This is a genomic window from Bacteroides hominis (genome assembly GCF_033042785.2).
GTDB lineage: Bacteria > Bacteroidota > Bacteroidia > Bacteroidales > Bacteroidaceae > Bacteroides > Bacteroides hominis.
The window spans coordinates 4,320,097-4,377,767 of the sequence record NZ_CP178829.1 but is presented as its reverse complement, the minus strand read 5'-3'; the positions used below and the strand labels follow the sequence as shown (position 1 = coordinate 4,377,767).

General features: G+C 45.0%; 58 protein-coding genes and 2 tRNA genes (2 of these 60 only partly in view). 47 read left to right on the top strand and 13 right to left on the bottom strand.

All coding sequences use genetic code 11. The features are described 5' to 3' along the window. The 7 genes from R3O62_RS18580 to R3O62_RS18550 all read left to right on the top strand — a co-directional run. Positions 1-216, top strand: partial view of an AraC family transcriptional regulator gene (locus R3O62_RS18580; RefSeq protein ID WP_193683738.1) — the end only. The gene continues 591 nt to the left of window position 1, outside the view; the window shows 216 of its 807 coding nt (coding positions 592-807); its start codon lies beyond the left edge, outside the window; it ends in the stop codon at positions 214-216. A 105-nt stretch (positions 217-321) separates the two neighbouring features. Beyond that, positions 322-687, top strand: coding sequence for a VOC family protein (locus R3O62_RS18575; RefSeq protein ID WP_005807290.1), 366 nt, complete (start codon positions 322-324; stop codon positions 685-687). 42 nt (positions 688-729) lie between these two features. Continuing rightward, positions 730-1,551, top strand: a complete 822-nt coding sequence (locus R3O62_RS18570) for a helix-turn-helix domain-containing protein (RefSeq protein ID WP_022012416.1) — start codon at positions 730-732, stop codon at positions 1,549-1,551. Between the two features lie 209 nt (positions 1,552-1,760). Next, positions 1,761-2,168 (top strand): pyridoxamine 5'-phosphate oxidase family protein, encoded by a 408-nt coding sequence (locus tag R3O62_RS18565; RefSeq protein ID WP_005780089.1) that lies wholly within the window; start codon positions 1,761-1,763, stop codon positions 2,166-2,168. Positions 2,169-3,122: 954 nt separating this feature from the next. After that, complete coding sequence (locus tag R3O62_RS18560; protein ID WP_005807282.1) at positions 3,123-5,198, top strand: DUF262 and DUF1524 domain-containing protein; 2,076 nt, start codon at positions 3,123-3,125, stop codon at positions 5,196-5,198. Positions 5,199-5,935: 737 nt separating this feature from the next. Continuing rightward, positions 5,936-7,111: a zinc ribbon domain-containing protein gene (locus tag R3O62_RS18555; protein ID WP_005807281.1), complete on the top strand. Its 1,176-nt coding sequence runs from the start codon at positions 5,936-5,938 to the stop codon at positions 7,109-7,111. A gap of 6 nt (positions 7,112-7,117) precedes the next feature. Continuing rightward, entirely contained in the window at positions 7,118-7,852 is a 735-nt protein-coding gene (locus R3O62_RS18550) for a hypothetical protein (protein ID WP_005807279.1), read from the top strand. Between the two features lie 310 nt (positions 7,853-8,162). On the opposite strand, the gene R3O62_RS18545 is transcribed toward R3O62_RS18550, so the two are convergent. Continuing rightward, positions 8,163-8,525, bottom strand: a complete 363-nt coding sequence (locus R3O62_RS18545) for a hypothetical protein (RefSeq protein WP_005807277.1) — start codon at positions 8,523-8,525, stop codon at positions 8,163-8,165. A gap of 21 nt (positions 8,526-8,546) precedes the next feature. Continuing rightward, positions 8,547-9,314 (bottom strand): LuxR C-terminal-related transcriptional regulator, encoded by a 768-nt coding sequence (locus R3O62_RS18540; protein WP_005807273.1) that lies wholly within the window; start codon positions 9,312-9,314, stop codon positions 8,547-8,549. A 154-nt stretch (positions 9,315-9,468) separates the two neighbouring features. Between R3O62_RS18540 and R3O62_RS18535 the strand changes: the two genes are divergently transcribed. The 3 genes from R3O62_RS18535 (at position 9,469) to R3O62_RS18525 (ending at position 11,107) form a co-directional block, all read left to right on the top strand. Then, positions 9,469-9,960, top strand: a complete 492-nt coding sequence (locus R3O62_RS18535) for a hypothetical protein (RefSeq protein WP_032537994.1) — start codon at positions 9,469-9,471, stop codon at positions 9,958-9,960. 31 nt (positions 9,961-9,991) lie between these two features. Then, entirely contained in the window at positions 9,992-10,633 is a 642-nt protein-coding gene (locus R3O62_RS18530) for an RteC domain-containing protein (RefSeq protein ID WP_005807270.1), read from the top strand. Between the two features lie 156 nt (positions 10,634-10,789). Continuing rightward, the gene (locus tag R3O62_RS18525; RefSeq protein ID WP_005807266.1) at positions 10,790-11,107 is read left to right on the top strand and encodes a helix-turn-helix domain-containing protein; all 318 of its coding nucleotides are present in this window, start codon (positions 10,790-10,792) and stop codon (positions 11,105-11,107) included. Between the two features lie 68 nt (positions 11,108-11,175). On the opposite strand, the gene mobA is transcribed toward R3O62_RS18525, so the two are convergent. Next, complete coding sequence (gene mobA / locus R3O62_RS18520; protein ID WP_005807265.1) at positions 11,176-11,625, bottom strand: conjugal transfer protein MobA; 450 nt, start codon at positions 11,623-11,625, stop codon at positions 11,176-11,178. A 489-nt stretch (positions 11,626-12,114) separates the two neighbouring features. Here mobA and R3O62_RS18515 point away from each other — a divergent pair, with 489 nt between their 5' ends. From R3O62_RS18515 to R3O62_RS18500, 4 genes are read left to right on the top strand one after another with little or no spacing between them, the layout of a single operon-like run. Continuing rightward, positions 12,115-12,414, top strand: a complete 300-nt coding sequence (locus tag R3O62_RS18515) for a DUF3408 domain-containing protein (RefSeq protein WP_005807263.1) — start codon at positions 12,115-12,117, stop codon at positions 12,412-12,414. After that, entirely contained in the window at positions 12,411-12,713 is a 303-nt protein-coding gene (locus R3O62_RS18510) for a helix-turn-helix domain-containing protein (RefSeq protein WP_005807261.1), read from the top strand. Before R3O62_RS18515 ends, R3O62_RS18510 begins: the two co-directional genes overlap by 4 nt. Before the next feature lie 14 nt (positions 12,714-12,727). Next, positions 12,728-13,030: a DUF3876 domain-containing protein gene (locus R3O62_RS18505; RefSeq protein WP_005807259.1), complete on the top strand. Its 303-nt coding sequence runs from the start codon at positions 12,728-12,730 to the stop codon at positions 13,028-13,030. 58 nt (positions 13,031-13,088) lie between these two features. Next, positions 13,089-13,382, top strand: coding sequence for a helix-turn-helix domain-containing protein (locus tag R3O62_RS18500; protein WP_005807256.1), 294 nt, complete (start codon positions 13,089-13,091; stop codon positions 13,380-13,382). 156 nt (positions 13,383-13,538) lie between these two features. Here the strand turns inward: R3O62_RS18500 and R3O62_RS18495 are convergent, their stop codons facing one another. The 5 genes from R3O62_RS18495 to R3O62_RS18475 all read right to left on the bottom strand — a co-directional run bounded on the left by R3O62_RS18495 (position 13,539) and on the right by R3O62_RS18475 (position 17,693). Further along, a complete protein-coding gene (locus R3O62_RS18495; RefSeq protein ID WP_005807254.1) occupies positions 13,539-14,309 on the bottom strand; it encodes a hypothetical protein in 771 nt (256 codons plus the stop codon). Further along, on the bottom strand, positions 14,293-15,921 hold the full coding sequence (gene dgt / locus R3O62_RS18490) for a dGTP triphosphohydrolase (protein ID WP_269110037.1): 1,629 nt from the start codon (positions 15,919-15,921) through the stop codon (positions 14,293-14,295). The genes R3O62_RS18495 and dgt overlap by 17 nt, the downstream gene beginning before the upstream one ends. Before the next feature lie 122 nt (positions 15,922-16,043). Beyond that, complete coding sequence (locus R3O62_RS18485) at positions 16,044-17,270, bottom strand: site-specific integrase (RefSeq protein ID WP_250708359.1); 1,227 nt, start codon at positions 17,268-17,270, stop codon at positions 16,044-16,046. 243 nt (positions 17,271-17,513) lie between these two features. Beyond that, positions 17,514-17,587, bottom strand: a tRNA-Asp gene (locus tag R3O62_RS18480). Between the two features lie 32 nt (positions 17,588-17,619). Next, positions 17,620-17,693 (bottom strand) — tRNA-Asp (locus R3O62_RS18475). Positions 17,694-18,042: 349 nt separating this feature from the next. Between R3O62_RS18475 and hisH the strand changes: the two genes are divergently transcribed. The 8 genes from hisH to R3O62_RS18435 all read left to right on the top strand — a co-directional run bounded on the left by hisH (position 18,043) and on the right by R3O62_RS18435 (position 24,949). After that, a complete protein-coding gene (hisH, locus tag R3O62_RS18470) occupies positions 18,043-18,633 on the top strand; it encodes an imidazole glycerol phosphate synthase subunit HisH (RefSeq protein WP_005780065.1) in 591 nt (196 codons plus the stop codon). Positions 18,634-18,672: 39 nt separating this feature from the next. Continuing rightward, positions 18,673-19,392, top strand: coding sequence for a 1-(5-phosphoribosyl)-5-[(5-phosphoribosylamino)methylideneamino]imidazole-4-carboxamide isomerase (gene hisA, locus R3O62_RS18465; protein ID WP_022011221.1), 720 nt, complete (start codon positions 18,673-18,675; stop codon positions 19,390-19,392). A gap of 118 nt (positions 19,393-19,510) precedes the next feature. Next, positions 19,511-20,263, top strand: a complete 753-nt coding sequence (gene hisF, locus R3O62_RS18460; protein ID WP_005807011.1) for an imidazole glycerol phosphate synthase subunit HisF — start codon at positions 19,511-19,513, stop codon at positions 20,261-20,263. A gap of 184 nt (positions 20,264-20,447) precedes the next feature. Beyond that, complete coding sequence (gene hisIE, locus R3O62_RS18455; protein ID WP_005780060.1) at positions 20,448-21,059, top strand: bifunctional phosphoribosyl-AMP cyclohydrolase/phosphoribosyl-ATP diphosphatase HisIE; 612 nt, start codon at positions 20,448-20,450, stop codon at positions 21,057-21,059. Continuing rightward, positions 21,044-21,742 (top strand): cell division ATP-binding protein FtsE, encoded by a 699-nt coding sequence (locus tag R3O62_RS18450; protein WP_005780058.1) that lies wholly within the window; start codon positions 21,044-21,046, stop codon positions 21,740-21,742. The genes hisIE and R3O62_RS18450 overlap by 16 nt, the downstream gene beginning before the upstream one ends. A gap of 31 nt (positions 21,743-21,773) precedes the next feature. Further along, the gene (locus R3O62_RS18445; protein ID WP_005807007.1) at positions 21,774-23,093 is read left to right on the top strand and encodes an aspartate kinase; all 1,320 of its coding nucleotides are present in this window, start codon (positions 21,774-21,776) and stop codon (positions 23,091-23,093) included. A 142-nt stretch (positions 23,094-23,235) separates the two neighbouring features. After that, entirely contained in the window at positions 23,236-24,399 is a 1,164-nt protein-coding gene (gene lysA / locus R3O62_RS18440; RefSeq protein WP_032535803.1) for a diaminopimelate decarboxylase, read from the top strand. A 70-nt stretch (positions 24,400-24,469) separates the two neighbouring features. Beyond that, positions 24,470-24,949, top strand: coding sequence for a ferritin (locus R3O62_RS18435; protein ID WP_005807003.1), 480 nt, complete (start codon positions 24,470-24,472; stop codon positions 24,947-24,949). A 250-nt stretch (positions 24,950-25,199) separates the two neighbouring features. Here R3O62_RS18435 and R3O62_RS18430 read toward each other — a convergent pair whose 3' ends face one another. Next, the gene (locus R3O62_RS18430; protein ID WP_005780050.1) at positions 25,200-25,820 is read right to left on the bottom strand and encodes a hypothetical protein; all 621 of its coding nucleotides are present in this window, start codon (positions 25,818-25,820) and stop codon (positions 25,200-25,202) included. 508 nt (positions 25,821-26,328) lie between these two features. Further along, positions 26,329-26,640: a DUF4248 domain-containing protein gene (locus R3O62_RS18425; RefSeq protein WP_005780047.1), complete on the bottom strand. Its 312-nt coding sequence runs from the start codon at positions 26,638-26,640 to the stop codon at positions 26,329-26,331. Between the two features lie 212 nt (positions 26,641-26,852). Here R3O62_RS18425 and R3O62_RS18420 point away from each other — a divergent pair, with 212 nt between their 5' ends. The 16 genes from R3O62_RS18420 to R3O62_RS18345 all read left to right on the top strand — a co-directional run bounded on the left by R3O62_RS18420 (position 26,853) and on the right by R3O62_RS18345 (position 45,422). Beyond that, a complete protein-coding gene (locus R3O62_RS18420) occupies positions 26,853-27,797 on the top strand; it encodes a tyrosine-type recombinase/integrase (protein WP_005807001.1) in 945 nt (314 codons plus the stop codon). A gap of 360 nt (positions 27,798-28,157) precedes the next feature. Continuing rightward, positions 28,158-28,550: a hypothetical protein gene (locus tag R3O62_RS18415; RefSeq protein ID WP_005806999.1), complete on the top strand. Its 393-nt coding sequence runs from the start codon at positions 28,158-28,160 to the stop codon at positions 28,548-28,550. Positions 28,551-28,574: 24 nt separating this feature from the next. Then, positions 28,575-29,720 carry a DUF3575 domain-containing protein gene (locus R3O62_RS18410; RefSeq protein WP_032535806.1) on the top strand — a complete coding sequence of 382 codons (1,146 nt, stop codon included), beginning with the start codon at positions 28,575-28,577 and terminating at the stop codon, positions 29,718-29,720. 35 nt (positions 29,721-29,755) lie between these two features. Then, positions 29,756-30,712, top strand: coding sequence for a fimbrillin family protein (locus tag R3O62_RS18405; protein WP_032535807.1), 957 nt, complete (start codon positions 29,756-29,758; stop codon positions 30,710-30,712). A gap of 33 nt (positions 30,713-30,745) precedes the next feature. Further along, entirely contained in the window at positions 30,746-31,759 is a 1,014-nt protein-coding gene (locus R3O62_RS18400) for a hypothetical protein (protein WP_186992765.1), read from the top strand. A gap of 15 nt (positions 31,760-31,774) precedes the next feature. Then, the gene (locus R3O62_RS18395; RefSeq protein WP_317472581.1) at positions 31,775-32,743 is read left to right on the top strand and encodes a fimbrillin family protein; all 969 of its coding nucleotides are present in this window, start codon (positions 31,775-31,777) and stop codon (positions 32,741-32,743) included. A gap of 163 nt (positions 32,744-32,906) precedes the next feature. Continuing rightward, on the top strand, positions 32,907-34,052 hold the full coding sequence (locus tag R3O62_RS18390; protein ID WP_317472582.1) for a fimbrillin family protein: 1,146 nt from the start codon (positions 32,907-32,909) through the stop codon (positions 34,050-34,052). A 146-nt stretch (positions 34,053-34,198) separates the two neighbouring features. Then, a complete protein-coding gene (locus R3O62_RS18385; protein WP_005780031.1) occupies positions 34,199-35,263 on the top strand; it encodes a fimbrillin family protein in 1,065 nt (354 codons plus the stop codon). A 20-nt stretch (positions 35,264-35,283) separates the two neighbouring features. After that, a complete protein-coding gene (locus R3O62_RS18380) occupies positions 35,284-36,180 on the top strand; it encodes a fimbrillin family protein (protein WP_234058460.1) in 897 nt (298 codons plus the stop codon). A 68-nt stretch (positions 36,181-36,248) separates the two neighbouring features. Beyond that, entirely contained in the window at positions 36,249-37,064 is an 816-nt protein-coding gene (locus R3O62_RS18375) for a fimbrillin family protein (protein WP_032530446.1), read from the top strand. A gap of 13 nt (positions 37,065-37,077) precedes the next feature. Continuing rightward, entirely contained in the window at positions 37,078-38,094 is a 1,017-nt protein-coding gene (locus R3O62_RS18370) for a fimbrillin family protein (RefSeq protein WP_234058462.1), read from the top strand. Between the two features lie 116 nt (positions 38,095-38,210). Further along, entirely contained in the window at positions 38,211-39,212 is a 1,002-nt protein-coding gene (locus R3O62_RS18365; RefSeq protein ID WP_022011898.1) for a fimbrillin family protein, read from the top strand. 54 nt (positions 39,213-39,266) lie between these two features. Beyond that, complete coding sequence (locus R3O62_RS18360) at positions 39,267-40,430, top strand: DUF4906 domain-containing protein (RefSeq protein ID WP_317472583.1); 1,164 nt, start codon at positions 39,267-39,269, stop codon at positions 40,428-40,430. Positions 40,431-40,463: 33 nt separating this feature from the next. After that, entirely contained in the window at positions 40,464-42,932 is a 2,469-nt protein-coding gene (locus R3O62_RS18355) for a DUF4906 domain-containing protein (RefSeq protein WP_317472584.1), read from the top strand. After that, a complete protein-coding gene (locus R3O62_RS18350) occupies positions 42,919-43,224 on the top strand; it encodes a hypothetical protein (protein WP_317472585.1) in 306 nt (101 codons plus the stop codon). The genes R3O62_RS18355 and R3O62_RS18350 overlap by 14 nt, the downstream gene beginning before the upstream one ends. Next, the gene (locus R3O62_RS18345) at positions 43,221-45,422 is read left to right on the top strand and encodes a DUF4906 domain-containing protein (RefSeq protein ID WP_250710292.1); all 2,202 of its coding nucleotides are present in this window, start codon (positions 43,221-43,223) and stop codon (positions 45,420-45,422) included. The genes R3O62_RS18350 and R3O62_RS18345 overlap by 4 nt, the downstream gene beginning before the upstream one ends. 127 nt (positions 45,423-45,549) lie before the next feature. On the opposite strand, the gene R3O62_RS18340 is transcribed toward R3O62_RS18345, so the two are convergent. Beyond that, the gene (locus tag R3O62_RS18340; RefSeq protein WP_005806973.1) at positions 45,550-45,954 is read right to left on the bottom strand and encodes a DUF2721 domain-containing protein; all 405 of its coding nucleotides are present in this window, start codon (positions 45,952-45,954) and stop codon (positions 45,550-45,552) included. A 47-nt stretch (positions 45,955-46,001) separates the two neighbouring features. Then, entirely contained in the window at positions 46,002-47,189 is a 1,188-nt protein-coding gene (gene kbl / locus R3O62_RS18335; RefSeq protein WP_317472586.1) for a glycine C-acetyltransferase, read from the bottom strand. Positions 47,190-47,325: 136 nt separating this feature from the next. On the opposite strand from kbl, the gene R3O62_RS18330 reads away from it, so the two are divergent. From R3O62_RS18330 to R3O62_RS18310, 5 genes are all read left to right on the top strand, one after another. Continuing rightward, positions 47,326-48,279 carry an NAD-dependent epimerase/dehydratase family protein gene (locus R3O62_RS18330; RefSeq protein ID WP_005780013.1) on the top strand — a complete coding sequence of 318 codons (954 nt, stop codon included), beginning with the start codon at positions 47,326-47,328 and terminating at the stop codon, positions 48,277-48,279. A gap of 95 nt (positions 48,280-48,374) precedes the next feature. Continuing rightward, a complete protein-coding gene (locus R3O62_RS18325) occupies positions 48,375-49,229 on the top strand; it encodes a DUF4348 domain-containing protein (protein WP_005780011.1) in 855 nt (284 codons plus the stop codon). Positions 49,230-49,247: 18 nt separating this feature from the next. Beyond that, positions 49,248-50,246 (top strand): UDP-N-acetylmuramate dehydrogenase, encoded by a 999-nt coding sequence (murB, locus tag R3O62_RS18320; protein ID WP_234077421.1) that lies wholly within the window; start codon positions 49,248-49,250, stop codon positions 50,244-50,246. A gap of 1 nt (position 50,247) precedes the next feature. Next, positions 50,248-51,006 (top strand): MBL fold metallo-hydrolase, encoded by a 759-nt coding sequence (locus R3O62_RS18315; RefSeq protein WP_005780008.1) that lies wholly within the window; start codon positions 50,248-50,250, stop codon positions 51,004-51,006. A 92-nt stretch (positions 51,007-51,098) separates the two neighbouring features. Continuing rightward, positions 51,099-52,736, top strand: coding sequence for a DUF3352 domain-containing protein (locus R3O62_RS18310; RefSeq protein ID WP_195317630.1), 1,638 nt, complete (start codon positions 51,099-51,101; stop codon positions 52,734-52,736). Between the two features lie 78 nt (positions 52,737-52,814). On the opposite strand, the gene R3O62_RS18305 is transcribed toward R3O62_RS18310, so the two are convergent. Continuing rightward, positions 52,815-53,189 carry a DUF3127 domain-containing protein gene (locus R3O62_RS18305; RefSeq protein ID WP_195317629.1) on the bottom strand — a complete coding sequence of 125 codons (375 nt, stop codon included), beginning with the start codon at positions 53,187-53,189 and terminating at the stop codon, positions 52,815-52,817. Between the two features lie 152 nt (positions 53,190-53,341). On the opposite strand from R3O62_RS18305, the gene dnaN reads away from it, so the two are divergent. The 4 genes from dnaN to recN form a co-directional block, all read left to right on the top strand. Continuing rightward, on the top strand, positions 53,342-54,466 hold the full coding sequence (dnaN, locus tag R3O62_RS18300; protein WP_005806961.1) for a DNA polymerase III subunit beta: 1,125 nt from the start codon (positions 53,342-53,344) through the stop codon (positions 54,464-54,466). Between the two features lie 128 nt (positions 54,467-54,594). Then, the gene (locus R3O62_RS18295) at positions 54,595-55,368 is read left to right on the top strand and encodes a 3'-5' exonuclease (RefSeq protein WP_022011889.1); all 774 of its coding nucleotides are present in this window, start codon (positions 54,595-54,597) and stop codon (positions 55,366-55,368) included. 2 nt (positions 55,369-55,370) lie between these two features. Continuing rightward, complete coding sequence (gene coaBC / locus R3O62_RS18290) at positions 55,371-56,564, top strand: bifunctional phosphopantothenoylcysteine decarboxylase/phosphopantothenate--cysteine ligase CoaBC (protein WP_005820845.1); 1,194 nt, start codon at positions 55,371-55,373, stop codon at positions 56,562-56,564. 3 nt (positions 56,565-56,567) lie between these two features. Further along, positions 56,568-57,671: the 5' portion of a DNA repair protein RecN gene (recN, locus tag R3O62_RS18285; protein WP_223126536.1), read on the top strand. The gene runs 582 nt beyond the window's last position; 1,104 of the gene's 1,686 nt are visible here — the first part of the coding sequence; its start codon is at positions 56,568-56,570; its stop codon lies off the right edge, out of view.

Below are 57,671 nucleotides of genomic sequence, written 5' to 3'. Positions count from 1 at the left end.
ACTCCCAAGGAGTTTCTGCGCATTGTGCGGATGCAGCGGGCGTTGTACACCCTGCAATGCCAGCCGGGCATTTCGTTTGCGCAACTGGCCTACGAATGTGGCTTTTTCGACCAATCGCACATGATTAAGGAGTTCAAACTCTTCTCGGGATATACTCCGGTGGAATATTTGGCTGTTTGCGCTCCTTATTCCGATTATTTCTCCGTGGAGGAATGATGTCTGTTTTTTACTATCCGGGGCGGGTGCTTTGCCCTACTTTTGCGGTGTGCTTGGGAGACGTGACTTCCGGCATACAGTATTCATCTTATTAATAGAAAAAACATGGAAAAGTTTATTGCGTTTTTTGAGATTCCGGCGGCAGATTTCCACCGGGCGGTAGGATTTTATGAAACAGTGTTGGACATCAAATTGGCGGTCTCGGAGTATGAAGAGGAGAAGATGGCCTGCTTCATGGAGCAGGGCGAAGCGGTGGGAGCGGTGTCGTGGGCACCCGATTTCCTGCCTTCGGAGCGGGGAACATTGATTCACTTCTATTGCGAAGAGATCGGCAAGTCGCTGGAACGTGTCCTGAAGAAAGGCGGGAAAGTCATTATCCCCGAGACGAAGATTGGCGCTGAAGGCAGGGGGCATTTCGCTGTTTTTGCCGATAGCGAAGGAAACCATATCGGTTTGTATTCGGATAAATAGCAGGTGTGAGTGATTCTCACTATATTTGCCCGAAATTGAAGTATGTATAGAGAATATCAACCTTGTGGACTGCTGGCTCCTTACGTCGATAAAATTTGGGAGTTCAAAGGAAGTCCTGAGTATGGGATGCGTATCAACGTCCTGCCGGATGGGTGTACCGATTTGATTTTCGCTTTGGGCGGGATAACACAACCGGTAGGCAACGAAGGACGGATCATGCCGTCTTGCCGTTCGTTTTTCGTGGGACCGATGAAACGTTATTCGGAGTTGGTTGCGTATACCGAAACGGTTCACATGGTTGGTATTCGTTTTCATCCTTGCGGATTATTCCGGTTCATGGACTTGCCCGTGCAGGAGTTGGCCGGTCAGCGGATCGGCAGTGCCGACTTGGGAATCAAGCTGTTCGATGATTCGTTTACAGAGCGACTCTACGAGCTTCCGGATTTGCGGAGCAGGATTCAGTGTATTGAGACAGTATTGGTGCGGTCGATGTACAAGCACGATGTAGTGGACAAACAGATTGTTTTTGCGGTAAACCACATTCATTTGTACCACGGTCAGCGGGAGATCCGTTTGCTGGCAGAAGATGCCTGTTTGTGTCAACGGCATCTGGAACGGAGATTCAAGCTGTTTACCGGATTTACTCCTAAAGAATACAGTCGGATTGTGAAGTTCAGGCAGGCGATCGATCTGCTGAAAAGTACGACGGAGGCAAATAACCTGCTCTCGGTAGCGGTGAATGCCGGATATTACGATGTTTCGCACTTCCTGAAAGAGGTTAAGACACTGTCCGGCGGTACGGCAGAATCATTCCTTTCTCCGACCTTACCGCAAGAGGGGCTGCTGACGTATATTGAGAAATAAAATATCGGTTGGGTGATAAAGGAAATCTCCTTTAGAAAAGCGTTTCGGATTTAGTTTCGGGTACAGGCATTGTATCGCGAGCGTAAAATAAACTATGTCTGTAAGAAATTTAGTCTGCTTCTTATTCTGTAAAAGTCGTTTTTTTACAACGCCGGGGTAGGTGGGCAAGCTTATATTTGCAGGGATTATCAATCTAAATATCATATACAATGAAGTCATTAAACGAAAGAGCAGCAGATTTGCTGCAAGGTTGTGAAACGGTAATACTCAGTTCAGTCAATCAAGAGGGATATCCCCGCCCTGTCCCTTTGAGCAAGATTGCTTCGGAAGGTATTTCTGAGATTTGGATGGCAACCGGAGAACATTCTGTGAAAACGAAAGATTTCCGGAGCAACCCGAAAGCGGGTCTTTGTTTCTACGAACAAGGGAATAGCGTTGCCCTGACGGGTGAAGTGGAGGTAGTGACAGATGCCGGACTCAAACAGAAGTATTGGCAAGACTGGTTTATCGCCCATTTTCCAAAGGGACCGACTGATCCGGAATACGTTTTACTGAAGTTCCGTTCTGAGCATGCCACGTTCTGGATCGACGGACAATTCGTCCATCGGAACATTTAACCCGTTACTCTGTATTCTGCTTCTTTTATGGTAAATCTTTTAGCTTCTGAGAGGTAGGTACAAAAAAACGGTACTTCGATTCACATCGCAGCACCGTCACAACACAAACACAAAATAAAACACGACAAAACTACTATGCAATCTTACCTGTCTATGCCGGGGAGGCATACGGTGCGACTATTATGGATATTCCCATAGGCATAAAGCGCTTCAGGCCGATTTGCATAATTATAAACGCAGAAGAAATCAATTTTGTTCAGGAGTGAGCAAAAAAAAATGTATTTTTTTCGAGTTATATGTATTTTCCCAAGTCTATGGCCGGCTCTCAATAGGCTATAACCGTGTATCGGGCACATTCAATAGAATCGCGTAGTTTGTTCGGTTCACATGGATATCTTTTAGTAAAGTGATGGAATATGTTTCAACCGTATTTCCCTGTGTTTCCTCTTTTTGCCTGATGACAAAAGATACATCCTTAGTTTTACTGACCAGTACTAACAATTCGATTAAGTGACGTAAATATTTGCTGCTGATCCAGATATTCTCTCGATGTATCTTATTATACTGATTGATTAGTAAATTCTTTGCTATTAAATATCGGTAATAGAATATTCTGAGTTAAGAATCGATCGATTGGATGATTTTCTTCTCAGAGTATCGATTAATATCGTCTACGAACAAGAAGATTCTCAAGTCCTTCGTGCACTTGTCCCGTGTTTTAATCAGAGTTTTAAGTTCCTTTTTAAATTTTGTAGTTTTATCATGGAAACTAACTCCCTTGTTAAATTGTGGACAATCATTAAGCTCTGTCTCTATTATGTTCAATCAAAGGTAGTGAGAAATATTATTGGTCAATGAACGGACAAAAACAGGAAACTATTGATAATTTTCCTATTTTATTCTCTTATAATCGGGAAAAAGAATACTTTTGTTATTGTAAAATAAGCATAATCTATGAAAGCATCTTCCAATAATCTTTTAAGCATCATAAAGGGACCACGACAGTTTGTGATTCCCATTTATCAGCGTACATACAGTTGGCAACTGGTTCAATGCAATCAATTGTTGAATGATATTTTGCGTATTAGCAACGATTCTGCCGTGCAGGGGCACTTTATCGGTTCTATCGTTTATTTTCAGGAGAGTATACATACAGTGTCCGATGTGCCTAAACTTCTGGTTATTGATGGACAGCAGCGCTTGACCACCGTCTCTTTGCTGATAGCGGCTATTGCCGATTTTATAAAAGAGAATGCAGTAGAGATAGATACCAGCTTCACTAAACTTCAGAACTATTATCTGATTAACCCGGAAGAAGATAATGAATTGCGGTATAAACTTCTGCTGACCCGCAGAGATAAAGATACCTATATAAATTTATTGAAGGGGATTCCTCAGTCCGAGGGGATGTCACAACGCATCATTGAAAACTATGACTTCTTTAAAAGTAAGATAAACAAGGAGAATGTGGTAGCTATTTATAGCGGGGTACAGCGACTGTTTGTTGTGGATGTGGCTCTTGAAAAGGAGAAGGACAACCCACAATTGATATTTGAAAGTATGAACAGTACGGGACTTGATCTATCACAAGCCGACTTGATTCGCAATTACGTGCTGATGGGACAAGAAGTTCACTTGCAGACCTCACTTTATGAATCTTATTGGTATCCTATGGAACAAGGATATGGTAGTGAATATGCGGCGCTGTTTAATAGCTTCATGCGCGATTACTTATCAGTGAAGACAGGCACCATTCCTCGTATCGATATGGTGTACGATGCTTTCAAGGCCTATGTGATAGGGGGTAAAGCTCCCGATACGATCAGCGAAGTAGTCAAAGACATTTATACTTATTCCGGATATTACGTCAACATGGTGCTTCACAAAGAGCCGGATAAGCAGCTTTGCGGGGCTTTCAAACGCATCAGCCAGTTGAGGGTTGACGTTAGTTACCCGTTTTTATTACCGTTGTACAACGATTATGTCAACGAAGTTATCAGTAGGGACGAGTTCTACGAAGCTCTTTGTCTGGTTGAGAATTATGTGTTCAGACGCGCCATTTGCGGCATACCGACAAATAGCCTGAATAAGACGTTCGCTACTCTCTATAAGTCATTCGATAAAGCGAATTATATGGATGGCCTGAAAGCTGCATTCCTATTGCTGGATAGTTATAAGCGCTTTCCGAACGATACGGAGTTCACTACTTTCCTACAAACCAAAGATGTTTATAATTTCCGTAACAGGAACTACCTTTTAAATCGGTTGGAAAATTTTCAGCGTAAGGAGATGGTGAATATTTCTGATTATACCATCGAGCATGTCATGCCCCAAAATCCTAATCTATCACACGAGTGGCAAGAAATGTTAGGGGAAGGTTGGGTAGAAGTCCAGGGTAAATATTTACACACACTTGGTAATCTGACTCTGACTGGTTATAATTCGGAATTGAGTGATCGTCCGTTCCAAGAAAAGAAGAGTATGGAGGGAGGTTTCGACGATTCTCCTATTCGCCTCAATTCATATCTGAGGAAAATCAGTTCGTGGAACGAAGAGCAGATACTTGTGCGTGCAGGGCAATTGGCTGAGAAAGCTAAAGAAATATGGAGATTTCCGTTATTATCGCCGGAGACACTCGAAGTTTATAGATCTGCGGAGAGAGATTCTGCAGAGTATACGTTGGAGCACTATGAATATCTGAAAGGGGACATACTTACTCTGTTTCAGGCTTTGCGCAGAAGGATCATGAATATAGATCCTTCCGTAAAGGAGGAACTCAAGAAGTTGTATATTGCCTTTAAGGCTTATACTAATTTTGTGGATGTCGTGCCTCAGAAATCCCGGTTGCGTCTTTCTCTAAATGTAGCATTTGCAGATATACTTGATCCAAAAGGTTTGTGCAAAGATGTATCCAACTTGGGACGATGGGGCAATGGCGATGTAGAAGTCGGTATTTCGAATATGAATGAATTGGATGATATCATGGAGTTGATTCAACAAGCGTTTGATAAGCAAATGGAAGCGAACTGATTGTTTTTGTGCGTGATGTAGTCTGCTATGAATAACTTTTGTTCGGCATGTATTTAAATATGTTGGGCAAAAGTTATTTTTTAATTTCCGGATAGGTGGTTTGCTTTTGTATTAGTCGTGTCGGTTTTTGAATGCAATAAGGAAGGCTTTGGTGCTTTTAATTCTGTATTTTGATAGATATACTAAAAATCCTCTGTTTTCTTTGATAAAACAGAGGATTATATAAAATTATTATTAATATCTGCGGTGCGTACGGAAGATGAACCTTAGATTTATTCTTCACGTACTCAATATCTTAGCAAGTTCTTAATTCTTTCTCCCACTAATAACCCCACGTGTGCAATTCTTTAGATTGCTTGGTGTTGCGGTGGTTGTTTGAGTTAGGGCAAAGATACAATTAAAAAATGAAATTGCTATATAGTAGATACAAAATGAAGAAGATAATCGAAGAGGGTTATTATATGCCACCTCCGTTTGCTTCCTAAACGGTATGAGTATTGAAAATATAGAAAAATATTGGCTGCTAGGATATTAACATGACGAAAAGATATATGTGGATGGTGCAATCAACGTTTTATTAAAAATATACTTTCCGAGAAATCACATTATAATCAAAATATGGATTTAAGTATTGAATGGTGTCGAAAGCTGGGATAACTTTGCTAAAAATCAGTATTATATCGTTTCATTCCAATATTTTCATTACTTTTGCAAGTAAGTCTTAAAAACTCAATGTTATGATCAAATGTATATACTGTAATTTAGAATTGCCGGAACATGCCAAATTTTGCCCCAAATGCTTGAAGCAAATTGTCTGTTTTGAATGTAATTCCATTTTGTATAAAGATTCTTCCATTTGTATTTCATGTGGAAAGCCTGTGCAAAATAAAGACAACACAAACGCCGCTGTCAATAATATAGAATTTACTGAAAACGAGAATGGTAAATCTTTTAAAGCATCCTTTACTGACACTGTTGCAGGTAATGTGGTTGAAACATTCGCTCAATTACTTCCGTTAAATAAATATGATACAAGTAGGTCTCTTACTGCACACAGTAACAAGTCTAATATAGATTATATTGAAGATGCAGAAAGCATTGAATTACAGGAAACGACTCCTGAAAATAAGATTAAAAAGACAAAAGAGACTAGAGATAATAGCCCTGTGCTGAATAAAATTTTTAAAAACAAAGATGGTGATATCTCCATTTATGATCCCCGGATCAAAGCCTCTTCTAAGTCGGACTTTATTGGGCGTATAACATTGTTGTTTCTTTATTATAAAGAAGTTTTTGGTTCATCAGAGGTACAAAGAAGTGAACTTAACACATTGCTTGAAAAAGCAAACTTACTGGATGCTACTATCCGAGTATTTTTATCTAAGAATCCAAATTTAATCGAAAATAATCAAACATATTTGGAATTAAGACCTGAAGGGAAGGAAAGGGCAGAAAAAATCCTCTCAGAATTTGAAGATGAGAGTATTCCTAATGGTTGGGAGCTAAAAAGTAACGGGAAAAAGAATGTCCAAATAAAAGATGAAAATAAAGATTTGAACAAAACAAAATCTCAGAAAAAATTACTCACCTATCAGATTGTTCAATCATTAAATCTAAAACCTAAAGACAAAAAAAGCCTAATTGATTTTTGCAAAGAGCATTCTCCAAAAAATAATTTTGAACACAACCTATTATTTGTTTATTATTTAGAGAAAATACTCAATGAAAAACCGATAAGCATAGAGTGTTTGTATACATGTTATAAGGAAGTCGGGCAGAAGGTTCCAAAAAATTTATATCAAAGTATTGTAGATACAAAAAAGAATAAAGGTTGGATTGAATCTTCTGATATGGGAAATATCTTTGTATCTGTCATTGGAGAAAATTATGTAGAACACGATATGAAAAAATAACAGTAAATGGCTTTTGATATTTTTTTAGAGCAAATCCCTGAACTAGGTAATACTTCTGCGTCTCAGTTAATTTGTTTTTTTGGATACTATATTATTGACATTCAGAAAAAGGAGTCTTTCTTCCCTAAAGATATAGATAACTGTTTTCAAATGGCACAAATATCTCCATATTCAAACATACCTTCATTTTTATCGACTAAATCAAAGGGGAAAAATAGTATTTTTATAAAGAATAAAAATGGGAGTTATACTTTACAACGAAAACTTCGAGAAGAAATAAATGTAAAGATAGGATTACCTAAAAAAACGGTTCCTTCCAATAACCTTTTTCCTACAGAATTATTAATCGACACTCGTGGATATATTCAAAACATTGCAAGTCAAGCAATACTTTGTTATGACTATGGATTATATGACGCATCTCTTGTTATGATGCGGAAATTAATAGAAACTTTGGTAATAGAATTATTTGAATTTGAAGGAATATCCGAAAAAATAAAAAATAAAGATGGTTATTTTTTATATCTCTCAGATTTAATTGACAAATTACAATCAGAGAAAAAATGGAACTTAAGTAGAAACACTCAACAAAGTTTACCTAACATAAAAAAATACGGAGATTTAAGTGCCCATAATAGGCGTTTTAGTGCTAAAAAAACTGAAATGGAAAAATTAAAATATGACTTAAGAATTGTTATTGAAGAGCTTGTCCATTTAATAGATTACCCCAGTCGAAAATGATTTTTCTTTTTTTATTTAATATACCCGCTTTACTCTGGAAATAGTAAAAGCAATACTTTTAGCGGAAATACTGCGCAAAGCGTAAATGTGAGGATTTATTCTAAAAACCGTAGGGCTTGGTTTTGGGGGTGCGTACGGAAGATGAGCCTTAATTCTATTCCTCACTTACTCAATATTTAGCAAGCTTTTAATTCTTTCTTCCACTAATAACCCCACGTGTGCAATTCTTTAGATTGCTTGGTGTTGCGGTGGTTGTTTGAGTTGGTGCAAATATAGTAATATTTAGAATGTAATTCTGCTTTTAGGCAAACTAATCTTCAATAAGTTGTTCAGTTTCCTTTAGCTTATTCTTGGTGATGTCTGCACACATTCTTAATATGCTTTCATTATCTTTCTTAATTTGCTGTTTTTGATGTTCATCAAGGGAATTATCTTCATCTACGCTAATATTAGACTGTTTAATTATACATTCAACAGCTTTATCTACTGTTGTAGATTTTATTTGAGATTTATATCCCATTGCATTAATAATAATAACATTTAAAAATTCAGCGCATTCAGGAATGCGAATGAAAACTTTTAAACGTTTTCCCATGTTTTGCGATTGTATATCTTTATTTTTAGACAGAATATCTATAAACAAATCTACTATGGTGAGATTTTTATTTTCCATTTTATTACTATTATATGATATTTACTTATTGAATAAACCTAACCTTTGAGCAAAATTTACAGCCTCAATCGAATTATTGGCTTTTAGCTTTTGCAATATATTTTGTCTATGAGTATTCACCGTATTGATGCTAACTTTCAAAGTGTTTGCTATCTCTTTACTTAACAAGCCTTGCTTCATCAAACGCAAAACCTCCAACTCTCTATTTGTTAAAGGTTCATCCAATGTATCAGATAAATCTATAAAAATCTGTTCTCCAGTTTTAAAGTTATATAGGTGGCTTTTAATAATTTCTGGTTCGTGGCTTGCGTCAACATCAATAACCGATAACATAAGCCAAACATTGCCTGACTTATCTAACTCAACAATCTGTTCCTGCTCTATTATACGGATATATTCACCTCGTAGATTTCTCACCCGCATTTCATGAATGGCTTTATAGTTCATTTTTTCTTCATTGGAGAACGAACTCAATATTGAATAGATTTTCTTTCTTACAAGTAATCCGTAGTATATATCATCCGGATGTATAACCTCTACTACTGGCTGATGCCCGTCTATAAAAAATCTATGGGAATCAAGCCCATATAATTCAGGAATGTTATCAGAAACAAATACGAATTTGTTAGTGTAGCAATCAAACGCCAACACAATACTATGCGTAACTTCCGAGAGTTTTTTCCAGTCTTTTTTCCTTTCTTCGAGAATGGAATAGTCTACCTCATCAAGTAGTATGTTTGATGTCGGAAGTAAGTTTATTATTTGCTTCTCAATTTCCTCAATTATCATATTTTGGTAAATGTCTAATTATTAGATATTTGAAAGCAACCTCATTATAAATGACTATTGTCTTTAGAACCTATTGCTTCTATCTTTGCACAAAGATAATGAAATCAGTATAAGTATAAGATAAATAGATGTTTAATATTTTAATTCATGTAGTATGATAAAGAAAATTTGTTTAATGACACGTAGCGGAAAAGAGGTTATAGGACGGAGAGTAGTTGTTACTTCTGAGTTTGAAGCTAACAGGGAAAATATTTGGTGTAAAATTCAGGATATTGATACCTTAAGAGAAATTTGTAAGCCAAAAGCCAGTTTTATATCTTATGATAATACTTCTCCTACTTGGAAAGAAGGAAAATCTTTTTGCTTTAAAATGTTCCTACATGGATTTATTCCAGTAGGAAAACATACAATAAACGTAATCAAAATGGATAAAAGCACAGGAGAGATAGTAACAAATGAGTATAATAAAAAGGTGACTATATGGAATCATTATATCAACATGGAAGATGTTTCTCCTAATGTAACAAGATATACAGATATGGTCGATTTATATGCAGGTGGTTTAACAGCTCTTGCCGCTTGGTGGACGCTTAAATTTTATAAGCATAGGCAGAAAAAATGGCAGAAGATAGCAAAAAACTTATAAAACAATTACATATTGTCTTCTAAGAAAGATTATGCCAAAATGGGATTTAACAGAAAAGCAAATATATAAATTGCTAAAGCATCCTTGCCAAAAGGAAAAAGCTGTAATAGAAGAAATAACTTCTGCATATCTTGAATTTGTTGAAGATTTATTCGATTATCTCAATAGAGGGCATGATAATAAAATACGTATCAGGCAATTAAATATGAGTTATATAGATTTCGGAACAATAAAAGCATTAGAAGAAACTTCTCCTACTGAAAATAGTAAACTGAAAATTATATATCTTGATAAACTCTTGTCTTTAATAAATATGGAACAAGAACTAATCTATCGCCAAATGGAATATCCAAAATTTTTCATCAATATAGAATCTGATTGGAAATCTCCATTCTACTTAAACAATGAGGTTATTAAAATCGTAGATATAATGGAATTGGTTTGTGGTATTTTTTACATCAAAGATGGAATAGTTCGGATTGATAACAAGGACATCTTTTTAAGTGATGTTGCCCGGATTTTTGAAAAGATGTTCAACATTAATTTTGGAGATATATACAAAAAAGAAATTGCGGTTATCAAAAGGAAACCTACTAAAATAACAGAATTTTTAGATAGTTTGAAAGTTGCTATCATAAAAAAGAGTAGAGATAATGGTTATAACCATTTGTAAAAAGGAATTTTCTGTTATACTGATAATCAGCGTACTACAAATTATTTATGGGGGATTAGGTGTACCATTCCCCCATTTTCTTTGCTTCCCTTTTCCGAACTTTGCTTCATCAATCGATTGGTAAGCATTAGTGTATAACCTGAAAAATGAAGCAATATGTATGTAAATAGTTACGAGGACTGGATGCAAAAGCTACTTGATAAACTGGAAGAAGTAGGCAAAGATGTAAAGAGTTTGCAAACCAACCCAGAAGTAATGCCGAATGACAAACTTTTGGATAATCAGGATTTATGCCTGTTGTTCAAAGTCAGTACCCGGACATTACAGAGATTAAGAAGCAAGAAACTGCTGCCCTTTATGATGATTAGCGGAAAAGCCTACTATCGGGCTTCCGATGTGCGAAAGTTCATAAAGGAACGGTTCGATGTGGGTACGCTCCGAAAGTTCGAGAAAGAACACGGAGCGAATAAGTAAGAGTGAAATTCATCCCGGAGCTGTACACGTGGCAGTTCCGGGATGTTTTTTCTTTTGGCAAGCCTGTATTACTTCCCTGCTGATATAATCCCCTCTTCCTTATAAGATGCTTCAAACCGTTTGGTAAGCGCAATAATCTGCTGGTTCGTCTTTACCAGTTCAACAGTGTACTGTTCCAGTTTGTAAAGCAAGGCAAGTGCTTTCTTTTCCGCAAAATTGGAATGCAGTTCTTTCACCGTTTGGTTATACAGTATGCCTATGCTCCTGAATTGTGAAAACAGTTGGGAGAGTTGGATGTAATAATCTACCTTGCTTTTATCAATCCTAAGCACCTTAAACGATTTCCCGAAAATACAGTTCTTAATGAAATGCGCCTTTACCTTGTACCCTGACTGGTCGTAAAAGGCTAAGAACTTGGCGTTCTCCACATCGTCCAAATTAAGAGAATAGCGGTGTGTTCGTGGGTCAAGTTTGGGCTTGCGCCCACCTTTGTTAAATGGCTTCTTTTTCTGTTCCATAATGATAATTATTTACTGGTTTTACGACTTTGGAGTAAAACCAACCACCTTTTAAGGTGGCAAGGTTTTGAGGCACAAAAAGCGAAGTGCGGACCTCAAAACACAACTTGCTGTTATCATGTGATAACAAAAATCTTCCCTATGGTCAGATTGCAAAAGCAAGCGGTTTGGCTTCCTCCTATGTCTGTTTGTCGGTTACAAAATTACAGACAGCAATTTACCCCTGAAATATGCCCTATTATGCCAAATGGGGACAGAAACGGACAAAGTAACCCCATTTTTAAAAGCATCTGTTTTTACCCCTTCTTTTGCTGAAAATTGATTGAATGGTGGCAATATATAAGACAGTCAAACAAGGTCTGAATATAGTTTAAACCATGCTTGAAAGCTGTTTAAAGACATGGTAACATTGCTATAAAACGGGCTTGCTTCCTTTCAATCGGTCTCAAAATCAATCAACCTATTTATAAACCATTAAAATTTGAAGGCATGGAAAAAGAAAAACAATCATTACAGGAAACAGCAAGCAAGGAACGGGAAAACTATAAATCGGTGTTCCTTAAAAAACGGTCAGTTTGCAACCGTCAAAGTGTGTACATAAGCGGAGAAATACAAAAACGTATCACGCAGATTGTAGGAGTGATTACGGGCAAACAGGTAAGCATCGGAAATTTCATTGATAACGTACTAGAAGAACATTTGAATATACACAATGATGTTCTTTCGGCTCTCTACCGGGAAGAAATGCAAAAAGGAATATTCAACCAGCCAAAAGAGAAAGACGTATGAATATCGTAACTATTGAGGAACAGACTTTTAAACAGGTGTGCGGGCGATTCTCTGGTTTCGTCAGTCAGGTGGAACGGATTTGCAAAGAGAATACCCACCAGCCGGACAAATGGCTGTCAGGTCGTGAAGTGTGCGCCCTACTCGGTATCAGCATCCGAAGTTTGCAGAACTACCGGGACAGTGGCAAACTGGGTTACTCCCAAATCGGTAACAAACTGTACTATAAATCTGCCGACATACAAAGATTGATTGCTGAATGTACGGAAAACAAGAAAACAAATCATATATCAAAAAAATAAATAAAGATGGTCTTATGGAAAAGAAAGAAGAAAATAATACGGAAATGAAGCAGTCATTCAACTTGTCTGCCATTGTCGGAATATGGGAAAGTATAAATCTTCATCCTACGGTGATGATATACCAAAGTGGAAAAAAGTATCTCCTTTCGATGCTTCATGTATCGGATAACGGACAGGCGAAACCAGCCGTTTACGAGATACAAAAGGAAGATAGCCGTTACTTCATCGTTTCAGCCTTTAAACGGCTTTATATCGGCTATGACAGGGTAAAAGACTGCCTTTCTATTTCTTATTATGGCGAGTATTTGCGTAACTGACAGATGATGTATGTCAATCATTCAAACCAATTATAAATCAATAAAACGATATGGTAATATGGAACTGATAAACGGCAACAGTGAGATAATTAAGGATTTCTTTCAGGCTATGGAAAGAATGTTAGATGGTATCGGTAAACTGGCAAAGGAAAGTAGACCGAATTTGAACGGTGAAAAGTTTCTAAGCAACCGGGAAGCATCCAAATATTTAAAAGTAAGCATCCGCACGCTGCAAGAATGGAGAGATACGGGCGTTATCCCGTACATTCAGATAAAAGGCAAAATAATCTACCGTCAAAGCGATATAGAACGGCTTTTGCAGGCCTACTACAACAAGGAACGGCAGGAATGACCTACCATCCTTAAAAAACACATTTTTTCCGAAACTGACTAAGAACATTAACTCTATCAGTGTAGTAGTCCGTCTGTGCAAACCCGTAGGGCTTGGGCTTGCACGGACGGAATACGGAGCTTACCTTTGTTAATGTTTTAGCCTAATTTGAAAAAATCAAACTGGATGATTTTTAATTATTAAAACACTATTTTTTTTGTCTTCTCCCATTCGTGGCAACACTTCACTGCATATATTGATAAACTTAACAATCTGGTTATCAGAAATGAATACATGCTTGAAATGTCGTATTTGAACTTTCTGAAAATCAAAATTTTTTCGATAATGTTGCACAATCCATTTGCATAGACAATATTTTATTGGAAAATCATATTTAAAACTATAATATATAGTATTTAAAATGCACAAAGGGATATTAGGATTCTCATCAAAAACAATATCCATAGCATGATTTTTATAAAATTGCAGAAAATGTTTATCGTAAATAAATTTCTCTCTATTATAATCATATGTAATAGCTGAAAAATTGAAAAACGCAGTATTGATCAAGCTATAAGGGGTATCTCTTAGTTGTAACTTTTGAACTCCCCACGTATTTTTAATATCCCAAGCATCAACAGTTAGTTGTCCGATTTTAACTTTATATCCACCAAAACTATTTTTTTCAAGTTGTATATGATTCCAATATTTTTTTGGTAAAATCAATTTATCTATATTTCGGACTACAATATCTAAATCACGATTTTCTAAATATCCTAATAGAAAATTTCGAATTACTCCACTAAATATATAAATATCCGTCTGCAAAGCAATTAAATTCAATAATTCCCACGTTTTTTGATCCAACAAAAACTCTTTCAAATATATTTTAAAAGAATATGCTTGCTGGTCGATTTTTTGTTTTATATTATTATATTCGCTGTCCACTTATTTTTTGATAATGATCTAATGCAAATTTATCAGTCATACAAGCAACGAAATCACGAATAAGACGGAATCGTTCCTCTACCGTAAAATCACAAACATCAAATTTATCATATAGTTTATCTAAATCGTCTATTTTTATATCTTTTCCATATTTATTTTCAAAATCTTCATCTGCACAATACTCTTCCCAATGCTCATGTAAAACAGTCATAAATATAGAACGGGAGAATAGAGATTTCCCTCTATCACGATAATTTTTATCTGTATGAAATAGAAGTCTTATATACGAATTTAATATCCCAACAATTACTGCATCACCAGTTATTTCTAAGGAAGTTATCTCTCTCTTAGATAATATCTTCTTCTTTGAAAAATCTTTTAAGGCTTTTGCAATTCCATCGTTATCTTCGATCAACTCCTTATTATATGTTCCCTCCTCTATCTGCTCCAAATTTTGAACGAAGTTTTTAGTAGCAACTCCCATTAAGTGAGTTAATAAGATAGTCCGATAGCTAACCCATTCTTTCTTAGATGAAATATTATCTCCTTGTGTTGTTCGCAAATTATCGTCTAGCTTCTCTTTTATTTCATCTGATATATAAGGGTCATTAGCAATCTTGTCTTTTACGTCATTCAAGGTTAACCATTGTTTTTGATTAGCGTCTTCAAGATCCATCACTAAATAGCAAATAGAATCTGCTGCTTCCATCAAAAACGCTAATGGATGGCGCTTATACATACCATTTGACTGTTCCAATTTACAATATTTAGCTATATCATCTAAAGTTTTTCTTTCTGTAAAAAAAACTCCATGTTTATGAAGACTTATTTTATCATTTTCATCTTCTGTTTTTATAGGAATGCCATAATTAGGGTATTTTAAGGTAGAAGCCAAGGTAGAGCATGTAAGGTTTAGTCCAAATAAATCACCTAAATATTGGAGCTTGGTAAGAATTCTAAATCCTTCTGCATTCCCATCAAATTCAACATAATCTTGAATTAAATTTTTATTATTTAGAAATGTTTTAAAACCATATTCCTTTTTTTGTTTTCTTCTTGTGTTAATGTCCTTCCCAGTGTCTTTTTCCCACTTCCCAATATAGTTTGTATACCTAACTCCCTTAATAACATATTTACTTAAAGAACTGCCTATATTTTCATTTTCAATTCCGCATTTAATATCTTTAAACAATTCTGAGAAGTAATTTTGTATAACCTGTTCTCCAAAATGTCCAAATGGGGGATTTCCAATGTCGTGAACCAAGCAAGATGTTTTCAATATAGGATCTATCTTACGCAAAATTTCCTCACTAGTTAATTGCGTCTTTTTCTTAAACTCGTCATTGCCACTTAGATATATAGCGAAAGACAAACCAATATTCATCACTTCCATTGAATGTGTTAAACGTGAGTGAATATTATCATCTGACGTCAAAGGGAATACCTGGGTTTTGTCATGCAATCGCCTAGAGGCAGAACTAAATATAACACGCCCAAAATCGCTTTCAAATGGATTTCGATTGTCTGTATTTTCAGATAAAACAGCACGTTGGTTATCAACCCGTGATGGTCTAAGTCTCTGAGTACTTAGTAAATCATTTTTCCAATTCATATTTTAATAAATAGAATATACTTTTAGCATAGATAATCCGTATTTTATTAGGAATATTATTCCACCAATGACAAAAATACTGTTTTTTGTGTGAATATCCAAGACATCTAATCTTTTTTTCATTAACAACCAAAGCATTTCTCTACGTTCACCATATCTCGCATGATAGAGCTATCTAAAACTTTTGCATAATGCTGTGTCATTCTGATATTGGAATGTCCCAAAATCTTAGATACATTTTCCATTGATACATCATTGGCGAGAAAAACTACGGTAGCCGCAGTATGGCATGCAACATGCGTAGTTAGGCGCTTGGTAATGCCGCATAAATCAGCGATTTCTTTTAAGTAGGCATTCATGCGCTGATTACTGATTACAGGCAAAAGTACACCTTTCTTTATACACTCTATATTATCTTCATATTTCCTCAATATCCTTTGAGGAATAGACAAAACAGGAATGTTACACATCTGACTGGTTTTCTGTCGTGCCTTGCGTATCCACAAAGCACCGTTATTGTCTTTTATTAGGTGTTCACGGCTTAACTGTTGTACATCCACGAAAGCAAGTGCGGTGAAACAGCAAAAAACAAAAATGTCCCTTACCTGCTCCAATCGTTTGATAGTAAATTCCTTGTTCATGAGAATATCCAGTTCCTCACGTGAGAGGAACTCTACATTTACTTCCTCCTGCTTGAAGTGGATGCCGTAAAACGGGTCTTTCTTTATCCAGTCGTTAGCCAAAGCAATACGAACAACTTTTTTCAAGTTCTTCAAATGTTTCAATGCGGAATTGTTTTGGCAATGCTTCTCTGTTTTCAGCCAAAAATCAAAGTCACGGATAAACTGTCCATCCAGTTCTGCCAACATTATATCATCACGGTGGTAATTACTGCGAATATATTCTTTCAGGCGGTTTATGGAAGTATCAAACTTGGTAACTGTGCTTTCCGTATATTCTTTGCCAATCAGGGCACGACATTTTTCGTTATGCTCTGCATACACTTCCAGCAAGCTGCGCTGTACCTTATCCCGTCCGTAGAAACAATCCTTTATTATATCGGCTGTTATCGGTTTGTTGTCTATTTCCAGTTCACGGTGTATCTGCAATACTTTGGCACGAACCGTATTGATATAGTGGTTTAATTCTGCGGCTACACGGTCTTTTCCTTTGGAACATTCCTTTTTCTGATTCCATAAATCGATGGGAATGCTCCGTTTAATCATAACTTCGGCTACTCGCTTGTTTACGGTGATGCGCATACAGATAGGAGCTTCACCGTTTTTCAGAAGTTTCGCTTTCTTGATGATGAACAATACGCTTAGTGTGTTTCTTTTCACTGCTCCCATAATTCTTTGTTTTTTAAGTGGTACAAAATTAGTTTGCTACACTCAAAAACCAGCTACGCAAAAAGCTGACAATCAAAGACAAATGCGTCAATTCGTGGGAGCAAAAACAGCTTTCAAAAAGTCCCACGAATAAGCCACGTGAGAACTGCTTAAAACCACTATTTTTTGCCGAAGCGCAGAAAAAGAAAAAGCTCTGAAATCCTTGAATTTCAGAGCTTTGCTTAATTTTGCTATTTGCTTTCGCGGTGCGTACGGGACTCGAACCCGTGACCCCATGCGTGACAGGCATGTATTCTAACCAACTGAACTAACGCACCAATTTTATTTTTTTTTATTAAGATTTGAGATGCGGTGCGTACGGGACTCGAACCCGTGACCCCATGCGTGACAGGCATGTATTCTAACCAACTGAACTAACGCACCAGTATTTCATTTCTTAATCGCTATCTCTCTCGATTGCGGTTGCAAAGGTAGGCATTTTTCCGAAACCTGCAATAGCTGAACGAAAAGTTTTTTGAAAAAAATGAAGCGGTTTTGGCTTAGTTCCTCATTTTTAAGTCATTTAGTTTGAAAAAAAAGTGTGAAAAAATAATAGTGTAATTGGTCTCCTGTTTTCCTTCTGTTTTCCCTTTCGGATAATACTTATTCGTTTTATATGCCGAAAATCTTTCTATCTGTTATAAATCTATCTTTTAATTCAAACTTCTTGCTCCGATTTTTCGTGGTTTTGCAATAATTCGTTATTTTTGCGGACTAAATGTAGTACATTAAAATGAAAGTAGCAGTTATCAAATATAATGCAGGTAACATCCGTTCTGTGGACTATGCATTGAAACGCCTGGGAGTGGAAGCGGTGATTACCTCTGACAAAGAGGTGTTGAAAGCCGCTGATAAAGTGATCTTTCCCGGGGTGGGGGAGGCTGAGACTACTATGCTTCATCTCAAAGAGAGTGGTATGGACCGTTTCATTAAAGAACTCCGCCAGCCGGTATTGGGCATTTGTCTGGGCATGCAGCTGATGTGTCGTTTCTCCGAAGAGGGGAACGTCGGTTGCCTTGGGATTTTCGATACCGACGTGAAACGTTTTGTGCCCCGGAAACACGAGGATAAGGTACCCCACATGGGATGGAATACCATCGGTCAGTTGAAGAGTGACTTGTTCAAAGGATTCACCCGTGATGAATTTGTTTATTTCGTACATAGTTATTATGTACCCGTCAGTGAGTTTACGGCTGCCGAGACCGATTATATCCACCCTTTCAGTGCCGCTTTGCATAAAGATAACTTCTATGCCACCCAGTTTCATCCCGAAAAAAGTGGGGTGGCGGGTGAGAGAATTATAAAGAATTTCCTGGAGCTCTGATTCCCCCGGAAGTTTAAACCGTTAATTGAGAACAGACAGATGATAGAATTAATTCCGGCCATTGATATTATCGACGGAAAGTGTGTACGCCTTTCCCAGGGAGATTATGATAGCAAAAAGGTATATAATGAAAACCCGGTGGAGGTTGCCAAGGAGTTTGAGGCCAATGGTATCCGGCGTCTGCACGTTGTGGATCTGGATGGTGCTGCTTCACATCATGTGGTCAACTACCGGACACTCGACCTGATAGCCAGCCGCACTTCGCTGATTATCGATTTCGGCGGTGGGCTGAAGAGCGACGAAGACCTGATAATCGCTTTTGAGAACGGGGCGCAGATGGTTACCGGCGGCAGTATAGCCGTCAGGAACCCTGATGTGTTTTGTCGTTGGATAGACCGTTACGGCAGTGAAAAAATCATTCTGGGCGCCGATGTCAAAGATCATAAGATAGCTGTCAACGGTTGGAAGGACGAAAGTGACTGTGAACTTTTCCCTTTTCTAAAAGATTATACGAAAAAGGGCGTTGAAAAGGTGATCTGTACCGACATCAGTTGTGACGGTATGCTGGCCGGACCTTCCCTCGAACTATATAAGGAGATACTGACAGAGCATCCCACCCTTTATTTGATAGCCAGTGGTGGAGTGAGCAGTGTGGCCGACATTGAAGCGTTGCACGAAGCTGGGGTGCCTGCCGTCATTTTCGGCAAGGCTCTTTACGAGGGGCGTATCACTCTTAAAGAGCTTCAGGCATTTATTTAACCACAGGGTAATGCGGAGTTTTACAGAGTTCTGTTTTCTCTAATCGTTGCACTCTTTGGAGTTCTGCGTAATTTTGTGGTCAACCATTAATCAAACGTAAAATCGTAAATATAGAATCGTGTTAGCAAAAAGAATTATACCTTGTCTCGATATCAAAGACGGGCAGACCGTGAAAGGGACGAATTTCGTAAACCTCCGCCAGGCCGGTGATCCGGTAGAATTGGGGCGTGCCTATAGCGAGCAGGGAGCCGACGAACTGGTGTTTCTTGATATTACCGCCAGTCATGAAGGGCGTAAGACTTTTGCCGAACTGGTCCGGCGGATTGCTGCCAATATCAGTATTCCTTTTACCGTTGGGGGAGGGATCAACGAACTGAGTGACGTAGACCGCCTGCTTAATGCCGGTGCCGACAAAATTTCCATTAACTCTTCCGCCATTCGCAATCCGCAGCTGATAGACGATATTGCCAAGCATTTCGGGTCACAGGTATGTGTGCTTGCTGTAGATGCCAGACAGACCGGAAACGGATGGAAGTGTTATCTCAACGGTGGGCGTATCGAGACTGACAAAGAACTGATGACGTGGACCAAAGAAGCTCAGGAGCGCGGAGCCGGTGAAGTGCTGTTTACCAGTATGAACCACGATGGAGTGAAGACCGGATACGCCAATGAAGCCCTGGCGGAGCTGGCTTCCCAACTCTCCATACCCGTTATCGCATCGGGCGGAGCAGGCCGGATGGAGCACTTCCGCGATGCTTTTACACTTGGTAAAGCAGATGCCGCACTGGCAGCCAGTGTTTTTCACTTCGGAGAAATTAAAATTCCCGAATTAAAATCGTATCTTTGCGGCCAGGGAATTACCGTCAGGTAGAAAGCGCGAGCTGAGGTTGAAGATTAAAAAACTGTGTAGAAACGAATCAAGTTCACCACAGAGTAACACAGAGGACACAGAGAATATTTTTCTCTTAGACATCCTAATAAACAAGAGATTAAAACTCTGTGTCCTCCGTGTCCTCTGTGGTGAACCCAAATCAAAACTATAATAAATAAGAACCATGGATTTAGATTTTGATAAAATGAACGGACTCGTTCCGGCTATCATACAAGACAACGACACCCGCAAGGTGCTGATGCTTGGCTTCATGAACAAGGAGGCTTACGAGAAAACTGTTGAAACCGGGAAAGTAACCTTTTTCAGCCGTACCAAGAACCGTTTGTGGACTAAAGGCGAAGAGAGCGGTAACTTTCTGAATGTCGTGTCTATCAAAGAAGATTGTGACAAAGACACTCTGCTGATTCAGGTAAATCCGGTCGGTCCGGTATGCCATACCGGAACTGATACTTGTTGGGGAGAGAAGAACGAAGAACCTGTCATGTTCCTCAAGTTGCTGCAGGATTTCATTGACAGACGTCACGAAGAGATGCCCGAGAAGTCCTATACCACCAGCCTGTTCGAGTCCGGTATCAACAAGATTGCCCAGAAGGTAGGTGAAGAGGCGGTAGAAACCGTGATCGAAGCCACCAACGGCACAGACGACCGTCTGATCTACGAAGGTTCCGATCTGATCTATCACCTGATTGTATTGTTGACTTCCAAAGGATACCGCATCGAAGATCTGGCACGCGAATTGCAGATAAGACATAGCGACTCATGGACGAAACACTGATTCACTATACCGACGTAGAGATACATCAGCAGGAACTCTGTGTGCTGAGCGATGTCAATCTGCAACTGCACAAAGGTGAGTTCGTTTACCTGGTGGGTAAAGTAGGCTCCGGCAAGACCAGTCTGCTCAAGACCTTCTATGGTGAGCTTGATGTGGCTTCCGGCGAAGCCGAAGTGCTTGGTTACCGGATGACATCCATCAAACGCAAGCACATTCCGCAGTTGCGGCGCAAGCTGGGCATTGTCTTTCAGGATTTCCAACTCCTCACCGACCGTACAGTGAACGACAACCTTGAATTCGTGCTTCGCGCTACTGGGTGGAAGAATAAACAAGAGATCAGGGAGCGCATCGCTGAGGTGCTCAACCTTGTCGGGATGGAGAATAAGGGCTATAAACTGCCTAATGAACTTTCGGGTGGCGAGCAGCAACGCATCGTGATAGCGCGTGCCGTGCTCAACTCGCCGGAGATTATCTTAGCGGACGAGCCTACCGGGAACCTCGATGTGGAGACTGGAAAGGCCATTGTCGAACTGCTGCACAACATCTGTCAGGCGGGATCATTGGTAGTGATGACCACCCATAATCTCCAGTTGGTTACCGAATATCCCGGACAGGTATACCGGTGTGCCGAACACCGCATTGTCAATGTGACGGACGAATTTGTGAAAAGAGAAAATAATTAATATACATACTAATTTTAACACAGTAACGAAAATGAAAGTTTTAAAGTTTGGAGGAACTTCCGTAGGCTCTGCACAGCGGATGAAGGAAGTGGCCAAATTGATTACCGATGGTGAAAGAAAGATTGTTGTCCTCTCGGCTATGTCGGGCACAACAAACACATTGGTGGAGATTTCCGACTATCTGTACAAGAAGAATCCGGAAGGTGCCAACGAGATTATCAATAAGCTGGAGGCTAAATATAAACAGCATGTTGACGAGCTTTACGCTACTGAGGAGTATAAACAGAAAGGGTTGGAGATCATAAAATCTCATTTCGACTATATCCGTTCGTACACCAAAGACCTCTTCACCCTGTTCGAAGAGAAAGTGGTGCTGGCACAGGGCGAGCTGATCTCTACCGCTATGGTCAACTACTACTTGCAGGAGTGTGGCGTGAAATCCGTATTGCTTCCGGCTTTGGAGTATATGCGTACAGATAAGAATGCGGAACCCGATCCTATCTATATTAAAGATAAACTTCAAGCACAACTGGAACTCTATCCGGATGCTGAAATTTACATCACCCAAGGCTTCATCTGCCGCAATGCTTATGGCGAGATTGACAACTTGCAGCGTGGTGGAAGCGACTATACCGCTTCACTGATCGGTGCCGCTATCCGTGCTTCCGAAATCCAGATCTGGACCGATATCGACGGTATGCACAACAATGACCCGCGCATTGTCGACAAAACAGCACCGGTGCGCCAGCTGCATTTTGAAGAAGCTGCCGAGTTGGCCTACTTCGGTGCCAAGATTCTGCACCCCACCTGTATTCAGCCTGCCAAATATGCCAACATTCCGGTCCGCCTGCTGAACACCATGGACCCTCTTGCGCCGGGCACACTGATCTCCAACGATACGGAAAAAGGTAAGATCAAAGCAGTAGCTGCCAAAGACAATATTACTGCTATCAAGATCAAGTCGAGCCGTATGCTGCTTGCTCACGGTTTCCTCCGCAAGGTGTTCGAGATCTTCGAGAGCTACCAGACTTCCATCGATATGATCTGTACGTCGGAGGTAGGAGTTTCCGTATCTGTCGACAATACCAAGCACCTCAACGAAATCCTGGACGACCTGAAGAAATACGGTACCGTTACAGTCGACAAAGACATGTGTATCATCTGCGTCGTAGGCGACCTGGAGTGGGAGAACGTAGGTTTCGAAGCCAAAGCGCTCGATGCTATGCGCGACATTCCCGTGCGTATGATTTCGTTTGGCGGTAGCAACTATAATATTTCCTTCCTGATTCGTGAGTGCGACAAGAAGGTTGCTTTGCAGTCGCTCAGCGATATGCTGTTCAACGGCAAATAGAAATGAATTAGGTTCACCACAGATTGCACAGATTAACACAGAACTTTTAATCTCGAAATATCAACGAGATAAATTGTTAATCTGTGAAAATCCGTGTAATCTGTGGTGATTCCAACTTAAACCTCATTAGTCACTTTTCAACATGAAAACTGTATTCCCCATTCATAAATTCCGCGAGTTGCAGACCCCTTTTTATTATTATGATACAAAGGTGCTTCGCGACACGCTGGCGTGCGTCAACCGTGAGGTGGCACGTTACGACAACTTCAGTGTACACTATGCCGTCAAGGCCAATGCCAATTCCAAGGTACTGACCATCATCCGCGAAAGCGGACTGGGTGCCGACTGTGTCAGCGGAGGTGAAATCCGTGCTGCCATCAAAGCCGGTTTTCCTGCCGGGAAGATCGTCTTTGCCGGTGTAGGCAAAGCTGATTGGGAGATCAACCTGGGACTCGATTACGATATTTTCTGTTTCAACGTCGAGTCGGTTCCTGAATTGGAAGTCATCAACGAACTGGCCGCTGCCAAGGCTAAAGTAGCCAACGTTGCTTTCCGCATCAACCCCAATGTCGGTGCGCATACCCATGCCAATATCACTACCGGGCTGGCCGAAAACAAATTCGGCATCAGCATGCACGATATGGATAAGGTGATCGACGTGGCTTTGGGCATGGAGAACGTGAAGTTTATCGGCCTTCATTTCCACATCGGTTCGCAGATTCTCGATATGGGGGATTTCATTGCGCTTTGCAACCGTGTCAACGAGTTGCAGGATAAGCTCGAAGCCCGTCACATCCTCGTGGAACATATCAACGTAGGCGGCGGACTGGGCATTGATTACGATCACCCCAATCGTCAGGCCATTCCGGACTTTGCCGACTACTTCCGTACGTACGATGAACATCTGAAACTTCGTCCGCACCAGACTTTACATTTCGAACTGGGGCGTGCCATCACGGGACAATGCGGTTCGCTGATCTCCAAGGTGCTTTATGTCAAGCAAGGCACCAACAAGCAGTTTGCTATTCTCGATGCCGGTATGACCGACCTGATTCGTCCGGCACTCTATCAGGCCCATCACAAGATGGAGAACCTGACTTCCGAGGATACGACAGTTGAAACCTACGACGTGGTAGGTCCCATCTGTGAGTCGTCCGACGTTTTTGGCAAAGCCGTCGATCTGAATAAGGTGAAGCGTGGCGACTTGATTGCCCTTCGTTCCGCCGGTGCTTATGGCGAGATTATGGCTTCCGGCTATAACTGCCGTGAATTACCGAAGGGCTATACTTCGGAGGAATTAGTGTAATCTCCGAACAATCTATCTTTTAAAATTGTTATTTTTGTAGTGATTTTAATAACTTAAAATGAATACGATTATGATTTCAGAGAAATTACAGAATGCAATTAACGAACAGATTACAGCCGAGATGTGGTCTTCTAATCTGTATTTGTCTATGTCTTTCTATTTTGAAAGAGAAGGTTTTAGCGGTTTTGCACATTGGATGAAGAAGCAATCTCAAGAAGAGATGGGGCATGCTTATGCCATGGCCGAATATATTATTAAACGTGGCGGTACGGCCAAAGTAGATAAGGTAGATGTTGTTCCTACCGGTTGGGGTACTCCCCTCGAAGTGTTTGAACACGTCTTTGAGCACGAACGCCATGTATCGAAATTAGTGGATGCATTGGTCGACATGGCCGCAGCCGAAAAAGATAAAGCGACTCAGGATTTCCTTTGGGGATTCGTTCGCGAACAGGTAGAAGAAGAAGCTACTGCACAGGGCATTATCGATAAGATTAAGAGAGCCGGTGATTCCGGTATTTTCTTTATCGACTCTCAGCTCGGTCAGCGATAAGGTTGTTCACCACAGATTACACAGATTAACACAGATTGAGAAATAGATAAATCTGTGTAATCTGTGGTGAACTCCGTTCATTAGCATTAAAACTCTGTGTACTCCGTGTACTCTGTGGTGAGCGATTGATTTCTCTCATAGTTCCGGTTCTATTTTTCGGTGTTCCCCTTTTAAATTTAAATCTGTGTTAATCTGTGAAATCTGTGGTGAACCCTGATTCGTTTATATATAATGTACGCGCGCGTGTACCTTACATTTCATATTCATTCAGAAACGCTTTATCCGCCAGATACATCGCTGCTTGTTTGCAGAACCGTGTGTCATTCAAGTGACAATAGTATTCCTCCACGCTTTCGATGGCTGCCTGTCGTTCGGGTTCGCTCAGCTTTTTCCATTCGCGCCTTGCACGTCCGATGTTTACTTTGGCTGTTTGCGTCATCTCGTGATACTTTTCCCAGAAGAGGTGGAAACTCCGGTCCGACGAACTGTTTCCCGTTTCATACGCTTTCAGCTTCCCCGTCCATAAGTCGTAGTTGTTGACTCGTATCCGCATCATTCCGTTGGGAGAGGGTAGTCGCTCGATGATGCCTTCTTTGATCATTGCATTGAAGAAGTGCCGGGTTTGCGTGCGTTTCCAGCCCAGCAGGCTCGCCCAGTGGAGCAGGCTGTGGGGTGATTCTCCGCGGTGGCAGATGAAGTGCTGTCCGCACGAGTCGCACTCCGTATCCGAGTAGTTGACGTTCATCAATACCCGTATCAGGGCTTCGAATCGCCCCTCTGTTTGTCCGTGAGTGGCGAAATAGTTTTCTAACAGAGATTTTGGGATGACGATATAGCCTTTTTTCAGCATTTCGACAGTTGGTGTTTTCATGGCAGTTTTGTTTTTAATGGATTTCTAATCTGATTTCTCACCACAGAGTAACACAGAGTAACATAGAGAAAATATTTTTTCAAGTGTACCGGTTATCAAAAAGAAACAAAAACTTTGTGTCGCTCTGTGCTACTCTGTGGTGAACTCTCCGCAAAAGTACCCTCCCTTCGCCCTCTCTCCAAAAAACGGGTTCTGATTGGTTGGAACAAGTCATTCTCTGTTGCTTCCTGTTTGTTTTTCGGGGGGGATAGGCTGGGGAGGGTGGCTACAGAGGCTCCGTTTCTCTCCGGCAGAGCCTCTGTCGGCCTGTGACGGAGGCTCTGTTTGCCTGCGTTTGAGGCTCCGTTTCCTCCCCGTTTCGTCCTCCATAGGTGGGCCAGTGCCGGAGCCACCTTTTCTCTGCCTCTTATTGTTTGGTTCACAGATGTTTATGCGGTGTCTTGTCACCCTTCAAAAATATCAGGTGGGCCATATAATAAATACTAACAAAAAAAGATATATGAATATATCAGTCGAATTTCCGGTCACGATTGAGCAGAGTCTCCCTCAATTCCGGGTTTCGGGTGATCAATAATCCTGCTTCGTCCGGCATGCCCCAATGCCGGATGATGATACTGATTTGTCTGGGAGAAAGCATCAGGGTGTGCGGGTGGTATTCCGCTTCCGCCAGTTCCCGGGCAAGTCGGGGGTGCTTCTGTATTTCGCTGCGGAAGCGGCGGATTGCTGAACTGTTGGCCTGTAAGTCCGGAAAATAAGCGACGGCTACGGTGGATATCGGATGGAATCCTTCGAGTAGCCAGTTTGGGTGTTGATTGTTCATGTTTTTAAATCATTTAAATGTTTATAATTTCTGCCGAAAAGCAGTTAATTTACATTTTGGGGCGCAAAGATATATGAATTTTTTGAATAGTTCTTTTCCCCCGATCCCTCTGTTTATCGGGCATTTGGTCATTTGTCCTGATGTTTCATCGCGTGCGCCCGCAATGAACCGGAACGCGCGAGAGGTGTTATTTGTAATTAAATTGATAAAATATGAAAAAACAAAGTTTAACATTTTATTTAGCTTCTCTGGTCAAAAAGATGAAGTCGGGCGGGCGTTACGGCACTGCCCACGTGTACGATTGTGCCATGAAGTCGTTCTCCGCTTTTTGCGGAAATAAGGCTGTTCCGTTCGGTGTGCTCACGCCCGAATGTCTGAAACGGTACGAAAATCATTTGAGGGGAGCGGGTAAGAGGGAGAATACGGTTTCCACCTACCTCCGTATGCTCAAAGCCGCTTATCGCAGGGCAGTTCGCGAGAAGATAGTAGAGGACTATGACCCTATGCTGTTCAGCGACGTCGGCACCGGTACGCGTGCCGGTATCAAGCGTGCCATCGAACCCGATGTCATGAGCAGGATACTCAATGCCGACCTTTCCGCACTTCCCAAGTCGCTTCGTACGGCATGCGTACGCGCCAGCCTGATGTATCGTTTCCGTGGGATGTCTTTTGCCGACTATGCCTATCTGCCTGCCGAGGGCTTGCAGCCCAAGAAGCGGCTGACGTACAAGCGTAAGAAGACGGGGCGTGCGCTGACTGCCCTTGTTTCGGCGGAGACGCAGGCTCTGATTGATCTTGATGCAAACCCTCAGGAGGGATCGGACTATCTTTTCCCCATCCTGGGGACCTGCGAATGGGGGAGCGAGGCGGGATATAAAACGTATCAACGGGAACTCCGCAAGTTCAACCATCGCCTGGACAGGCTTTCCAAGGTGTTGGGGCTGGGTGTCCGCATCAGTTCGTATACCATCCGCCATACATGGGCAACAACCGCCTTCCGTCAAAAAGTACCGATAGGCTTGATTGCCAATGCTATGGGGCACTCGTCCGTTAAAGTGACGGAGACGTACCTGAAACCTTTTGAAGAGGAAGAGCTGAACCGTGTCAACGAAGGAATCATAAAGTACACTATGGGACAGATGAATGCTGCTGTGTAGTAGTATCTGGCTGATAATCAGCCATTACTTTGTAGGTAACGGCACGAATATAATTGCACAAAAGTGAACAAAACAAAGCAAATATCCAAATAAAACCGTAAATAATTTCGTTTAAATCTCCAAATAATCTTCCATACTGTCTTTTTTACCTGCCTTTTTATCTTTTTATGAAGAAAAACCGCATGTGAGTGGCTTTCACATTTAAATGTTTAAATGCGATATTGACATTTTATGCCGGTTGCTAAACGTATAAATGTTTTTATTTCTGATGTTTAGAGAGTAAGACGCCCGCTGACACTTCGGTCTGTCATGTGCCGTTACCTACAAAGTAACGGCCATCACACAACAAAACAAGAAAATATGCTTACAGCAATTACTCAGGAAGCCATCAGGCTTTTGCGTTATATCTATTATCGGGACACATCCTGCGGCTGTCCTTACCATCCTGCTGACTGTATTTTTGAAGATGCTTCCGTACTTCTGCTTCAATTAGAGGGCGGAGGCTTGGTTCGTTGTGTCTGTCGGGAGGCTCCGGATAAGCCGGAGTCGTACGAACTCTGTAAGCCTTTGGAGTCTGTCAACCTTTTATCCCTTTTGCTGATACTGAACGAGGGTGTACACCCGGTTTCTCCCGACGTGGACGAACAGCGTGTCTACGGACGCTATGGGGTAGTCGCTTCCCGTATGGGTGTGGTCAACCAGATGATGCGCAGCATCTTCGGTGAGATTCATTTGACGGAATTGTGTTTGTAATTTGATTTTTAGAGATTGTCTGCCATGAACCGGATTTTACTTCTGCTCCTATATGTCTTTCTGCTTTCCGCCCCTGCCTTGGGACAAGAGGGCGGCGTTTGCCCTGCCCGGCGGTGCGATTCGCTGCATACATTCCGTTTTGTACAGGGGCGTGATGTGCTGTATGCCGACTATCGTGGCAACGACCACGAACTGAAACGGCTTTTTGCGGCAGTCACCGCTTTCCGTTCCTCCATCGTGGATGGAAAGATGCGCATCTACGTAGACGGTTACTGTACGTCGGGGAGCAGTGTGCGCGATAATCTCCGGCTGGGTTATGTACGCAGCAGCCGTGTGAAATCCGAACTTATCACCCGCAAGGGGATGAAAGAAGCCTGGTTTGTGACACACAACCATGCCGTGCCGTGTCCCGACGAGGAGCGCGATGTGGTGGTGGTATGCCTGCGCGAACCGTTGGCGGCCGATACTCTGAGCCGTTCCCGCTATGCCGGGTATGCCTCCCGTTATCCTCTTTTGCCCGCACGGGCTCCTTCGTTGCCGGAGGGCGGAACGTGCCCGGTACCCGCTCTTCACGAACAGTCCCGCCCGCTCGCGGCGGAGCACGCATACCCTGCGCAGGTCGGGCCCTCGCGGGTCATCTTCTCCCTGAAAACCAATCTGTCCGACTGGGCGGGTCTGACGCCGGAGGGCCGTTTGGCGGCTTTCCGTCCCAACCTGGCTGCCGAACTGTGCTTTGCCCGTCGTTGGTCAGTGATGGCCTCGGCGGCATATTCCGGTTGGAAAGGGGGGAAGGAGCACCGTTTCTGGGGTGTTTCGGGCATTAGCCTCGAACCCCGCCTGTGGCTTAGGGGAGACGGGCGTTACCGCCGGTTCTATCTGGGAGTTTACGGGCAACTGGGCGACTTCGACTATCAGCCTTCACCTTCGGGAGATGCGGGCGCTACAGGTGCCAGCCGCACGGGATGCTACTGGCATACCGGACTTTCTTTCGGTGTCTATCTGCCCCTGTCACGCCATTGGGGGATAGAAGCCGGGATACGTGGAGGCTATCGCAATGCCTCGGCGAAGGCTTACGACAACGAGCCGCCCCATGCATACTATCATCACGATGCCTCGTCCGTCCGTTGGGGGCTGACGGGGATCAACGTGGGCGTGGGATATAGGTTTTAATAATAGTGGTGAACTAAAACAAGAAGATTGGGAATATGATATTCAAGCCGAAATATATGATAAAAGTGGTCGCTCTTATTGGCTTCTGCTTCTGCTCCTGCACCGAGCGCACCCTTGAGCCGCGTCCCGAGGTAGAGCCTGTCCCCATCCGGCTTTACACAGGCATCCGCACCCGTGCGTTGGTCAGCACCTTTGGCGAAACTTCTGTGGGCATTGCCTATGGAAGCCGCACGGGAGAGTACGACGGTGCTTGGGACGGGGTGGCTACGGACAACGAAATCCGCCTCACCCCCGAACGCTATTATCCCGCTGACGGTTCGGCGCTCTTTCTGAGGGGATATTATCCCCCGGCTCCCCTGGAGGCGGACGGCAGCCTGACTTACCGGCTCACGGGCGAAGAAGACCTGATGCTGACCGGGGAACAGTCCGGTTCGCTGTCGTCACCTTTCGGTCCGGCGGAAGAACAATCGCTGATGTACCGCCATCTGCTGACCCGGCTCAGTTTTGCCCTCACCATCGAGGCGGAAAACACCGAAGGGTTTCGCATCCGTGAGCTCCACCTCAATGGTCTGGCGGGCGAGGTCAGCCTTTCGCTTGCTACGGAACTGCTTACCGCTGCGGATGAAACGGTTTCGGTGCCCATCTATACCGTTGAGAAAGGAGGGGACGGATTAGGGTTTACCGATGGCAAACTTTCTCTTCCGGGCTATGTATTGGTGCAACCTTCGGCTACGTTCACCCTCGACCTGACGCTGGCCGTGGACGATGACCGTACGCACGACCGGGTCTACCGGGAACTTCCCATCCGTTTCGAAGGAGGCGGGGCAGGCGAGGGAGGCATCTCGTATACGGTGAAGGTGGAGTTACCCTCACCTTCAGCACCCGATCCTGCAGAGATAAGCGCCGTGGCCACAGTAGGAGAGTGGCAGGCGGGGAAACCGGGAAGCGGCGAACTGGATGGAGGCAAGGTAAACGGTGAATCCTTGAAATAACAACTATATTATTAACTATAAACTTAAAAAAAAATGATGAAAACGAAATTAAGTGTAGCGGTCATGGCATTCCTATTGGCGGGCTGCTCAAGCAATGACACGGACAGTCTGCCCGAGAATCCGGTGAACGCAACCCCTATCCGGGTGTCGCAGAGCGTACAGGGCCTGGCCACCAGCCGTGCTGTGGCTGCCGAAGGAGCCGAGGTGACAGCTACCGTGCTGATGCACGACGGAACATCGGGAAATTGGTCGGGTTTTACTCCGGTCACCAAGAACGATGTTGCCGACAACGGAACGCTGAATGCACGCGCAACCGTATCGAACACCACTTTCACGGTAGGCGGTTCTGCCGCCGATTTAGGGCTGAACCCTACTCTTTACTATCATGCGTCAAATACGAGTGAGAATTCTTTCCTGGCGGCAGTCTCTCCCGCAGGTGAGGTGAGTGCGACTACAGTAAAGATCCTTCAGACAGACGGACAGCAGGACGTGATGTATGCGAAGGAAGTAGCGGCCGGCAACAGCGGGGCATCGCAAACAGCCGCCCTGGTTTTTGAGCACCTCACCACTCAGCTTAATTTTGCGATGAAACTGGAACCGATTGCCGAGAGCAAAGGAGAGTGGGCAGGTAAAACGGTCAGCCTGAAAAGCATTGAGGTGCAGGAGGCTTATCGTCCTACCATGGTGAACGCCACCAATGGCGATGTGACGTGGGATAATATCAATAGCGGTACTCTTCCTGTCCCGGGCATTTCTAACAATGTGCTGTCGGCGGAAGCCGTGAAAGTGGGTACACCGGTCATGATCCGTCCTGCGGCTAAACTGACGGTTTGCGCCATTATCAATGTAGGTGGCACAGACATTCCTTTCCACAATGTGCCCGTTAAGGCTGCGGGCGGAGACGATCTGGCTACAGTGAAAGGCGAAGCCCACCTGATCACCTTGACAGTGAAAGAGCCGAAGGGTGCGAATGCTACCAAAGTGACGGCTACCGCTACCGTGACTCCATGGAAGGCCGGTGCTGACGGCAGCGCGACATTAGAATAAATTTCCCTGTAGCCCATGTTGACGAAACACTCTTTTACACAGATAAGCCTCTTCGCCCTGCTGGGCGCATGGGTTTCCGGCTGTACGGCCGCCGGCGACTCTCTCTTGACGGAAGAGAGGGTCCCGGTGCAGCTCTGTGCCCGGGACGGAGCGCTGTCGAGGGATGCCGCTGCCGGCAATCTGCCGGAACAGGAGTTCGAAGCTACGGTGGCACTTTCTACTGTGAAGGGTGACTACGCTTCTTTATCGGAGGCATACGAAGGCGTTTGGGACGCCACGGTCAAGACTGACGGCGCTATGGAGTGGAAAGCGGCGGCGGAAGCCGGGCCTGTATTCCCCCCTTCGGGCGACTGGCTCTACCTGACCGCTTTCGCTCCGGCGGCCGTTCCGGTAAGCGGCGTGGCGTCTTTCGTGCTTACGGGACAGACCGACCTGCTTTATGCCGCCGAGCTTCGTGGCAACAAGTGGGAAGGTGAGCGCTTTGCCGGCAACCGCTTGAAGGCGGACCGTCCGCTGGAGTTCAGCCATCTGCTCACACAGCTCTGCTTCAAAGCCTGCAAGGGCCTGACGGACGGAGTGGCTGTAAGCATCCGCCGGATTACGGTGAACGGGGCGCTGCCTTGCGCGGACTTGACGTTGGCTACGGGAGTGCCGGTGTTCAGCGCTACGGAGGAACATCCCGCCGGACTCTCACTGAGCCTTGCCGGACCGGGAACCGAGGTGACCGGCACCGTTCCCGTGGAAATAGGAACGATACAGGTGCCCCCTTTACAGGCGAGCGACACCTATACACTGACTGTAGAAACTTCCATAGGCACGTTCAGCGGTTTAACGGTGAACTACGCCGCCGGAGAGAATCTGTTGCAGGCAGGCATGTCCCATACCGTGACGCTGACCATCGGTGACCATGAATTAGGAATCACCTCCGTGACCACGCAACCGTGGACTACGGTGACGGTGGACGGTGACCTGGAGGCGGAATAATTTCACCACAGAGTAATTTCACCACAGAGTACGCAGAGTACACAGAGGGGATTTATTCAAGAGGTAATAGATAGAAAGACTAAAAAAAAAACTCTGTGTCCTCTGTGTCCTCCGTGGTGAACTCAAAAGAAAAACGAATTATATATTAAAGGAAAAACGAAACATGATGAACCATAATATGAAAGTTCATTGGCTGCTTGCTCTTCCGGCAATGCTTCTTGCCGTAGGGTGCGGTGAGAGCGCATTGCCTGAAGAAGGGACGGACGAAGAGGAAAGAGTAGAATTGCAGGTGTCACCGCAGGTGGCACTGACACGCAGCGCGATACAAGGCACAGATGCGGCTACGGACGGAGCTGCGATGGGAAGCATCGCGGTATACGCAAGCAACGCGACGACCAACAATGCGACGAATAATTACGGGCTCTATGCCTATAGTGGTGGCAGTTGGAGTAATAGCGGTACGGATAAGATTTATCTCTCGGCAGAAGAGGCGAACATTTATGCGCATTATCCGGCCTATAAACCGGGGACAGGCGGGGCGCTTGCGACAACCGGTACCGCTTTGAAGGTGAACGGAAGCGGGCAGGTGACTGCTAATTCTACCGTGAATATCTCTGTATTTCCGGGGACAGAATCTGCTGCGATTGATGCTTCAACAGATAATAGCGGTAGCAGTACAGCGCTTCTTACGGCTTCGGGAGAAGTGGACTATATGTATGCCGATCAAACAAGTACTCCGAAAGCCAGCTATAAAAAAGGCGTATCCGCTAAAGACGGAAAAGTCACTCTCTCCATGAAGCATGCCCTTGCCATGGTCAGCTTCCGGGTATACGCGGATCATACTTATAAGAATACCGGTGCGTTAACCAAGTTGGTGCTTAAGAATGTAAATTCTGCCACTATACTGAATAATGGCGGTACCAATCCTACAATGAAGATTTCGGACGGTACGATAACCCCGGGAAGCAGCCCTGCGGCAGCGACCTATACACGAGGTATTTCGAATTATACTTTGCAGAAAGCCTCGGCTGACGCTGATAATGCCAGAACCACAGCCCAGAACGCTTCGAAAAAAGTAAGTATCTTGGTGCTTCCCGAATTGACGCAGGACAAAACGAATGTAGAGGTCACCCTCAAGATTGACGGTCAGGATTATGCGGTCAGTCTCGGTAATGCTGCGACGAATGCCTGGAAAGCCGGCGAGAATTACCTCTACACCGTCAAGCTCAGCGGTAAAGAACTCTCTATCACCAGCGTGACCGTAGCCCAGTGGAGTGGAAAAACCGGAGGTTCTTTAGAAATACAATAGGTAATAGTTATGAAATACATTCACCACAGAGGACGGAACGATCAATGATGAACGACCAGCGATCAATGATCAATGATGAACAGTTTAGAACAGTAAAACTCTGTGAGACTCAGTGTCCCTCTGTGGTGAATTAAACCAAATAATAGATGACCCGACCATTTACCTTTTTACTCCTTTGGAGCGTAGCTCTGTTTTTCGGTGCCTGTTCCGGCGAAGACTCTTCCGCCACCGACGGAGACCGCGTCCCCTTGCGTCCCGGTATTCATGCCGGTGCTACCCTCGTCTCCAGCCGTACCCTTGTCAATGGCATCGGTACGGGTGCAGACCGGATCAATAGCATTGGCATCTACCTCGCAGCTCCGGATGGTAGTCTCTATCCCGGTAGCAGTGCCACGGGAGCCACCTTTACCAAAGGGTCCGGCAACAGTTGGAGCAGCACCCCGCCTACCTATGTCAGTCTCCGGACGGCAAGGCTCCATGCCTGGTCACCTGCCACCGTGACGTTGACGGCCGGTAGCGGAACCACTCTGCCCACACTTCCGGTAACTCTGCCTGAGGGGCAGACCTTTGACGGAGCCAATGACTACGGTTGTTCCGTCCATGACTATCTGTACGGTTCCGCCACTTCCACTCAGGGATCGGCTGAGCCCATCACTGCCAACAGCCAAAGTGCCACTCCTGCCATTTACTTGCAACATGCGTTGGCACAACTGGTGTTTCGCATCCAGAATGCGACTGATCGGCCTGCGGATGCGGTGTATGACTATGTAAAAAGCGTTCACCTGACCGCCGAGGGAGGCGCTACACCCTTTCTTACGGGCACTTCGGGCGCGATGGCTTTATCGGATGGGACGCTATCCGGATTGTCTGCAAGTGGTAAGCTAACCTTCACCCCTTCGGCAAACCCGCAGAAGATAGGAACCACCGGAGCTGTTACCGTGGCCTATGGACTGGTGGCGCCGAAAACGGCGGCAGCATCGTCTGCACGGGTCACTTTGACTTTGCGGCTGGGCGAAGCCGGTTTGGGTAACACCGCCACCGAACGTGAACTGACCCTTACGACCGATGTCTTCAATCAGGCATGGGATCGGGGAAACCAATACATATATACGTTGACGCTGGGTAAGCGGGGACTGACCTTGCAGGACGCGGCCATTCTGCCTTGGAATGCTGAGACTCCGGTGGACCAGGATATGAAGCCGATAGGATGATAATTTTTTAAATGATGTGTATGAAAGCAATTCAATTCTATATCGTGTGTCTGCTGCCGGTGCTGGCCGGATGTGCCGACGACACGGCGTTGCCCTCCGTACCGGAGGGAACTCCGCTGACGGTGACCGCCGAAATAGGTGTGCCGGATGCGGCGCAGACGGTGGCGCCCACCCGTGTCGTTGCCGCCGACAATGGTTACGACCGCAGCACTTTCGTTACTGCCGACCGCATCCGTATCATCCGTACGCGTGGTGGAAGTTCGTCCGCTCCGGTGGATTATACGCTTTCCGCCACAGGAGAGTGGACCCCTTCGGCAGCGGGCTCGGAATTGCTTTTTGAGTCGGGAGCTACCTATCAGGCTATGTATCCCGCCGATTACTCCGGCATTTATGCCGATCAACGAAACAAAACGGGAGGTGTGGACGGTGAGAACTACCGCAACAGTAACTTGCTCCGTACCAGTGCCGGGGTGACTTCCGGTGCAACCGGGGTGCTCTCCTTCACGGGAGGCGAGAATGCCTTTGTGCACCGCAACACCAAGTTGACCTTGACATTTGAGGGTAAGAATGCGTTGACACAACCCTTCGCATATATGACCGTGCAAGGTCAAGGGCTTTATAGCGGCGGAACCGCTGACGAAGATATCTACCTGTATCGTCCGGACGAGACGAAATACACCTGGCACGGCATCCTGTCACCGCTGACAGCCGAATCACCTACGCCGGAGCAGAAGAAGGTTACCGTTACGGTGACCGACTACAACGGAGTGAGCTATACCGCCAGCCTGACTTGCGAGCGGAAGGCGGGCAGCCATTACAGTTACACCCTTACGTTGCAAAACAACATCCTGATGCCCGTAGGAGAAGAGATCAAAGGATGGGAGAACGGAGAGTCGCATACGGGAAGTCTCACGTAACAATGAATTATGAACGAATAACCTCTGTGTGACCTTGTGTCACTCTGTGGTAAATTAAATGATGAACAATGAACGGTAAGAGAACGAATTGGATAGGAGGAGTATGGATTGCGCTGGCTCTGGCGGCGTGCGCCCAAGGGGATCCGTTGCCTGTTCCGTTGGAAGTATCGGCGAAAATAGGACAAGGAGAGACCCGTGCCGGGGACACGCACGCGACTGACTATGACAAACGGACGTTCGTCACCGGCGACCGGATAAAAATATCGAAATCCGGTGGTGCTGCCGAAAGTGCACTCTATCAGCGCAAAGCGGAGGGTGGCTGGGGGCTGGCCGACGGACAAACAGCGCTGACCACTACCGGATCAGAGTCTTTTGCGGCTTCCTTTCCGGAGGAATTCAGCGGTATCCTTGCCGATCAAAGCACGCCAACCAATTTCTGGAAAAGCAACCGGTTGACGGCGGCAGGAGTATTGAACGGAAATAAATGCAGCTTTACCTTTGCGCCGGCAGCGGCGAAGGTGACTGTGGTGGTGACTTATCAGTCGTCGCAGACACCTGAGAGCGCCTCTCTGTCCGGGACGGGGATTCGTACCGATACAGGTGCCTCGGAAACCATAACCCCGTATTGCGCCTCGGGAAGCACGACGGCTTCCGTTCGCCATACCTATGTGGCGATAGTCTGTCCCGGCTCGCGGCAGTTCACCATCAGGCTGAAAACGACGACGGAGGCGCAAAAGACTTATACCGACACGTCACCGTTTACGCTACAGGCGGGATATAACTACCAATATAACTTCACCGCCACCAACGAACTGATTCTGACGGGTGTCACCGTGGCGCCTTTCAGCGATGTGGCGGAAGAAAATGTGGGAAGCGCAACCTGAGAAAAGAAGAGAGATGAAACAGAAAGAATATAGACCGATGAAGAATAGGAAAGCCCATAAGGGCACGATGGGAGCCGTACTGCTACTCGCAGCCTTATTCACCTCGTGCGGGGCGGACGATCCGTTGCCTGCGGGCGGCCCTTTGCGGCTGACCGGGGTGGAAGTGGAAACCGGAGAGGGAAGTGCCGCCACCCGTGCGGCCGTCACCACCGTCGAGGCGATCAGTGTATATGCCACTACTGAGGCTCACGTGGCTTATGGCAGCAATCCGTTTTCGGAGTATCGGCTGCAGAACAACTCCTGGAGCGCGGATGCTGCTCCGGTGATTACCGCCAATGCCCTTCTGTATGCCTGTCATCCTCCGGTGGCGGGAGTGACCCATCAGGCTGACGGCAACCACACTGTACCCGTATCGGTGATGACTACCGCCGGTGCCACCGATTTTCTGGCGACGGATCAGCCGGACTATCTCTATGGAGTATCTCCCGCTTCGGGGCTGGCACCGGTCACGGCCACTTCGGGTGCCCGGGCGGTCAGCTTCAGGATGAAGCACGCTTTGGCAAAGGTCAGCTTCCGGATTGTGAAGTCGGCTTCGGCGAATAAAGATAAGCTGGAGTTGGTGCAGATAGAGATACAGAGCGGAACCAGCCGTTTGCAGTCGGGTACGGGTACAATGAACCTGAAGACCGGTGTCCTCAATGGCCTGTCGTCCACCTCCCTGTTGACGCTTGCCGATGCGGCAAGGCCGGTCGTGCTGAAAGAGCAGCAGGCTACACCGAATGTGAGCTGCCTGACAGCCCCGATGACGGGAAAGGAAACTGTGCTTTCGTTCCGCCTGAAGGTTCGCATCAATGGTGAGTCGGCAGAAAACGCCCATGCGTTTGAGACGAAATCGGTAAGTGCCGAATGGAAAGCCGGTTACCACTACGTCTATCAGATTACGGTGGACAAGATGGGGGGCAGCTTGAGTTCGGTGAAGATAGATGACTGGAAGAGTGACGCGAACCAGAACACGAGTATTGGAATTTAAGTTTCACCACAGATTACACGGATTAACACAGATTATTTACTCTTCAATATCAACCAGGATAAATTATTAATCCGTGAGAAGTCTGTGTAATCTGTGGTGACAAAAATAGAACGATGATGAATAAGAGACTGAAATATTGGATAGGTTGTGGCCTTTGCTGCTTGGGGAGTCTTGGGCTGTCTGGGTGTTCGGGGGATGACATGCCCGGGGCGTCCGGTTCCGGCGGAGATGAAGGAGAGCCGGTGGCACTCAGTTTCCGGCTCTGCCGCTTGGTGGCAGGAGAGGCGTCGACGCGTGTGGACGGTGATCCGGCGGATATGGCGGACGGAAAGACATTCCAGGTTTACGCTTTTCCGGCCAATGCTTCCACAACAAAGACCCAACCGCTGGACGGTAAGACCTATACGGTGAAGAATGGAGTGGCCACGGGTGAACTCTATTTATATCGCGGGACGTACGATCTTTATCTGGTGTCGTATAACTCCTCGACCGAAGTACCGGAACTAAAGACGGACGGTACGATTCCGGTCGGGAACGGCAAAGACTTTATGTATACTACGCTGAAAGGGATCGTGGTACAACCCAACCAGATGGGAGAGAGCCACATGAGCGTGACGCTGCCCAATCCGTTTAAGAGAATGGGGGCACAGGTGCAGGTGAGGGTAAGAGCCAAAGACGGCTCACCGGTGCGTGTTGAAAAATTGAAAGCCAATAGGGTGACTATAACAGGACTGCCGCCTTCGCTGGCTTATACGCTGGGACAACCGGCATGGGGGACAGCTTCCGGTTATGAATCTTCATTCGCTTTTGAATCGTTTCAGGAACCGGCTGGTGGAAATCCGACTGCATGGCGTGAGAGCAGCAAAGAGGTATTGCTTCCCGTTGATGGTTCGACGTTGATAAAGTTCGATGTAGATCTGACAGTGGATTATTATGCGGATACCCCTTATGTCAGTTCGTTCCCTGCCGAGATACAGAAAGTGCTGTTGCCGGGAATGACTTATCAGTTCGACTTTACGTTGACGTTTTATGGTATTCTGAAACCAACCGATCTGACGCTGGCCGTGAAAGAATATAATACAATTACGCTGAATACCGATGATTTGGGAAAGGGATAGATACGCTTTTCCGGATCATCGTTTTGAAGAAACAGACAAAGTTATAATAGCAATATGGATGGAGTAAAAATAGGATTCAGGAATCTCTGGGGACAAGTGGCAATGGCATTGGTTCTATTGTCGTCGATGGGAGGCTGCACTGAGGAAGAGACTTCCGCCGGATCGCGAAACATGGTCTTCCGGTTGAGTTTGCCGGGAGTGTTGGAGGTGAACACACGGGGAGGAGGAACGCTGAACGAGGTGATGATTGATAATGTATGGGTAGTGCAATACAGTACGACTGGTGACGGCGGAACGCAGCTGGTGGATGGAACATTTCTGAAAGCCCAGTATTTTGATAATTCAAAGCTGAGCATTCCGAAGGAGAACATGACCATTGAAGTTGCTACTTCGGACTTCTCGACAGCGGCAAGCCGGTTTTACGTGATAGCCAATGCCGGTTCCGATTTGTTTACGGAACAGACGGTTGCAGATGGCAGCGAAATTGAAAAAGAATCGAAACTGAAAGCGGTCACTGTTGATTTTCAGAGTAGCAATCCTACTTTGCTGTCTTCCGGCCCGTTGACATCGGCCAGTGCCGAGGGTAAACTGGTGGTGGTAGCTCCGTTGCTTCGTGCATTCGCCAAGGTAAACGTGACATGGAGGCTTTCGTCCGATATAACTTCAACGGAGGGAGCAAACTATGGTGCAAAGGCGGCAATCACTGCTTTAAAAGTATATAACTTGCCTGAGAAGAGTGCGCTTTATGCACGTGGGGGTGGAGCATTGACAGCTCGGTATCCCGGTCTGTCGTCGGTTAGCGGTTCAGTTGTGGAAATTAAATCTACGGATGGCACAAGTGTTTTTCCGGTGAACACAACCCGCAGTTTCCACATGGCTGAGAATCTTCGGGGTACAGGTACAGGGGGGAGTTTCGCTGAAAAGAATCTGACAGGAAAAGGACCGGGAGACGGTGGAGCGTTGACGGGATGCACGTATCTGGATTTGGAGGGAACTTATACTTATCCTGGTGCAACGGATGCAATCGGCATGAAATACCGTATTTATTTGGGAGGTAACTTAATGAATGATTATAATATCCAGCGGGGCTATCTGTATGATTTGACCGTCAACATCAGCGGAGCCAATAGTGCGGACGTAAGGGTGACCATCACAGATGGTAACGTGATCATGTTCGATGAAGTGGAAATCATCCCGAATGAAGTGAATTTTAGATAATACGAAGGAGGTAAGATGAAATACAGCAGTTGTATGAATAGGTTAGGATGTATGCTCACGGTAACGGCCCTGTTGATGGGGTTGACGTCTTGTGAGGAGCGGTTCAGTGAGTCTGTTCCGGCAGCCGGTGAAGGAAATCCGGTAGAAGTTTCTCTTTCTTTCGGTTTTGCCGACGAGGAGGATGGATACGCGCTTTCGGTGCCCGCCGATACGCGTGCCGGAGAGGATGGAGAGGGCGGAGCGTTCAGCGCACGCCTGCTGCCTGCGGCGAAGACCCGGACCGGGGAAGTCACCCGTCCGGACGCGCTTTACCAGTTCCACCTGATGCAGTATAACCAGAGCGGTAATCTGATGGGAAGCGTACAATATAAGGAGACGGTCCCAATCGGAGCAAATTTCTCTACCGCTCCCACTTCCCTCACCTTGCAGCAAGCCACGGATTGCCAGTTGGTGGTGATAGTCCGCGGGCAAGGGAATACGACACCTGCCATTAGCGGTAACCTTGCCAATGTGCAGAAACAGATGATGGATACTACACTCTTCAAACATACCATTCCGGCCGGCGGACTTACGCAAGCCGATATCAACAAAATGCCCTATATACTTCATCTGCCTCACGTCAACGTGACGGCCGACGGCAAACTTCAGAGTCCGGATGGCAACTATGATACCCGCTTGCTGCTCAAACGGCTGGCTGCCAGGCTGAAAGTGACCTGGACGGTGGATGATAAAAACCTCACCCAAAAGGGGTATGTACTGAAAGAGGTAAAACTCTGCCAGGTGCCGGCTGCCTTCCGTCTGCTTCCTGCGAAGACAGACACGAAGTGGGGGAAAACCTATCCGGACGAAATGGTGGAGTATGTCGATTATTATCGCCTGACGAATGCCGCTGATCTGGCGGGGGGAGAGAAAACCGTATGGATACCCGCCAATGTGCGGGGCACTTCGGCCAAGGCTACCTCTGCCTATTATCGTACGAAAGAGAATGCGCCTACCGCCGCTTCGTACATGGAGCTGGTGGTGGACAACGAGGTGAAGAAGGAGCGCCTCTACTACCGTGCTTATTTGGGCGGACGGGAGTCAACGGACTTCAACCTTTACGAGAATAAGGATTATAACTGGGATATGCATATCACATCGACTAATTATCAGGCCGACAGACGCATCCAACTGTTAGATCAGAGTCCGGTGCTAAGCACCAACCTGGTGGAGACCTCCAACTGCTTCATGATGAAGCCCGGTACGAATATCTGTTTTAATCCGTATAAGCACGAAGCGGGGATGAATGGTTACAATGTTCCGTTGAGTGGTTGGAATACACATCTGACGGATGGTGCGACGCTGGCCGATAACAAAAAAATAACGGATGTTAAGTTGATCTGGCAAACCAAGGATGATGCTACGTCGGGCGATTTGGTGATGGGGTATGCCATCAGTAGAGACGATCATTCAAATCTGGCGCGTATCACCGACGGAGGTGATCTGCAAAAAGCCCGTATCCACGTTAAAGTGCCGGTGAGCAAAGGGGGGAATGCCTTGATTGCTGCCTATTCCGGCAGTACGATTGTATGGAGCTGGCACCTTTGGATAACCGATTATGTACCGCAGGGGATTACTTCCTCTGTCACTTATGCCCAGGCACAGCAGTTGACTCAGAACGGGAGTGTACATCAGTATGCTACTGATGCTTTCAAAGATGGAGGAGCGCATGTCGGGAAAGTTATTATGGACCGGAACCTGTGCGCGACTGCCGGAGGATTTCCCGGTGAGAATGCTTCATTGCTGGAATTTGCAAAGCGGATAGGCTATCTGTTCTATTGGGGGCGCAAGGACCCGTTCTTGGGGTCGATAGACGGAACGGCGAATGAACTCAACGTTATTTATGACGGAGAAGGACGAGGGGTAAAACTGGGAAAGGTCGCTTATTCCAATATTACATTAGTAAATGGCAATACGCTGCAATATGTGATTGAGCATCCTGATCATATTATAACAGGTTCGGGCAGCGATCAGAACAATAGCAGGTGCTCTTGGTATAGTTTGAATGAAACTACCGCGGAGTATCAGTATTTGTATAATAACTCTAAAACTCTTTATGACCCTTGTCCGGCAGGATGGAAGACTCCCTATCAAACAGTGTACAAGGGCTGGAACACGGGGCAGGGGTATTGGTTTAATGCGAATGGAGCGTTTGTGCAAAATGGTAGTGCACACGAGCGGGGTGGACGTCTGTATAATGTATCCGGTGGAAGTGGTGTGCCCTCTCCCCGTACGGAAGATAATACAGCCTGGTTCCCGGTCACGGCATACCGGTCTTTTGCCAATGGAAATTTGATATTTAATGGAAGTGCCGCCGGATACGAAGGAACGAATACGATAGCAAAGACTGGCAATAACTACCGGATATATTATACAAAAATAGCGGCAGGAGAATTGACTACTCCGGCTAATGGTTGGGGAGTTCTCGGTGAACCTTATCCGTTTCGATGTGTACAAGAATAATAATGATATGAAACAGACTTGGAAGAATAAATGGTTAATGCTCTTGGGAGGAGTGATCCTTCTGGGAGGGTTGAGTGGATGTGAGGACCGGACGGAAGAGGCGGTGGTTCCTCCGGCGGATAGTGAAGAGGTGACGGTATCGATGGTCTTCGGCTTTGCCGAAGATTCAAGTGATAATGATCCTCAACGGCTCGCCTCAACGGCTCGCCTCAACGGCTCGCCTCAACGGCTCGCCTCAACGGCTCGCCTCAACGGCTCGCCGTTGAAAGCAGCAAAGCTGCTTTTGATGTGAACCTTTCGTCAGGAACGATGACTCGTGGCGGGACAAGCGTTCCGGATCAGTTATATAACCTGGAGATACGTCAGTATGACTCGAATGGAACTTATAAAAACGGGAAGGACTATGGCAATGTAGCGCTTGGGAAACATCTGGAGGTCACTTTAAGCGCACTGACGGACTGCCAGTTGCTGATTGTGGCGCGTGGCAACGGGGGGGCGATAGCTGCCTTGGGTAGTAACTCTTTGGAGAAGGTGCAGGCGATGGACGTAAACTCGTCTGTGATCAATGCGATTAATCCTTCGAATAGTGAAGATATGAAGAAGATGCCTTATGTGCTCCATCTGGAGCATGTGAATGTGGTGACGGGCACCGACGGTAAGGCTGTGATTCAGAGTCCGGAGGGGAGCTATGATACCCGCCTGTTGCTGAAGCGCCTGGCTGCCCGGCTCACCGTGGAGTGGACATATGCTGTGAGCGGATATACTTTGAAACAACTGTTGCTCCAAAGTGTCCCGTTGAACTATGCGGTTATCCCTACCCCCGATAGTGAGGGAAATTATCCTTCTATCCTGGATCAGTTTACTACTTTGCAGATAAAAAATGTGGCACAAAGCGGAAGTTACTCTTGCTGGGTACCGGCCAATATGCGCGGAGAGAAACCGGCAGCGAACTCTGAAACCCAACGGACAAAAGAGAATGCTCCTAAAGGAAGTTCTTTCTTTAACTTTGTCGCGGTGAGCGATCAGGATGCAAAAGTTAAACTGGACTATCGTGTTTATATCGGCGGGAGGCAGTCGACGAATTTCGACATTAAGAGTAATGCAAATTATGATTATACGGTGAACTTTGCACATAGCGGTATCCCGACAAGTGATAAACGGGTGACCTATATCAACCCTGTACCCGCTTCGGAAAATAATGAAAACTTTGTGCCTACGGCCAATTGCTTTATGGTATCCGCCGGAGGCGGCTTCTGCTTTGATCCGCTGGCATACCAACAGAATGGAGATCCGGATAAAACGAACGATGTATTGAAAGGTTGGTGTGAGGCTTCCGGAGGAATCACTACGATGAAACTGCTCTGGCAAACCAAAGAGGATGGAGACATCGGTGAGCCGGTAATGGGAATCGTAACTTCGGAGGATGACCATACGAACATCGTGGATTTGAAACGGACAGATGGAACCGATCCGACGTTGTATCCGGTGAAGAATAAAGGGGAAGCCCGTGTTTATTGCCGTGTGGCTCCGGGAACTACCGGTGGTAGCGGGGTGATTGCCGCTTATGGTGCGGATGGTAAGATACTCTGGAGCTGGCATGTGTGGGTGACGGACTACCGCCCGGACGCGACAGGTGATGCGGATGTGCAAGAGCCGTTGACTAAAAGAAAACTGAAATTTACATATGGCAATCATGGAAACCAGTTACCGATGATGGATCGTAATCTGGGGGCTATGGCCGGATATGCCGGCGTGCCGCCGTCGGATGTGGAGAAGTTTAAGACACATGGATTCCATTATCAATGGGGAAGGAAAGATCCATATCCGAGCAGTTATTCGAATAAGCCGATCACGATAGTGAATCTTCCTACTCCGATGACTAAACCGATTGTGGGAATATTAAGCTTATATAAGCCGGATGGAGTCACTTTCCTGCCTTTTGATCCGGCTGTAAATGCTCAGGCGACTTATCGGACGGCTTACCAGAATCCGTTGAATATATATAAAAAGACAAATGTACATAAATGGATAGCGGACAGTGATCGGAATAATACATATCTGAATGCTTGGAATATTCAGAAGACAGTTCATGATCCGTGTCCGGCAGGATGGCGTGTAGCACTGATTGAGAACTATCTTTCACTGTTTAGCAATGTGAATCAAGCAGTCAAAGCATCAGACAATGGTGCTAATGTGATGAATTCGGATAGTGTTGGTGCACATGGAGGAATGGTTATGGCATATGATACAAATAAAAAACTAACGACTTATGTTCGGCTCACCGGTTATTATTATTTGGATAGTCAGTTTGCGTATATTGGAGAATCTGCTTTAATTTGGTGCGGAAATAAGTTAGGTACTGCTTCGGGAGGGGAAACAGTGAGTTATTTTAAAATAGGAAAAACTGCTTCGACAAAAGCAAGTATTGTTCTTACAGGACATGAACGTGAAGCGATTCCCCTACGTTGCATTCAGGAGCGGGCTGACTGACCGGTATGGATTGATAAAGTTATAAACGATCTGTTGTTTTGTTTGTGAAAGTTCCGCTTGCTTCCGGTGGGGAGGAGCGGAACTTTATTTATGTGGCTCCTATGGGCGTGGTGTGGAAAAGTAATTTTTAATGTTTTAGTTTTCCTTCCATTGTGCTCAGGTAGATGTCCAAGGCACGAGTCGATATCTGTATCTCACGGAGAGAAACGCCTAAAGAGGCGATTAACAGAAGCAGTGCGAGTCCGAAAATATAGATGGAAAGCAGGAACAACCCGATGTAGATAAGAAACATGGTAACTACGCAGAAGAATAGGCTGGCAATGCCGAACACCTGCATCATGCGGGTCAGGTTGAGGCGTTTGCGCAGATTCTCAATTTGAGCTACATTGATATCAGAGGGATCTTCCATATAACGGTCGCGAAGAGTGCGTACCAATTGGGCATACGAGAGAAAACGGTTGGTGTATGCCAAAAGAATAAGTGAAACGGCTGAAAATAGCAGCGCGGGTGTCGTGAGTGTAAGTTCTTCCATTGTTATCATACTTTTATATACAATAACAATGGAAGAGAAATAAAGGTTTACTTCAGTACACCTAATTCTTTACCTACTTTGATGAATGCAGCGATACATTTATCGAGGTGTTCTTTCTCGTGACCGGCTGAAATCTGTACACGGATACGTGCCTGGTCTTTCGGAACTACCGGATAGTAGAAACCTGTTACATAAATACCTTCTTCCTGCATGCGGGCTGCATAAACCTGTGACAGTTTGGCATCGTACAGCATCACGGCACAGATAGCACTCTGAGTCGGTTTGATGTCAAATCCGGCTGCGGTCATCTTGTCGCGGAAGTAGTTTACGTTTTCTACCAGTTTGTCATGGATTTCGTTGCTTTCTTTCAGCATCTTGAATACTTCGAGGCTGGCACCGATAATACCCGGAGCAAGTGAGTTTGAGAACAGGTACGGACGGCTGCGCTGGCGAAGCAGGTCGATGATCTCTTTGCGGCCGGTTGTGAATCCGCCCAAAGCACCACCAAAGGCTTTACCCAGAGTTCCGGTGTAGATATCTACACGTCCGTAAGTGTTGTACTGTTCGCTTACTCCATGACCGGTTGCACCAACTACACCGGCAGAGTGAGATTCGTCTACCATCACCAGGGCATCGTACTTCTCGGCCAGATCACAGATTTTGTCCATTGGAGCTACATTACCGTCCATTGAGAATACGCCGTCGGTAACGATAATGCGGAAACGCTGGGCTTGTGCTTCCTGCAGGCAATGTTCCAGGTCGGTCATGTCTGCATTGGCATAACGATAGCGTTTTGCTTTGCAAAGACGTACTCCGTCGATGATAGAAGCGTGGTTCAGTGAGTCGGAGATGATGGCATCTTCGTCGGTGAACAACGGTTCGAACACACCGCCGTTGGCATCAAAGCAAGCTGCGTACAAAATAGTGTCTTCGGTTTTGAAATAGTCTGAAATTGCGGCTTCCAGCTCCTTATGTATATCTTGAGTTCCGCAGATGAAACGTACAGAAGACATACCGTATCCACGACGGTCCATCATCTTCTTTGCACCTTCGATCAGGCGGGGATGGTTAGACAATCCAAGGTAGTTGTTGGCACAGAAATTCAGTACTTCCTTGCCTTTAACAGTGATAGCAGCTTGTTGTGCACTTTCGATTAAGCGTTCCTCTTTGTAGAGGCCTGCTTCTTTAATTTCAGCAATCGTGTTGCTGAGGTGTTCTTTCATTTTACCGTACATAGTGTTTGGGGTTTTAGTTTCTTTTGCAAAGGACACAATTTTTCTTGGAATAAACAACATATATTTGGTATAAAAATGAAAAAAAAGTGCTTACTTTGCGCACCATTTAGCTTAATACACCTTATTAGTAAAGATAATGAAAAATATTTTGGTAATTGGAGCAACCGGCCAGATTGGTTCGGAGCTCACGATGGAACTACGTAAACGCTACGGAAACACACATGTAGTAGCAGGTTATATTCACGGGGCAGAGCCCAAAGGGGAATTGAAAGAATCCGGTCCGTCGGCGGTAGTCGATGTAACAGATCAGGAGATGATCGCCTCTGTAGTGAAGGAGTATAATATCGACACAATCTACAACCTGGCAGCCCTGCTGTCTGTTGTGGCCGAATCGAAGCCCAAACTGGCTTGGAAAATCGGTATCGACGGATTATGGAATGTACTCGAAGTGGCCCGCGAAAACAAATGCGCCGTGTTTACTCCAAGTTCGATCGGTTCGTTTGGCGAAAGCACACCTCACGTGCAGACACCGCAGGATACCATTCAGCGTCCGCGCACTATGTATGGTATCAGCAAGGTAACCACGGAGTTGCTGAGCGACTATTATTTTAATAAGTATGGCGTAGATACACGTGCCGTGCGTTTCCCGGGAATCATTTCGAATGTGACACCTCCGGGAGGTGGTACGACTGACTACGCAGTAGACATCTACTACTCTGCCGTAAAAGGAGAGAAGTTTATCTGTCCGATTCCGGAAGGAACACTGATGGATATGATGTATATGCCGGATGCGCTGAACGCAGCTATCTCGCTGATGGAAGCTGATCCGACGAAACTGGTACACCGTAATGCTTTCAACATCGCTTCTATGAGCTTTGCACCCGAAACAATTTATGCTGCCATCAAGAAACATGTTCCTGACTTTGAAATGGAATATAAGGTAGACCCGCTGAAACAGCGCATCGCCAACAGCTGGCCTGACAGTATGGATGATTCTTGTGCCCGCGAAGAGTGGGGCTGGAAACCGGCTTACGATTTGGAGAGTATGACAGTAGATATGCTTGAAAAACTAAGAGCTAAATTAAAATAATGTGATGATATAGGCCCATGTGCCCGCCGGAATAATGAAATGGTTTTGAAAACCGGTTGGCACATGGGAATATCGACACATTGCTAACTATTAAAATGAAAACAATAATGGCGGGAGTCACCGTCCTGGTGTTGTTTGCCGCATGTGGAAACAACAAAAAGACTGACGCTGACCCCTTTGCATCTATTACACATTTGGTAGATTCGGCTATGGTGAACAAAGCCGACTCCATTGATAAAGAGAAGGCTTCGGACGAACCTAAACCGATTGAAGCTGACGAATCGTTTGACGACTTTATCTATAACTTTGCTTCTGATGACGCTCTGCAAAGGCAGCGCGTAGTGTTTCCGTTGCCCTACTACAACGGAGAACGAGCTTCAAAAATTGATAAGAAGTACTGGAAGCACGATGACTTGTTTACTAAACAGAGTTATTATACCTTGCTCTTCGACCGGGAAGAGGACATGGACATGGTAGGGGATACTTCACTCACTTCCGTTCAGGTGGAATGGATTTTCATCAAGAAACGAATGGTGAAGAAATATTATTTTGAAAGAATTAAAGGGGCGTGGATGCTTGAAGCAATCAATCTGCGTCCGATTGAGAAAAGCGAGAACGAGGATTTCGTCGAATTCTATGGGCACTTTGCAACAGACAGTATCTTCCAGAGTCACCGAATCCGGCAGCCGCTTGCGTTTGTTACCACTGATCCGGATGACGATTTCTCAATACTCGAAACTACACTTGACTTGAACCAGTGGTTTGCCTTTAAGCCGGTATTGCCTACTGATAAGCTTTCGAATATTAATTACGGACAGCAGAATGATGACAATACTTCACGCAAGATATTGGCATTGAAAGGTATTGGCAACGGGTTCTCCAATATCCTCTATTTCCAGCGCAAAGACAGCGGATGGGAACTGTATAAGTTTGAGGATACAAGTATTTAGTGATTGCTTTTTATGATTATGGAACAAAAATACTCTCTTTTATCACATAACACTTTTGGCATCGATGTGTCCGCAGCTCGTTTTTTGGAGTACGCTTCAGTGGATGAATTGCATCGGTTGATTGATTCAGGACAAGTGACTTCTCCTTATTTGCACATTGGGGGGGGCAGTAACCTGCTGTTTACTAAAGATTACGAAGGTACTGTTTTACACTCGCGTATCGAAGGAGTAGAGGTGGCGGACGAAACGGATGATGAAATTGTCGTTCGTGTAGGTGCAGGTGTAGTCTGGGACGACTTTGTGGATTATTGCGTGAAGCATAATTGGTACGGTGCGGAAAACCTCTCCCTGATTCCCGGAGAAGTGGGAGCCAGTGCGGTGCAGAATATCGGGGCTTATGGGGTTGAGGTAAAAGATCTGATTGTGCGGGTGGAAACCTTGAACATTGAGGGGAAAGAACGTGTTTATGATATTTCAGAGTGTGGATATTCCTATCGGGACAGTATCTTTAAGCGCCCTGCAAATAAGAGTGTTTTTGTCACTTATGTCAGCTTTAAGTTAAGTAAGAAGGAATATTATACGTTGGATTACGGTACTATCCGCCGGGAATTGGAGAAGTATCCTACGGTGACATTGGAGACCGTGCGCCGGGTGATTATCGCCATCCGTGAGGAGAAATTGCCGGATCCCCGGGTGATGGGTAATGCGGGAAGTTTTTTTATGAATCCGATTGTGTCCCGCATCAAATTTGAAGCGTTGCAAGAAGAGTATCCACATATGCCTTTTTACGAAATAGATGCCGACCGGATAAAGATTCCCGCCGGTTGGATGATTGATCAGTGTGGCTGGAAAGGTAAAGCTTTGGGGCCGGCAGCGGTACATGATAAGCAAGCGCTGGTACTGGTGAATCGCGGAGGAGCCAGAGGCGCGGATGTTATGGCACTTTCGGATGCAGTACGCGCTTCGGTTAGAGAGAAGTTTGGAATAGATATTCATCCGGAGGTGAATTTTATCTGAAATGAAAATAAGAATACTTGGTAGCGGGACTTCTACCGGAGTGCCCGAGATTGGATGCACTTGTGCGGTTTGCACTTCAAAAGATCCGAAAGATCATCGTCTTCGTACCTCGGCGTTGGTGCAGACCGGGGATGCTACTTTATTGCTGGACTGCGGTCCGGATTTCAGGGAACAGATGTTACATGTCCCGTTTGGTAAAATTGATGCCGTATTGATTTCCCACGAACATTATGACCATGTGGGAGGTTTGGATGACTTACGTCCTTTCTGTCGTTTCGGAGAGGTGCCTATTTATGCCGAAACGTATACGGCTGAGCGTTTGCGTAGCCGGATGCCTTATTGCTTTGTGGAACATACTTATCCGGGAGTTCCGAATATTCCTTTGCGTGAGATTGAACCCAATCGTCCGTTTCTTGTTAATCATACCGAAGTGTTACCCTTGAGGGTAATGCACGGCAAACTGCCCATTCTGGGATATCGGATCGGAAAGCTCGGATATATTACTGATATGCTGACCATGCCCGATGAATCGTTTGAGCAGTTACAAGGGGTAGATGTGCTGGTGATGAATGCATTGCGCGTAGCGCCACACAACACCCATCAAAGCCTTTCTGAAGCGCTGGAGGCTGTGAAACGCATTGGGGCAAAGGAAACCTGGTTTATTCACATGAGTCATCATATCGGACTTCAGGCAGATGTGGAAAAACTACTTCCTCCGCATGTGCATTTTGCATTCGACGGGCTTGAAATAGAATGTTAGTGATTAATGCTTAATAATTCTTTCTTTAAGTATATTTTGTTTTATTTGGAGAATTTATTATTTTTGCAGTGAGCCGATAAACAACGAATGCCATGAAACTCCGTACGATAGTGAAAATAGCCGTAATCTCGTCTGTTGTACTACTGTGTACAGGCTTTGCTATGTTTTCTTTTTTCAGATTATCGGCGGTTGAGGGGCGTAAAGACTTTAATCTTTATACGCTTGTTCCGCGCTCGGCCACTGTGGTTCTCGAAACGGATGATCTTGCCGGGATGATACAGAGTATCAATGAACTGAGTTGTAGCAAAGATCAGCATTTCCTTTATATTTCCAAATTATTTTCTTATTTGAAACTCCATCTTTATACATTGTTGGAAGATACGCCTCACGGGTTGAGTAAACAGATGAATAAGGTGTTGCTGAGCTTTCATGAGCCGGATAATGACCGCAACCAGGTGTTGTATTGCAGTTTGGGAAATGGTGATTATGAGTTAGTGGAGAAATTTATACGTAAATACTGTTCAAGCAGTTTCCCATCAAAACTGTTTGATTATAAAGGGGAGGAGATACGCATCTATCCGATGCCGGATGATAGCTTTTTAGCTTGCTACTTCACTTCCGATTTTTTGGCGGTGAGCTATCAGAAGAAGCTGATAGAACAAGTGATCGACGCACGTTTGTCGAAAAAGTCTTTGCTGACCGACAGCTCTTTTGTAAAAGTGCATGAAGACAAGCGTGCCCGTGTAGCGGCTACTATTTATGCCCGTATGCAACCCCTGAGTATGGGCAAGGCTACCGACGGGATTCGTTCGTGTACACAATTGGGGGGATGGACCGAATTTGATATGAAAATGAACGGGGATGCTATTTACTTTTCTGGAGTCAGTCATGATACTGATACCTGTATGACTTTTATGAACGTGCTTCGGCAACAACAACCTGTAGAAGACTTTCCGGGAGACATCCTGCCGGCTTCTACTTTCTTTTTCAATAAACGGTCGGTGACGGATATGCAGGCGATGCTTGACTTTACTGCCCGGCAGGAATATACAACATCAACCTATTCAGACTATATCAGGGACCGGGACGGAGAACTGCTTGCATTCCTCAAGGATAATGCCGGAGGCGAACTTGTGACCTGCCTGTTCCATTCGGCGGACACTCTTGCGAATCCTTGTGCGGTGATGACTATTCCCTTGAAGGATGTCCAGCAGGCTGAGCGGGTGTTGCAAGGAGTACTCCGGAGTGCTCCGAAAGAAGTGGACGGCCCTCCGAAGCCACGTACTACTTTCTGTAAAACGCCTTCAAGAGCTTATACGCTTTATGTGTTGCCACGTAATACATTGTTTACGCAATTGACCGGAATTACGGAATCTGCCTTATATGTCTATGCTTGTTTCTATGGAGAGAGACTGATTTTGGCTCCGGATGCGGAGAGTCTTGCCACATATGTCCGTTGTCTGGATAAAAAAGAAATTCTGAACGATACTCCCGGATACGAGGAAACGGTAGTAAATCTTTCTCCGTCATATAACTTTATGATGGTGGCTGACTTGGGAGAAACCTTTTCCCAGCCGGAGAACTACGTCAGGTTGATACCTGCATTTTTCTTTCGCAATCAGGAGTTCTTCCGTCATTTTATTCTTTCTGCACAGTTTACCTGTACTGACGGAGTTGTCTATCCTAATGTGGTTTTGATTTATAAAGGTGATTCTGACGATGTTTCCTGACTACGGTAAGAGGCACAAAACCCCGAAAGAAATTGGATAGCTTTCGGGGTTTTGTGTCTTATACTAAGGCATGTTTGCTTAGAAAGGCAAGTCGTCTTTTGCATCACCGGCAATGAATTCCGGTGCTGAAGATGGTGCCGGAGGAGGAACCGGAGTTCCCGGAGTCATGGGTGCGCCTGCGCCTACACGCTCTACTTTCCATGCACGGATACTGTTGAACCAACGATCCTGCCATTGACGTGCATCGATATCGAATGATACAGTCAACTCTTCACCCATCTGGATGTTGAATTGTTCTATTTTGTCTGCTCCGAAGATGTCGAAACACATTTTCTTTGGATATTGATCATGATTTTCGATTACATACTCCTGAGCCTTCCATTCGTTGCCGCTTGTCTTAGAAACTCCACCTCTGGGCTGGAGTATAGCGATAATTTTTCCTGTAAATTCCATTGCGATAATTTTAAATTGTGCGGCGAAGTTACAATTTTTTAGGGATATCCGACGAATATTCTCCTGTTTTTTCTTCTCTTTTATTGTGCTGCCTCGATCTTTTTTGTAACTTTGTGCTTTGCAAAAATATAAAATTTAAAATCACAGATTATATGAAATTTATCGTTTCAAGTACTGCACTTTCCAGCCATTTACAGGCTGTTAGCCGTGTGATAAACTCAAAAAATGCGCTGCCTATTTTAGATTGTTTTCTCTTTCAGTTGGAGGACGGAACACTGTCTGTGACTGTTTCTGATAGTGAAACTACAATGGTAACCTCGGTTGAGGTGAACGAGAGTGATTCTAACGGAAAGTTTGCCGTCGCTGCAAAAACGTTGCTCGATGCATTGAAAGAGATTCCGGAACAACCGTTGACATTCGAAATAAAGCCGGATACCTATGAAATTACGGTACAGTACCAAAATGGTAAATATAGCCTGATGGGGCAGAATGCCGACGAGTTTCCGCAATCGGCTACACTCGGTGATAATGCGGTTCGTGTGGAGATGGAAGCACAGATATTGCTGGGAGGCATTAACCGTTCGGTATTTGCTACTGCCGATGACGAACTCCGTCCGGTGATGAATGGTATTTACTTTGACATTACGACTGAAGACATTACAATGGTAGCTTCGGACGGACACAAGTTGGTACGTTGTAAAACATTGGCTGCACGCGGAAATGAACGTGCTGCATTTATTTTGCCCAAAAAACCGGCAACTTTGTTGAAGAACCTGCTGCCTAAGGAATCGGGTATGGTGGTGATCGAGTTTGACGAACGCAATGCTGTCTTCACGCTCGAAAGTTATCGTATGGTTTGTCGTCTGATTGAAGGACGCTACCCCAATTATAATTCAGTGATTCCACAAAACAATCCGCACAAAGTGACGGTAGACCGTATGCAGCTGATAGGTGCTTTGCGTCGTGTATCTATTTTCTCTTCACAGGCAAGCAGTCTTATCAAACTCCGTATGCAGGAAAACCAGATAGTGGTTTCGGCTCAGGATATTGATTTCTCTACTTCTGCAGAGGAAACACAGGTGTGCCAATATGCGGGTGCAGCAATGAGTATTGGCTTTAAATCTACTTTCCTGATCGATATTCTGAATAATATCTCGGCAGAGGAAGTGATCATCGAATTGGCTGATCCGTCAAGAGCAGGTGTCATTATTCCGGTAGAACAGGAAGAAAACGAAGATTTGTTGATGCTGCTGATGCCGATGATGCTGAACGACTAACTGCGGAACAGAAATAGAATCGGATTCATTACAGAGGACACAAAGATCACAGAGACATCATTCTTTTGAATTGAAGCTCTGTGTACTCGGTGTCCTCTGTGGTGAATTTAAACAAAACCGTATAAACAATGAAACTCAACCTAAAGAACCCTATTGTCTTTTTCGACCTGGAAACGACCGGGACTAACATCAACTCAGACCGAATTGTAGAAATCTGTTATCTTAAAGTATATCCGAACGGGAATGAAGAGTCGAAAACTCTCCGTATTAATCCCGAAATGCCTATTCCTGCCGAATCATCTGCCGTTCATGGTATTTTTGATGCTGACGTAGCTGATTGTCCTACTTTTAAGGAGGTGGCAAAAAGCATTGCGAATGACATTGAAGGTTGTGATCTGGCTGGTTTCAACTCCAACCGTTTTGACATTCCCGTGTTGGCGGAAGAGTTTCTTCGTGCCGGAGTTGATATTGATATGAGTAAGCGCAAGTTTGTTGATGTACAGGTAATTTTCCATAAGATGGAACAACGTACTCTTTCGGCTGCTTATAAATTCTATTGTGGCCGTAATTTGGAAGATGCACATACAGCGGAAGCCGATACCCGCGCTACGTACGAGGTCCTGATGGCTCAACTTGACCGCTATCCGGAAGATTTGCAAAACGATATGTCTTTCCTGGCCGATTACTCAAGCTATAACAAGAATGTGGATTTTGCCGGACGTATGGTGTATGATGACAATGGAGTGGAGGTTTTTAATTTTGGCAAATACAAAGGCCAGTCGGTGAGTGAAGTGCTGAAAAAAGATCCCGGATATTACAGTTGGATTCTCAATAGTGACTTTACGCTGAATACAAAAGCCATGTTGACGAAGATTCGCCTGCGTGAGTTAACGGGAAAATAACTATGCTGAACGGAAAGAAAATTATACTTGGCATTACCGGTAGCATTGCTGCTTATAAGGCTTGCTACATTATACGCGGCTTGATTAAACAGGGAGCGGAGGTACAGGTCGTAATTACTCCTGCCGGAAAGGAGTTTATTACTCCGATAACTTTGTCCGCTTTGACCAGTAAGCCTGTTATCAGTGAGTTTTTTGCCCAGCGGGACGGAACGTGGAACAGCCACGTAGATTTGGGGCTTTGGGCAGATGCTATGCTGATAGCGCCTGCGACGGCTTCTACCATTGGTAAAATGGCAAATGGCATAGCAGACAATATGCTGATCACGACTTATCTGTCAGCGAAGGCACCGGTGTTTATCGCTCCGGCCATGGACTTGGATATGTTTGCGCATCCCAGTACCCAGAAGAATCTGGATACGCTGCGTTCATACGGTAATCATATCATTGAACCGGCTTCGGGAGAATTGGCAAGCCATTTGGTAGGTAAGGGGCGCATGGAAGAACCGGAGAATATTATCCGGGTACTTGATGAGTTCTTTTCCTCTACGGGCGAGCTGGCTGGAAAGAAAGTGCTGATTACAGCCGGACCGACTTATGAAAAGATTGATCCGGTACGTTTCATTGGTAATTATTCTTCCGGTAAAATGGGATTTGCATTGGCAGAGGAGTGTGCCCGTCGCGGAGCGGAGGTAGTGCTGATAGCCGGACCGGTGCAACAGAAGGTATATCATTCACACATTACCCGTATTGATGTGGAGTCTGCTCAGGAAATGTATGAGGCTGCTATGGCGCAATACCCATTGGTGGATGCCGGAATATTATGTGCTGCAGTAGCAGATTTTACTCCGGATGTTGTAGTCGATAAGAAGATAAAACGGGAGGGAGATGATTTGATGTTACATCTCAAGCCTACCCACGATATTGCCGCTGCATTGGGTAAACTGAAGACACCGGGGCAGAAATTAATCGGTTTTGCTCTTGAAACGAATGATGAACAGCGTAATGCCGAAGGAAAACTGATCCGGAAGAACTTCGATTTTATTGTGCTGAATTCATTGAATGATGCAGGTGCGGGTTTCCGTTACGATACAAATAAAATCAGTATTCTCAGTTGTAGAGGCAGAACCGATTATCCGTTAAAATCCAAGACTGAAGTAGCCAGAGATATTATTGATAGAATGATAAAAGAATTGTGATTTATGTTACGTTCATTATACATCCAGAATTATGCTCTGATTGAGAAACTTGATATCCGTTTCGAAACCGGATTTTCTGTGATTACCGGTGAAACCGGTGCCGGGAAATCCATTATTCTGGGCGCAATCGGACTTTTACTCGGACAGCGTGCTGATGTGAAGGCTATTCGGCAAGGTGCTTCGAAATGTATTATTGAGGCCAGGTTCGATATATCAGCTTATCATATGGAAGCTTTTTTCGAAGAGAACGAGCTGGAGTATGAGCCCGAATGTATACTTCGCCGTGAGGTACAGTCTTCCGGCAAAAGCAGAGCATTTATTAACGATACGCCTGCATCGCTCACACAAATGAAAGAATTGGGCGAGCAATTGATCGATGTACATTCGCAGCACCAGAATCTGTTGCTTAACAAAGAAGGTTTTCAGCTCAATGTACTTGATATACTTTCCCACAACGAAGAGGCTTTGGATGTATATCATCATTTATATCAGGAATGGAAAAAGCTCAGTAAAGAACTTGACGAACTGATTGTACTGGCCGAACAGAGCAAAACGGATGAAGATTATATCCGTTTCCAGTTAGAACAATTGGAGGAGGCACATCTTTCTGCCGGAGAGCAGGAAGAATTGGAACAGGAGGCCGAAACATTGGCACATGCCGAAGATATCAAAGCCGGATTATATCGGGTAGAGCAAACTCTTGCCTCAGACGAAGGAGGACTGTTGCCTGCTTTGAAAGAGAGTTTGGGTACTTTGAATGGATTGCAGCGGGTATACCAGCCTGCCGGAGAATTGGCTGAACGGATGGAGAGCACTTATATAGAACTGAAAGATATAGCTCAGGAAATATCGGATCAGGGAGAGAGTGTCGAGTTCAATCCATCCCGGCTGGAAGAAGTGAATGACCGGTTGAACCTGATCTATTCTTTGGAACAAAAACACCGTGTTCAGACAGTAGAAGAGTTGATCGTCCTTTCAGAGCAATATGCAACGAAACTTGCTGCCATTACTTCGTATGATGATCGGATAGCTCAATTGACGGAACAGAGAGATGCGCAATATAATAAGGTAAAGAAACAAGCGTTTGTCCTGACGAAGGCCCGTACG

What these genes read in the sequence shown, in the direction of transcription:
- R3O62_RS18375 (WP_032530446.1), top strand. Translation starts at nt 36,249, where the DNA reads ATGAACGGTAAGAGAACGAATTGGATAGGAGGAGTATGGATTGCGCTG.
- R3O62_RS18425 (WP_005780047.1), bottom strand. Translation starts at nt 26,640, where the DNA reads ATGAACAATCAACACCCAAACTGGCTACTCGAAGGATTCCATCCGATA.
- R3O62_RS18570 (WP_022012416.1), top strand. Translation starts at nt 730, where the DNA reads ATGTATAGAGAATATCAACCTTGTGGACTGCTGGCTCCTTACGTCGAT.
- R3O62_RS18485 (WP_250708359.1), bottom strand. Translation starts at nt 17,270, where the DNA reads ATGGGAGCAGTGAAAAGAAACACACTAAGCGTATTGTTCATCATCAAG.
- R3O62_RS18355 (WP_317472584.1), top strand. Translation starts at nt 40,464, where the DNA reads ATGAATAGGTTAGGATGTATGCTCACGGTAACGGCCCTGTTGATGGGG.
- R3O62_RS18380 (WP_234058460.1), top strand. Translation starts at nt 35,284, where the DNA reads ATGAAAGCAATTCAATTCTATATCGTGTGTCTGCTGCCGGTGCTGGCC.
- R3O62_RS18525 (WP_005807266.1), top strand. Translation starts at nt 10,790, where the DNA reads ATGTATGTAAATAGTTACGAGGACTGGATGCAAAAGCTACTTGATAAA.
- R3O62_RS18505 (WP_005807259.1), top strand. Translation starts at nt 12,728, where the DNA reads ATGGAAAAGAAAGAAGAAAATAATACGGAAATGAAGCAGTCATTCAAC.
- R3O62_RS18560 (WP_005807282.1), top strand. Translation starts at nt 3,123, where the DNA reads ATGAAAGCATCTTCCAATAATCTTTTAAGCATCATAAAGGGACCACGA.
- R3O62_RS18330 (WP_005780013.1), top strand. Translation starts at nt 47,326, where the DNA reads ATGAAAAATATTTTGGTAATTGGAGCAACCGGCCAGATTGGTTCGGAG.
- R3O62_RS18385 (WP_005780031.1), top strand. Translation starts at nt 34,199, where the DNA reads ATGACCCGACCATTTACCTTTTTACTCCTTTGGAGCGTAGCTCTGTTT.
- hisH (WP_005780065.1), top strand. Translation starts at nt 18,043, where the DNA reads ATGAAAGTAGCAGTTATCAAATATAATGCAGGTAACATCCGTTCTGTG.
- dnaN (WP_005806961.1), top strand. Translation starts at nt 53,342, where the DNA reads ATGAAATTTATCGTTTCAAGTACTGCACTTTCCAGCCATTTACAGGCT.
- R3O62_RS18515 (WP_005807263.1), top strand. Translation starts at nt 12,115, where the DNA reads ATGGAAAAAGAAAAACAATCATTACAGGAAACAGCAAGCAAGGAACGG.
- R3O62_RS18390 (WP_317472582.1), top strand. Translation starts at nt 32,907, where the DNA reads ATGATGAACCATAATATGAAAGTTCATTGGCTGCTTGCTCTTCCGGCA.
- R3O62_RS18535 (WP_032537994.1), top strand. Translation starts at nt 9,469, where the DNA reads ATGATAAAGAAAATTTGTTTAATGACACGTAGCGGAAAAGAGGTTATA.
- R3O62_RS18510 (WP_005807261.1), top strand. Translation starts at nt 12,411, where the DNA reads ATGAATATCGTAACTATTGAGGAACAGACTTTTAAACAGGTGTGCGGG.
- R3O62_RS18310 (WP_195317630.1), top strand. Translation starts at nt 51,099, where the DNA reads ATGAAACTCCGTACGATAGTGAAAATAGCCGTAATCTCGTCTGTTGTA.
- R3O62_RS18545 (WP_005807277.1), bottom strand. Translation starts at nt 8,525, where the DNA reads ATGGAAAATAAAAATCTCACCATAGTAGATTTGTTTATAGATATTCTG.
- R3O62_RS18405 (WP_032535807.1), top strand. Translation starts at nt 29,756, where the DNA reads ATGATATTCAAGCCGAAATATATGATAAAAGTGGTCGCTCTTATTGGC.
- R3O62_RS18550 (WP_005807279.1), top strand. Translation starts at nt 7,118, where the DNA reads ATGGCTTTTGATATTTTTTTAGAGCAAATCCCTGAACTAGGTAATACT.
- R3O62_RS18295 (WP_022011889.1), top strand. Translation starts at nt 54,595, where the DNA reads ATGAAACTCAACCTAAAGAACCCTATTGTCTTTTTCGACCTGGAAACG.
- R3O62_RS18415 (WP_005806999.1), top strand. Translation starts at nt 28,158, where the DNA reads ATGCTTACAGCAATTACTCAGGAAGCCATCAGGCTTTTGCGTTATATC.
- R3O62_RS18315 (WP_005780008.1), top strand. Translation starts at nt 50,248, where the DNA reads ATGAAAATAAGAATACTTGGTAGCGGGACTTCTACCGGAGTGCCCGAG.
- R3O62_RS18325 (WP_005780011.1), top strand. Translation starts at nt 48,375, where the DNA reads ATGAAAACAATAATGGCGGGAGTCACCGTCCTGGTGTTGTTTGCCGCA.
- R3O62_RS18340 (WP_005806973.1), bottom strand. Translation starts at nt 45,954, where the DNA reads ATGGAAGAACTTACACTCACGACACCCGCGCTGCTATTTTCAGCCGTT.
- hisIE (WP_005780060.1), top strand. Translation starts at nt 20,448, where the DNA reads ATGGATTTAGATTTTGATAAAATGAACGGACTCGTTCCGGCTATCATA.
- kbl (WP_317472586.1), bottom strand. Translation starts at nt 47,189, where the DNA reads ATGTACGGTAAAATGAAAGAACACCTCAGCAACACGATTGCTGAAATT.
- R3O62_RS18565 (WP_005780089.1), top strand. Translation starts at nt 1,761, where the DNA reads ATGAAGTCATTAAACGAAAGAGCAGCAGATTTGCTGCAAGGTTGTGAA.
- R3O62_RS18360 (WP_317472583.1), top strand. Translation starts at nt 39,267, where the DNA reads ATGGATGGAGTAAAAATAGGATTCAGGAATCTCTGGGGACAAGTGGCA.
- R3O62_RS18305 (WP_195317629.1), bottom strand. Translation starts at nt 53,189, where the DNA reads ATGGAATTTACAGGAAAAATTATCGCTATACTCCAGCCCAGAGGTGGA.
- R3O62_RS18410 (WP_032535806.1), top strand. Translation starts at nt 28,575, where the DNA reads ATGAACCGGATTTTACTTCTGCTCCTATATGTCTTTCTGCTTTCCGCC.
- hisA (WP_022011221.1), top strand. Translation starts at nt 18,673, where the DNA reads ATGATAGAATTAATTCCGGCCATTGATATTATCGACGGAAAGTGTGTA.
- R3O62_RS18575 (WP_005807290.1), top strand. Translation starts at nt 322, where the DNA reads ATGGAAAAGTTTATTGCGTTTTTTGAGATTCCGGCGGCAGATTTCCAC.
- R3O62_RS18540 (WP_005807273.1), bottom strand. Translation starts at nt 9,314, where the DNA reads ATGATAATTGAGGAAATTGAGAAGCAAATAATAAACTTACTTCCGACA.
- R3O62_RS18400 (WP_186992765.1), top strand. Translation starts at nt 30,746, where the DNA reads ATGATGAAAACGAAATTAAGTGTAGCGGTCATGGCATTCCTATTGGCG.
- R3O62_RS18420 (WP_005807001.1), top strand. Translation starts at nt 26,853, where the DNA reads ATGAAAAAACAAAGTTTAACATTTTATTTAGCTTCTCTGGTCAAAAAG.
- R3O62_RS18365 (WP_022011898.1), top strand. Translation starts at nt 38,211, where the DNA reads ATGAATAAGAGACTGAAATATTGGATAGGTTGTGGCCTTTGCTGCTTG.
- R3O62_RS18430 (WP_005780050.1), bottom strand. Translation starts at nt 25,820, where the DNA reads ATGAAAACACCAACTGTCGAAATGCTGAAAAAAGGCTATATCGTCATC.
- mobA (WP_005807265.1), bottom strand. Translation starts at nt 11,625, where the DNA reads ATGGAACAGAAAAAGAAGCCATTTAACAAAGGTGGGCGCAAGCCCAAA.
- R3O62_RS18500 (WP_005807256.1), top strand. Translation starts at nt 13,089, where the DNA reads ATGGAACTGATAAACGGCAACAGTGAGATAATTAAGGATTTCTTTCAG.
- murB (WP_234077421.1), top strand. Translation starts at nt 49,248, where the DNA reads ATGGAACAAAAATACTCTCTTTTATCACATAACACTTTTGGCATCGAT.
- R3O62_RS18445 (WP_005807007.1), top strand. Translation starts at nt 21,774, where the DNA reads ATGAAAGTTTTAAAGTTTGGAGGAACTTCCGTAGGCTCTGCACAGCGG.
- R3O62_RS18530 (WP_005807270.1), top strand. Translation starts at nt 9,992, where the DNA reads ATGCCAAAATGGGATTTAACAGAAAAGCAAATATATAAATTGCTAAAG.
- coaBC (WP_005820845.1), top strand. Translation starts at nt 55,371, where the DNA reads ATGCTGAACGGAAAGAAAATTATACTTGGCATTACCGGTAGCATTGCT.
- R3O62_RS18555 (WP_005807281.1), top strand. Translation starts at nt 5,936, where the DNA reads ATGATCAAATGTATATACTGTAATTTAGAATTGCCGGAACATGCCAAA.
- R3O62_RS18395 (WP_317472581.1), top strand. Translation starts at nt 31,775, where the DNA reads ATGTTGACGAAACACTCTTTTACACAGATAAGCCTCTTCGCCCTGCTG.
- lysA (WP_032535803.1), top strand. Translation starts at nt 23,236, where the DNA reads ATGAAAACTGTATTCCCCATTCATAAATTCCGCGAGTTGCAGACCCCT.
- R3O62_RS18450 (WP_005780058.1), top strand. Translation starts at nt 21,044, where the DNA reads ATGGACGAAACACTGATTCACTATACCGACGTAGAGATACATCAGCAG.
- R3O62_RS18370 (WP_234058462.1), top strand. Translation starts at nt 37,078, where the DNA reads ATGAAACAGAAAGAATATAGACCGATGAAGAATAGGAAAGCCCATAAG.
- R3O62_RS18435 (WP_005807003.1), top strand. Translation starts at nt 24,470, where the DNA reads ATGATTTCAGAGAAATTACAGAATGCAATTAACGAACAGATTACAGCC.
- dgt (WP_269110037.1), bottom strand. Translation starts at nt 15,921, where the DNA reads ATGAATTGGAAAAATGATTTACTAAGTACTCAGAGACTTAGACCATCA.